Raw genomic sequence first — 45963 nt, forward strand, 5'->3', positions numbered from 1 at the left:
CGGGCCCTTTCCCCCCGCCCCGCCCAAAATCGCCCCCCCGGGGCGGCCCAAAACCCCCCCCCCTTTTGCGCCGGGGGCTTTTCCCCCCCCCGCCCCCCCCCCAAATGGGGGGGGGGCCGGTCCAGTCAAGGATGATTATCAGTCCTTGGAGACGAAGCGGGACGGATGGATGTCCATCACATTGTCATCGAAGCCATGCAGCTTCGAGGAAACGATATCGTGGAAGCTGTAGTAGAGAAGCGGAATGTTGCCGACGTCATCGACAAGGATGCGCTCGGCCTCAGTGAGGTCCTTCATGCGCTCTTCCGGCTTGCCGCCGGCAGCCGCGGCCTTGTCCATGGCCGCCTCATATGCCGGGCTGACGTAGTTCGAATAGTTGTTGCCGCTGGCCTTGCGGGTGATGCCGAGGAAGGTCTCGGGATCCTTGTAGTCGGCGATCCAGGCGGCACGCGCCACGTCGTAGTTGCCCTTCTGCTCGAGGAAGGAATAGTGGGTCTTGGTATCGGTGTTGAGCAGCGTGATCTCGACGCCAAGCGGCTTCAACTGTTCCTGGATGGCAACCGCGGTGTTCTTGTGGTTTTCCGAGGTGTTGTAGCGGATCTCCATCTTCAGCGGATGCTCGGGCGTATAGCCGAGTTTCTCAAGGATCTTCTTGGCGGCGTCCTCGCGGTCGATCTGCGGCATGTCGGCGTATTTGGCCATTGCCGGCGTGTAGCCGGCGATGCCCGGAGGCACCATCGAATAGCCAGGCAGCATGGAATTCTGCCAGACCTTTTCGGCCAGGAAGTCGCGGTCGATCGCCATCGAGATGGCGTTGCGCAGCTCGACATTGTCCCACGGTGCCTTGTCGGTCTTGATCGCGTAATAGTAGGTGCCGAGATACGGTCCGACACGGACCTGATCGCCGAACTTGGTCTTGAGGTCAGCGAGCTGTTCGGTCGGCAAGTCGCCGTAGCTGTCGAGTTCGCCGGCCTCGAAGCGCTTCATCGCCGATGAGCGGTCTTCGGTCGGGATGTAGTTGACGACGTCCATCTTGACGGTCGCGGCATCCCAGAATTTCGGATTCTTGACCAGCTTCATGTGGTCGTTGGGAATCCACTCGGCCAGCGTATAGGCGCCGTTCGAAACGAGATTGCCCGCCTTGATCCAGTCGGCGCCGAGCTTGTCGATCGAGGCCTTGTTGACCGGATAGGTAGCCTGGTGGGTCAGCATCTCGAGGAAGTATGGCGTCGGCGCCTTCAGCGTCACCTCCAGGGTGTTGGTGTCGATCGCCTTGACGCCCATGTCCTCGGGCTTGCCTTTCTTGGTGTTGACTTCCTCGGCGTTCTTCACGGGATAGAGCATGGAAGCGTATTCGGCGGCGGTCGCCGGATCCTCAAGCCGACGGAAGGAATAGACGAAGTCGTCCGCCGTCACCGGGCTGCCATCCGACCACAAGCCGTCCTTGCGCAGCTTGAAGGTGTAGACGGTGCCGTCATCAGATACCGTCCAGCTTTCGGCGGCGCCCGGGATGAGGTTCGTCTTCTGATCGTGCATGACCAGTCCCTGGAACAGGTCGCGTATGATATCGGCTTCGTAGACGGTCGAGGTCTTGTGCGGATCGACCGTCTCCGCTTCGGCGGCGCTGCCTCTGTTATAGACGGTCTCGGCAAGGGCCGGCGTCAGGAACGTGCCTGCGGCAAAGGTCATGGTCGCGGCGACAAGCGTCGCCTTCAGCATATTTTTCAGCATGAAGTCTCTCCCTGTGGCGCTGCCCATCGGCTGCGCCTTACGAGTGTTGACGCCCCGGAACCGATTTCTGGCCCCTTCGAGCGCGCCGCCGGTTCCCGTTCCGGCAGCTGGTGGCAGGAGACTAGACAGACGGAAATATTATTTCAACCGAGTCTTGCTTGACGCTAAGTGAGCATCCTCACCCTAAACCAGCCATAGCTAATCTATACTATCAGGTTCAATTGGGTGCAGCTTGAGGTTGTCCTGTAATTTTGCCTTTTGCCCTCAGCAGTTGTCATTAGCGCAACCAACTGGAAACATTTCAGGAATGCCGTTCGGGGCCAAGCTCGACGAAAGTACCGAAGAAGCCCGAAAATGAAAAACGTGGCGCCGGTGACGTTGCGCGGATCACTCGGCAATGGTTGCATGCGGACACGATCTTTTTTGAAGGCGGACGGCGTCCCTGAAAGATCAGCCTACCTTGCCGACAAACCAGCCCAGGGCAGGCAGCAACAGCCCCTCCTCCTGCAGGACGGCACCGCCACCCAGAGCGATCGCCTCGACAAGCTGGAGATCCGGCGGCAGCCGCCAGTCGGCCGGCTTGTCGGCGAAATTGAAGACGCAGAGCAATATCTCGTCCTCGCCCTGCCGGATGAAGGCAAGGACATCGCCGTCGGTATCGAGAAAGCGGATCGGGCCCTTGACCAGCGCCAGATGCGCCTTGCGCAAGGCGAGCATCGTCCGGTAGCCGGCGAGCACGGACTTGCCGTCGGCGTTCTGGATATCGACCGCCCGAGCGCGGTGGCTTTCCGGCACCGGCAGCCAGGGTTTTCCCGAGGAAAAACCGGCATTGTCGGCGCCCGCTTCCCAGACCATCGGTGTGCGGCAGCCGTCCCTGCCCTTTACCCCCGGCCAGAAACGGATGCCGACGGGATCGCGCAGATCCTCGAAGGTCAGTTCCGCCTCCTCCAGCCCAAGCTCTTCGCCTTGGTAGAGACAGATCGAGCCCCGCAGGCAGGAGAGCAAAGCGATAGCGAATGTCGCCACCGCATCTGGATCGCCGCCCGGCCGCGTCCAGCGGCTGACATGGCGCACGACATCGTGGTTGGAGAACGCCCAGCAGACCCAGCCGTCGGCGACAGCTGCCTCGAAGGCCTCGACGCAGCCGCGCACATGGGCGGCTGAGAATTGCGGGCCGAGCAGGTCGAAGGTGTAGCACATGTTGAGCTTGTCGCCGCCGGATGTGTAGGCGGCCAGCGTCTGCAGCGAGCGGCCTTCGTCGCCGACCTCGCCGACACTGGCGCGGCCGTCATATTCGTCGAGCAAAGCGCGGAAGCGCCTGAGGAAATCGAGGTTTTCCGGTTGCGTCTTGTCGAACAGGTGCTCCTGGAAGAGATAGGTGTTGGTTTCGCCGTTGGTGCCGGCGACGCTCGACGCCAGCGGCGGGTTGCTGCGCAGCCAGCGGTCGTGGACATAGTAGTTGACCGTATCCAGGCGGAAGCCGTCGACGCCGCGCTCGAGCCAGAACCGCACCGTCTGCAACAACGCGTCTTGAACCTCAGGATTGTGGAAGTTGAGGTCCGGCTGCGAGGCGAGGAAATTGTGCATGTAGTATTGCCGGCGGGTCGCGTCCCACTCCCAGGCCGGGCCGCCGAAGACCGACAGCCAGTTGTTGGGCGCGTTGCCGTCCGGCCTGGTGTCGGCCCAGACATACCAGTCAGCCTTGGGATTATCCTTGCTGGCACGGCTCTCTACAAACCATTCGTGCTTGTCGGAGGAGTGCGACAACACCTGATCGATGATCACCTTCAGGCCGAGCCTGTGCGCCTCGGCAACCAGCGCGTCAAAGTCGTCGAGCGTGCCGAACATCGGATCGACCGCCTGATAGTCGGAGACGTCGTAGCCCATATCGGCCATTGGCGATTTGAAGAAGGGCGACAGCCAGACGGCGTCGACGCCGAGCGAGGCGACGTGCGCCAGCCGTGAGGTGATGCCTGAGAGGTCGCCGCTGCCGTCGCCGGTGGTGTCCTGGAAGGAGCGAGGATAGATCTGGTAGATGACGCAGCCGCGCCACCAGTCGGCGCTCTGTTCGGGTCCCGGCTGGGCATTGTCGTCGGCCATCACGGACCCTTCCTGGCGCGGGCCTTTGCGGTCCGGCGCTCGATCATGAAACTGACACTGCGGCCGGGCAGCGGCCACGCGAGGTCGACCGCTTGCGCTTCAACAGCCGGCTGCCATTCAAACCCTTGCCGCGCGGGCAGCGTGAAGACGCATTGGCGGCGATCGCCATTGACGATCACAGCCAGGCGGCCCTCCCCGCCGTCGCCGAGCAGCATGACGAGGCGATGGCGCGAGCCATCGTTCCAGTCGGCTTCGCCGAGCGGCGCGCCGGTCTCGGTCAGCCAGGCGACGTCGGGCACATCAGAACCGGCCGGCGGCTCTCCGGTCAGGAAGCGCGTATCGGAAAGCGCCAGCACCGCGCGGCGCAGAGCTGCGAGCGCCGACACATGGGCTTCCAGCGCGACGTCGCGCCCGGCCCAGTCGAGCCAGGTGATAGCATTGTCCTGCGCATAGGCGTTGTTGTTGCCCTGTTGCGTGCGGCCGAATTCATCGCCCGCCGTCAGCATGATGGTGCCGCGCGAGGCAAACAGAGTGGCGAGCAGCGCGAAGCGATCATGGGAACGGGCCTCGGCAATCGCCTTGTCCGAGGTTTCGCCCTCGACGCCGTTGTTCCAGGACAGGTTCTCATTGTGGCCGTCGCGGTTCTTCTCGCCATTGGCTTGGTTGTGCTTGGCTTCATAAGCGACGATATCGGCCAGCGTCATGCCATCGTGCGCGGCGATGAAGTTGACCGTGCGGCTGGCGGATTGGCCCTCCCTGCCGAACACATCGGAGGAGCCGGCGAGCCTTGTCGCCAGCGCACCGACCGTGCCGGCATCGCCGCGCCAGAAGCGCCTGACGTCGTCGCGGTAGCGGTCGTTCCATTCGAGGTAAGGCGGCCGGAAATTGCCGAGCTGATAGCCATTCGGGCCGATGTCCCAGGGCTCGGCGATCAGCACCCTGTCGGCAAGGATGGGATCGGTTGCGATGGTTTCGAGCAACGGGGCTGCCGGATCGAATGCGCCATCGACGCGACCGAGGACCGGCGCCAGGTCGAAGCGGAAACCGTCGACGCCGGCTTGGCGGACGAAATGGCGCAGCGTGTCGAGTACCATGTCACGAACGACCGGATGGTCGCAGGCGATGGTATTGCCGGTGCCGGTATCGTTGGCCAACCTGCCGTCCGGCTCGCTGCGGTAGTAGGCTTGATTGTCGAGGCCGCGCAGCGACAGCGTCGGCCCGAGCCGGTCACTTTCGCCGGTATGATTGAAGACGAGATCGAGGATGGTGCCAATGCCAACCCTGCGCAGCACCCCCACAGTATCGCGCAACTCGGCGAGGCCGCCGGGCGCCAGGCGCGGGTCGAGCGCCATGAAGGTGACTGGGTTGTAGCCCCAGGCATTGCTGAGGCCCAGCGGCGGCAAATGGCGCTCATCGACCCATGCCGTCACGGGCATTAGCTCAACGGCGGAGACGCCGATCTTCTTGAGATGTTCGACGATAGCCGGATGGGCAAGGGCTGCAATGGTGCCGCGCTGCGCTTCCGGTACGTCCGGATGCAGCCTGGTGAAGGAGCGGACGTTGAGTTCGTAGATCAGGCCGCCTGGCTGGAACAAAGGCGGCTTGGCCGGCAGCGGCTTCGGTTGAGCCCGCGCGATGGTCTTCGGCATCAGTGGCGCGGTGTCGGCGCCTTCGTTGCGCCGGGCGGCAAGCCGCCAATGATGCTGGTAGGGCCGGTCGATCTCGACGGCGTAGGGATCGGTGAGCAGCTTGTCGGGATCGAACCACAGCCCGCGCTCCGGCGCATATTCGCCGTCGGCGCGAAAGCCGTAGCACGTACCTGCGGCAAGGCCGGCGACGAACAGCGCATGGACGCCCTCGCCTTCCGGCTGGAGTTCGAGCCGGTCGGTTTCGCGAGCGCCGGTGTCGCCGAAGATCGACACCCAGAGCCGCCGCGCGGACGACGACCAGGCGGCGAAGCGGATGCCTTCGGGAGTGACGGTTGCGCCGAGCTGGGTCATCGGCGCATCCTCCACCCTCGCCCTTGTGGAGAGGGTCGCGAACGTAGTGAGCGGGGTGGGAGTCGGCGCGGGGAAAGCGCTTTACGAGCACCCCCACCCCGATCCGCTGCGCGGATCGACCCTCCCCACAAGGGAGAGGGTAAAGACGTCACCACCCTCAAGTAATCACGCTCGGCTTGTTGCGCCCGGTGTGGCTTTTGATCCCGGCGATATCATCGGCAGCCGCGATCAGGTCGGCGAGGGCCTCTTGCGTGTCGAGATCATGCCGCGCTCTGTCCGGCTCGTAGCGCTCGATGTAGACGCGCAGCGTAGCACCCGACGTGCCGGTGCCGGACAAACGAAACACGACGCGCGAGCCGCCCTCGAACAGGATCCGGATGCCCTGGTTCTTGCTCACCGAACCGTCGACGGGATCGTGATAGGCGAAGTCGTCGGCATTGGCGATCTTCAGTCCGCGCACGCTGGTGCCGGGCAGCGAAGCGAGCTTGGCGCGCAACTCGTCGACCAGGGCGTTGGCGCGCTCGGTTTCGACCTCCTCATAGTCATGACGTGAATAGTAATTGCGGCCGTAGGTCGCCCAATGTTCGGTGACGACGTCCTTGCAGCTTTCGCCGCGCACGGCCAGGATGTTCAGCCACAACAGCACCGCCCACAGCCCGTCCTTTTCACGGACATGGTTCGAGCCGGTGCCGGCGCTTTCCTCGCCGCAGATCGTTGCCATGCCGGCATCGAGCAGATTGCCGAAGAACTTCCAACCGGTCGGCGTTTCGTAGATGCCGATGCCGAGCTGTTCGGCGACGCGGTCGGCAGCGCCGCTGGTCGGCATCGAGCGGGCGATGCCTTTGAGGCCGTCCTTGTAGCCCGGCGCCAATTGCGCATTGGCGGCAAGCATGGCCACCGAATCCGACGGGGTGACGAAAATGCCCTTGCCGATGATGAGATTGCGGTCACCGTCGCCGTCGGAAGCGGCGCCGAAATCGGGCGCATCCGGTCCCATCATCTCGTCATAGAGATGTTTGGCGTGGACCAGGTTCGGATCCGGGTGATGGCCGCCAAAATCCGGCAGCGGCTTGTAGTTGCGGCAGGTGCCATTCTCCGCGCCGAGCCGGCGCTCGAGGATTTCCTTGGCATACGGGCCGGTGACCGCATGCATGGCGTCGAAGCGCATGCGGAAGCCGTATTTGAAATTGGCGCGGATGGCGTCGAAGTCGAACAGGCTCTCCATCAATTCGGCATAGTCGGTGACCGGGTCGATAATCTCGACCGCCATGCCGCCGGCGGTCACCGTGCCGATCTTGTCGATGTCGATCTGGTCGATGTCGGCGGTCTTGAAGCTCGAAATCGTCTTGGTCTTTTCGAAGATCGCGTCGGTCAGCTTTTCCGGCGCCGGGCCGCCATTGCCGGCATTGTACTTGATGCCGAAATCCTCGTGCGGGCCGCCCGGATTGTGACTGGCCGACAGGATGATGCCGCCGAAGGTCTTGTATTTGCGGATGACATGCGACGCCGCCGGCGTCGACAGTATGCCGCCCTGCCCGACCATCACCTTGCCGAAGCCGTTGGCCGCCGCCATGGCGATGGCCTTCTGGATGACCTCGCGGTTGTAGAAGCGGCCGTCGCCGCCGATCACCAGCGTCTTGCGCTCAAAGCCCTCCAGCGCGTCGAAGATCGACTGGATGAAGTTCTCGGCATAGTGCTCCTGCTGAAAGACAGGCACCTTCTTGCGCAGGCCGGACGTGCCGGGTTTCTGGTCGAGATAGGGTTTGGTGGCGACGGTCCGGATCATGCTTCAGGCAACCCTTTTCGAAAGCAGCAGGCGGTAGAGTTCAACGTATTTGTCGGCGCTCTTGTCCCAGGAGACATCGGCCTTCATGCCCTGGCGCTGGATCTGTTCCCAGACGGCCGGGCTCGAATGCGCATCGACCAGCCGGCGGATGGCGTGCAGCATGGCGCCGCCACTATTGGGCGCGAACTGGAAGCCGGTGGCGACACCGGCCGAGATCGCTGCTTCATTGGCGTCGATGATGGTGTCGGCAAGGCCGCCGGTGCGGGCGACGACCGGCACGCAGCCATAGCGTAGGCCGTAAAGCTGGGTCAGCCCGCAAGGCTCGAAGCGCGACGGGATGACGATGGCGTCGCAGCCGCCCTGCATGGTGTGGGAAAGCCCCTCGTCATAGCCGACGACGACGCCGACACGGCCGCGATGGCGGGCGGTGGCAGCCAGCAGCGCGCCTTCCAGGCCGGCGTCGCCTGAGCCGAGGATCGCCAGCCGCGCGCCGGTGGCGACGACGCCGTCGACCACAGCCGCCAGTATGTCCATGCCCTTCTGCCAGGTCAGCCGGCTGACGACGCAGACGATCGGACTGTCGTCGCGCTCGAGGCTGAAACGGTCCTCGACAACCGCCCGGTTGGGAAGCCGAGCCTTGAGCGTCGCGGCGGAGTAGGCCGACACCAGATGCTTGTCGGTCTCCGGGTTCCAGATGTCGGTGTCGATGCCGTTGACGATGCCGTAGAGGTCGGAAGAGCGCATGTTGATCAGGCCGTCGAGGCCCATGCCGAATTCCGGCGAGCGGATTTCCTGGGCATAGGTGGGGCTCACCGTGGTGATCGCCCAGGCCGCCTGCAGGCCGGCCTTGAGGAAGCCGACGCCGCCATAGTATTCTACGCCGTCGAGCGCCATCGCCGCGGCCGGCAAGCCGAGCTCGCCAAAAATGCCGGCGCCGAACTGACCCTGGAAGGCAAGGTTGTGAACCGTGATCAGCGACGGCACGCCGACTGCCTTGCCGTAGCGCATATAGGCCAGCGTCATCGCCGACTGCCAGTCATGGGCGTGGACGAGATCCGGCTGGTAGCCGGAAATGGCGCCGCCGGCGATATCGCCACCGACCTGGCTCAGCGCAGCAAAACGCCGCCAATTGTCGGGCCAATCGGCGCCGGCCGCATTGCCGTAAGGGCCGCCGGGACGGTCGTAGAGATGCGGCGCGTCGAGCACGAACAGGTCGAGCCCGGCGATCTTGACGGCATGGACCGAAGCCTTGCCGCCCTGCAGCAGCGGGTATTGATAGACAGCCTTCTTTTTCTTGAAGGCGTCCATCACCTGGGGAAAGCCGGGGATGAGCGTGCGCATGGTCACGCCCTTGGCGGCCAGCGCGATCGGCAATGCGCCGGTCACGTCGGCAAGTCCGCCGGTCTTGATCAGCGGGAATATCTCGGGCGTGACCGACAGAACCTGCATGCGTTTATGGTACCCCGTCTTACAGCTTCAGCTTGTCGATCATGTCCTGCGTGACCAGGCAGATGCCCTTTTCCGAAACCCGGAAACGCTTGGCGTCGAGAACAGGGTCTTCGCCAACCACCAGCCCTTCCGGTATCCTTACACCGTGGTCGATGACGACGCGCTTCAACTTTGCGTTCCGGCCGACATGAACGTCGGGCAGCATGACGACCTCTTCCAGCGTCGAATAGGAGTTGATGCGCGCGCCGGTGAAGATCAGGCTGCGCTTCAGCGAAGCACCCGAGACGATGCAATCGCCTGAGACCAGCGAGGAGACGGCCGAACCGCGCCGGCCATCCTCGTCATGCACGAACTTTGCCGGCGGCTTCAATTCGGCATAGGTCCAGATCGGCCAGTCGCGGTCGTAGAGGTCGAGTTCGGGAGTGATGTCGGTCAGGTCGATATTGGCTTCCCAGTAGGCGTCGACCGTGCCGACATCGCGCCAATAGGCCTCGTTCTCGGCCGTCGAGCGCACGCAGGATTTGGCGAAACGGTGCGCGATCGCCTTACCGTGCTGTACGATGTAGGGGATGATGTCCTTGCCGAAGTCGCGGCTGGAGCCTGGCTCGGCCGCATCGCGGCGCAGCTGTTCCATCAGGAACTTGGTCTTGAAGACATAGATGCCCATCGAGGCCAGCGCGAATTCCGGCTTGTCGGGAATGCCGGGCGGGTCGGCGGGCTTTTCGACGAAGGCGATGATGTTGTCCTTGCCGTCGACATGCATGACACCGAAGCCGGTCGCTTCCAAGCGCGGCACTTCCAGGCAACCGACAGTGACGTCGGCATTGGCATCGACGTGCTGGCGCAGCATCAGCTCGTAGTCCATCTTGTAGATATGGTCGCCGGCCAGGATCACCATATATTCAGGGCCATAGGCCTCGATGATGTCGATGTTCTGGTAGACGGCGTCGGCCGTGCCTTCATACCACTGGGTTTCCGAGACACGCTGGGAGGCCGGCAGGATGTCGAAGCTTTCGTTTCGCTCCGGCCGCAGGAAGTTCCAGCCGCGCTGCAGGTGGCGGATCAGCGAATGCGCCTTGTACTGGGTGGCGACACCGAGGCGGCGGATGCCGGAATTCAGCGCATTGGACAGCGCGAAATCGATGATGCGCGTCTTGCCGCCGAAATAGACAGCCGGCTTGGCCCTGCGGTCGGTCAATTCCTTGAGCCGGCTGCCGCGGCCGCCGGCCAGCACATAGGCCATGGCATCGCGCGCCAGCGGCTGGGTTCTCTTCAAGTCTGCCATCTTTACCCTCCCAAATTACCAGTCTGGAGCATCGCCCGGTCCGCAACGAGTCGACGGACCTAATCCGAAACGAGTTGACGGACCTAGTCCGCAACGAGTTCAAGCATGATCGTCGACAGCGGCGGCAAAAGCATCGTTGCCGAAATGCCTCCTCCTTCCGCCCTGGCTTCGACCACACCGCCATTGCCCTTGCCCGAACCACCGTAGTCCGAAGCGTCGGTGTTGATGATTTCGCGCCATTTGCCGACCTTGGGCAATGGCACGCGATAATTGTCGCGCGGCACTGGCGTGAAGTTGGAAATGACGGCGATCGGGTTGCCGCCGGGCGCGCTGCGCAGCCAGGCGAAGACCGAATTTTCCTTGTCGTCGACGATCAGCCAGGAGAAGCCGTCCGGCTCGCAGTCGCGCGCATGCAGCGCCGGGCGCGAGCGGTAGAGATAGTTGAGGTCGCGCACCGTCTGCCAGACGCCGCGATGCGGGTGGAAGTCGAGCAGGTTCCAGTCGAGCGCGCGCGCCTCGCTCCACTCGCGGCGCTGGGCGAATTCCTGGCCCATGAACAACAGCTTCTTGCCGGGATAGCCCCACATGAAGGCATAGAAGGCGCGCAAAGTCGCGAACTTCTGCCAGTCGTCGCCGGCCATCTTGCCGAGCAGCGTGCCCTTGCCGTGCACGACCTCGTCATGGGACAGCGGCAGCACGAAATTCTCGGAGAAGGCGTAGGTCAGGCCGAAGGTCAGGTCGTTGTGGTGATGTTTGCGGAAGATCGGCTCCTTGGCGAAATACTCCAGCGTGTCGTGCATAAAGCCCATGTTCCATTTGAAGCCGAAGCCCAGCCCGCCTTCATGCACCGGCGCCGAGACCTTCGGCCATGAGGTCGATTCCTCGGCGATGGTCATCACGCCGGGATGGTGGCCGTAGACCTCCTTGTTCATCTTCTGCAGGAAGGACACCGCTTCGAGGTTTTCGCGGCCGCCTTTCTCGTTGGGGATCCATTCGCCAGCCTTGCGCGAATAATCGAGGTAGAGCATCGAGGCCACTGCATCCACGCGCAAACCGTCGACATGGTATTTCTCGGCCCAGAACAGCGCGTTATTGACGAGGAACGACACCACCTCGCGGCGGCCGAAATTGTAGATCGCGGTGTTCCAGTCGGGATGAAAACCCTTGCGCGGATCGGCATGCTCATAAAGCGCTGTGCCGTCGAAATTGGCCAGGCCATGCGCATCGACCGGGAAATGCGCCGGCACCCAGTCGAGGATGACGCCGACGCCGGCGCGGTGCGCACCGTCGACGAAACGGGCGAAGCCGTCGGGGTCGCCGAAGCGCGCCGAGGGGGCATAAAGTCCGGTTGTCTGATAACCCCATGACGGGTCATAGGGATGTTCGGAGATCGGCAGGAACTCGATGTGGGTGAAGCCTGTCTCGACAGCATAGGGGATGAGCTGGTTGGCGAGTTCGTCCCATGACAGGAAGCTGCCATCATCGTGCTGCTGCCACGAACCGGCATGGACCTCGTAGATCGATATGGCTTCGCGCCGGGGATCGGCCTTTCGCCAGTAATTGCGATGCGCCTCGTCGCCCCATTCATGCGCCGGCGGCACCGCCGTCACCGATGCTGTGGCCGGGCGCAGTTCAGACTTGAAGGCGAACGGATCGGCCTTGAGCGGCAGGCGCACGCCGTCGGGGGCAATGATCTCGTATTTATAGGGGTGGCCGGCGCCGATATCGGGAATGAACAGCTCCCAGATGCCGGTGTCGCGGCGGTCGCGCATCGTATGGCGGCGGCCGTCCCATTCGTTGAAGTCGCCGACCACGGAGACGCGCCTTGCATTGGGCGCCCAGACGGCGAAATTGACGCCCGACGCGCCTTCATGGTCGAGGAGATGGGCGCCGAGCTTGTCGAACAGCCTGAGGTGCGACCCTTGCGCGATATAGTAGTCGTCCATCGGGCCGAGCACCGGGCCGAAGGAATAGGGATCGGTCAGCCACCAGTCGCCGCCGGCATTTTTGGCGTGATAGCGCAGCGGCTGACGCTTCTTGATCGACAGTCTGCCTTCGAAGAAACCGGCGTCGTCGCGCCGCGTGAGTTCGCCGGCGTTCTTGCCGGCCAGCGTGTATGCGGTGACGAACTCGGCATTGGGGACGAAGCAGCGGGCAACCAGACCCTTGCCGGCTTCATGCACGCCCAGGATTGCAAAAGGATCGCCATGCGTGCCTGCAACAATTGCGGCGACATCGCCGGCTGACGCCAGCCCGTCCGACCCGCTCGTCGTCGCGGTCGCGCGCGGTTTCTTCATCAGGCGGTGTCCCTCCCTGGGAACCAGTTCTTTGTGCACAAGACCCTTTGCTCGTGGCCTCATGCAATCATATCAGGCGGGCACGTTCCAGATTTCTTTCGCATATTGGCGGATCGTGCGATCGGAAGAGAACCAGCCGACGCGGGCAACGTTGCGGATAGCGCGCGCGTACCAATCGGGGCTGTTGCGCCAGACCGCGTCGACATCGCGCTGGGCGGCGGCATAGGCGTCGAAATCCGCCGCCACCATGAACCAATCGCTGTTGTAGAGACCGTCGACCAGCTCGCGGTAGCGATCCGGCTGGTCGGGCGAGAACACGCCCGACGATACTGCGGCAACAGCCTGCGCCAATTCAGGGGAGCCCTCGATCACGGCGCGCGGGTTGTAGCCATTGCTGCGCCGCTCGGCGACTTCCGCCGTGCTCAGGCCGAAGATGAAGATGTTGTCGTCGCCGACGCATTCCTTGATCTCGACATTGGCGCCGTCGAGCGTGCCGATGGTCAAGGCGCCGTTCAGCGCGAACTTCATGTTGCCGGTGCCCGACGCCTCCATGCCAGCAGTCGAAATCTGCTCGGACAGGTCGGCGGCCGGCATCATCACCTCGGCCAGGCTGACATTGTAGTTCGGCACGAACACCACTTTCAGCAGCCCGCGCACCGACGGGTCGCTGTTGATGACCTTGGCGACGTCGTTGGCCAGTTTGATGATCAGCTTGGCATTGTGGTAGCTGGGCGCCGCCTTGCCGCCGAAAAATTTGACGCGTGGCATCCAGTCCAGCTCGGGATGCGAGCGGATCTGGTCGTAGAGCGCGATAGCTTCCAGGATATTGAGCAGCTGGCGCTTGTATTCGTGGATGCGCTTGACCTGAATGTCGAACAGCGCCGACGGGTCGAGCTTGATGCCGAGCCGGTCGGCGACCAGATTGGCGAGCTTGACCTTGTTGGAGCGCTTGACGGCGGCGAACTTGTCGCGGAAGGCGGCGTCGCCGGCAAAGGCTTCGAGCCCCTTGATGGCGTCGATGTCGTCGAGGAAACGGTCCCCGATCGCCGCGCGGGTGAGCGCGGTGAGGCCTGGATTGCACTGGATCAGCCAGCGCCGTGGCGTGATGCCGTTGGTCTTGTTGTTGATGCGGTCGGGATAGAGCTTGTGGAGATCGGCAAACACCGTCTCCTTCATCAGCTCGGTGTGCAACGCCGACACGCCATTGATCGAGTGCGAGCCGACAAAGGCCAGGTTACCCATGCGCACGCGGCGGTCGCCATTTTCCTGGATCAGCGAGATGCGGCTGATCTGCTCATTGGAAAACTGGTTGGTGGCGCGGGCCTCAAGCAAAACCTGCGCATTGATGGCGTAGACGATCTGCATATGGCGCGGCAAAAGCCGTTCGAACAGCGGCACCGGCCAGCTTTCCAGCGCCTCTGGCAGCAGCGTGTGGTTGGTGTAGCCGAAGGTGCGCTTGGTGATGTCCCAGGCCTGGTCGAAATCCATGCCGTGGACGTCCATCAGCAGGCGCATCAGCTCGGGCACGGCGATCGCCGGATGGGTGTCGTTGAGGTGGATCGCCGCCTTGTCGGGGAGCGAGGCGAGATCGCCATACTGGCTGAGATGGCGCTGGACGATGTCCTGCAGCGACGCGGTGGAGAAGAAATATTCCTGCCGCAGCCGCAGTTCCTGGCCGGCCTTGTGGGAATCGGCGGGGTAAAGCACGCGCGACAAGGCATCGGCCTTGTTGCTTTCGGCCAGCGCGCCGATGTGGTCGCCGGCGTTGAACTTGTCGAGCAAGATCGGATCGACCGGCATGCCGGACCAAAGCCGCAGCGTGTTGACGCGGTTGGCGCGCCAGCCGACCACCGGGGTGTCGTAGGCGACGGCCTGGACATGCTCGGTCGGCTTCCAGACGTGACGTTCGAGCCGGCCATCCTTGGAGGTGATCGATTCCACCGAGCCGCCGAAGCCGACTTCGAAGGCGCGTTCGCGGCGCTCGAACTCCCAGGGGTTGCCGTGGTCGAGCCAGGTTTCGGGCAGTTCGACCTGCCAGCCGTCATGGATCTCCTGGCGGAACATGCCGTTGGCGTAGCGAATGCCGTAGCCATGCGCGGGAATGTCGACGGTCGCCATGCTTTCCATGAAGCAGGCGGCGAGCCGGCCGAGACCGCCATTGCCGAGCGCTGCATCCGGTTCGAGCCCGGCGATGAGGTCGAGGTCGACGCCCAGCGACTTGAGCGCTTCTCGCATATTGTCCATCAGGCCGAGATTGGAGAAGGCATCGCGCATAAGCCGGCCGATGAGGAATTCGAGCGACAGGTAATAGACGCGCTTTTCCTGCTGGGCGTAGGCCTCCTGCGTCGCCTGCATCCAGTGATCGACGATGCGGTCGCGCACGACCTTGATCGAGGCGGTCAGCCAATCATATTGCGTAGCAACGGACGTGCCTTTGCCGACCCGGTATTTGAGAGCCAGCAAGACTTCGTCGGCCAGCGTCTTGGGATCGGGTATTTCGAGATCGGGGGCTTTGGCTGTCATTGTTCGCGTCATACTGCCTCTCGTGATCGTGCTGCGATCATACCGGCTTTCGCTCTCAGTCCCAGCCTATCCTAGTGCATCGCAACATACGTTCAATCGATTTAGACCAGCATGCCGCCAGTTCCCCTGCGGCAATTTATCCGTCGAGCGGATCAGGCAGCGAGTGCAGCCTCCGGCGGAACCTTCGCTCCCGTCATGAAGGCGACGGCGTCGGACATGGTATATTGCTTGGGATCGATGACGCAGAGGCGACGTCCCAGCCGATGGATATGGATACGGTCGGCCACTTCGAAGACATGCGGCATGTTGTGCGAGATCAGCACGATCGGCAGGCCTCTTTTCTTGACATCGAGGATCAGTTCCAGCACGCGGCGGCTCTCCTTGACGCCGAGTGCCGCGGTCGGCTCGTCCATGATCACCACGCGGCTGCCGAAAGCGGCGGCGCGCGCCACCGCCACGCCCTGACGCTGGCCGCCCGACAGCGTTTCCACCGCCTGGCTGATGTTCTGGATGGTCATCAGGCCAAGCTCGGTCAGCTTGTCGCGGGCGCGCTTTTCCATTGCCGGCCGGTCCAGCATGCGAAGCCAGTCGCCGAGGAAGCCGGGTTTGCGGATCTCGCGGCCGAGGAACATGTTGTCGGCGATCGACAGGGCCGGCGACAAAGCCAGGTTTTGGTAGACCGTCTCGATGCCCGCCTCGCGCGCCTCCATGGGCGATTTAAAAGCGACAGCCTTGCCTTCAAGACGGATCTCGCCTTCGTCGGGCACGGCGGCGCCGGAAATCGCCTTGATCAGCGATGATTTGCCGGCGCCATTGTCTCCGATGACGGCCAGGATTTCGCCGGGGTAGAGGTCGAAGTCGGCATTGTCGAGGGCGGTGACACGGCCATAGCGCTTGATCAGGCCGCGCGCGGTGAGGATGGGTTCCACGGTCATGCCGAAACCTTTCTGATCCATTGGTCGATCGCCACGGCGCCGATGATCAGCACACCGGTGAGCAGCACCTTCCATTGTGGATCGGCGCCCAGCATGTTGAGGCCCATCGAGACGACACCGACGATCATCGCGCCGAAAAGCGTGCCCAGAATTGAGCCGCGCCCGCCGAACAGTGAAATGCCGCCGATCACCGTCGCAGTTATCGCCTGCAGGTTGTAGTCGGTGACGGCGGCTGACGGTGAGATCGAGCCGTTGCGGCCGATGGAAACCCAGGCAGCGAAAGCTGCGATCAACCCGGCAAGGGTGTAGACCGTCATCAACACCTTCTTGGTCTGGATGCCAGACAGCTTCGCCGCCTCCTGATCATCACCAACGGCGTAGACGTGGCGGCCCCAGGCGGTGTGATTGAGCACGTACCAGAGGATCAAAACGAGCACGACCGTGGCGATGACGCCCAGTGTCAGCACCGCCGTGCCGATCTTGAAACTCAGGGCAAAGAGATGCAGCAGCGGCGCCTGGGCGTCGACATCGGTATCGCGGATCGTCTCGTTGGCCGAATAGATGAAGTTCGTCGCCATGACGATGTTCCAGGTGCCGAGCGTGACGATGAACGGCGGCAGCTTCATGTAGGCGACCAGCAAACCGTTGAGCAGGCCGCAGGCTGCGCCGGCGGCAAGCCCGATGGGCACTGCGAGCACGGCCGGCATGCCGTAGCTGACCGCGCAATTGCCCATGATCACGGCCGAAATCACCATGATCACGCCGATCGACAGGTCGATGCCGGCGGTCAGGATGACCAGTGTCTGCGCGGCACCGAGGATGCCGACGATGGCGATCTGCTGCAGGATCAGCGTCAGCGTATAGGATGAGAAGAAACGCCCGCCAATGGCGATGCCGAAAATTACGATCGACAGGACCAGCACAATCAGCGGCACCGCCGCCGGCGTGGAGTGCAGGAAATGCTGGATGCGCTTGACGGCCGATTTGTGCTCGTCAAAGGCGGCAACGCTTGTGTCGCTGCTCGAGAGAACCTTCTCGAATTCCTGTGCTTGAGCCATGTTTCCTCCCCTGGGCTTCAGCTCCATGCCGATACCCGCTCGCGCCTGTCCGGTCTGTTGCCGGGATTATTCGCGTGACGCATCGTCCACCCGAAGCGGCCGGGGATCAAGCCCCCGGCCGTCAGCTTGCCGCTGGCTGTCAGGCAGCCATCAGCCCCAGCACTTGGCGAGGCCTTCCTTGGTGTCGATCGACTTCACGCCATTGGCCGGCTTGTCGGTGACGAGGTTGACGCCGGTGTCGAAGAAGTTCTTGCCTTCGGTCGGCTTCGGCTTGGCGCCGTCCTTGGCGAAGGCGGCGATCGCCTCGATGCCGAGTGCCGCCATCTGCAGCGGGTATTGCTGCGAGGTGGCGCCAATGACGCCTTCGGTCACCGACTTCACACCGGGGCAGCCGCCATCGACCGAGACGATCAGCACCTGGCTTTCGAGACCGACCGCCTTGAGCGCCTGGTAGGCGCCGACAGCGGCGGGCTCGTTGATGGTGTGGATGACGGTGATGGAGTTGTCCTTCTGCAGAAGGTTTTCCATCGCCTTGCGGCCGCCTTCTTCATTGCCGTTGGTGACGTCGTGGCCGACGATGCGGGCATCGTCCTCATCGCCGATCTTGTTGGGATCCTTCACGTCGATGCCGAAGCCCATCATGAAGCCCTGGTCGCGCAGCACATCCACGGTCGGCTGTGAGGGGGTCAGGTCGAGGAAGCCGATCTTGGCGTCCTTGGCCTTGTCGCCGAGGGTCGCGGCTGCCCAGGCGCCGATCAGCTTGCCGGCTTCCAGATTGTCCGTCGCGAAGGTCGCGTCGGCGGCATCGATCGGGTCCAGCGGGGTATCGAGCGCGATCACCAGCAGGCCGGCGTCACGCGCCTTCTTCACCGTCGGCACAATGCCCTTGGTGTCGGACGCGGTGATCAGGATGCCCTTGGCGCCGTCGGCGATGCAGCTTTCGATCGCCGCCACCTGGCTCTCGCTATCGCCGTCGATCTTGCCGGCATAGGTCTTGAGGTCGACGCCAAGTTCCTTGGCCTTGGCGGTCGCGCCCTCCTTCATCTTGACGAAGAAGGGGTTGGTGTCGGTCTTGGTGATCAGGCAGGCGCCGACGCCGGCGGCCGATGCTGTCGAAGCAAACGCCATCAGGCCGAGGCCCGCCGCGGCGAACACGGTGGACTTCAATAAAGCTTTGGTCACGATCTTCCTCCCATGGAACCATGCGGATGCCGCCAACCGGCATCTCGAGCGCATCCACTGAAGTTCTCCCAGTGTGGACGCGCCCTCAAATGACACCAGCGGGAGCCGCCTGTCAATAATTAAATCACTCTTATTTATTATTGACAGCTTTGCGCGGTTCACTCATTCTGCCGCAAAAGCAGTAAGAATAAACCAAGGGAAGGAACAAGGGTGGAGACCGGCATTGCGAGGCACGGTTCGCCCGAGGCGGCCGCCAGCCGTCTCCACCGTGGCACCAACCAGAGCGGCATGCGCGACCACAATGAGCGGCTGGTGCTGTCGTTGGTTCGCCAGCACGGCAGCTTGGCCAAATCAGACATTGCGCGCATGACCGGGCTTTCAGCGCAGACCGTCTCGGTCATCATGCGCGAACTGGAGGAAGACAGCCTGCTGCTGCGCCAGGCGCCGTTGCGCGGCAAGATCGGCCAGCCCTCCATCCCGATGGCGCTGAACCCCGAAGGCGCCTTCTTCATCGGCCTCAAGATCGGCCGCCGCAGCGCCGAACTGGTGCTGATCGATTTCCTCGGAACTGTGCGTTCCATGCTGCAGCACTCCTACCGCTATCCGGCGCCGCGCGAGACGGTTGAGTTCGTCACCGAAGGCATGAAGACGATGCGCGCCGAACTGACACCTGCGCAGGACAAGCGCATTGCCGGGCTCGGCATCGCCATGCCGTTCGAACTGTGGAACTGGGCCGACACCGCCGGCGCGCCGCGCGACATCATGGACGAATGGCGCCATCGCGACATCCGTGCCGACATCCAGGCGCAGTGCGAATTCCCGGTCTATCTGCAGAATGACGCCACCTCCGCCTGCGGCGCCGAACTGGTGTTCGGCCAGACCGGCGGGGCGCGCGACTTCGTCTATTTCTATATCGGCGCCTTTGCCGGCGGCGGCATCGTGCTCAACGGCCGGCTGTTCGGCGGGCCAACCGGAAATGCCGGGGCGCTGGGTTCGATGCCGGTGCCGGGACCAGACGGCAAGCCGACGCAGCTCATCGACGTCGCCTCGATCGCCATGCTGGAAAAGGCGCTTAACGCACGCGGCATTGACGGCTCCTATCTCTGGACCTCGCCGCAGGAATGGGGCGAGATCGGCGCCGATCTGGACGACTGGATTGCCACCGCCTCGCAGGCGCTTGCCTACGCCATTGTCGCGGCGTCCTCGGTGATCGATTTCGAGGCCGCGGTGATCGACGGCTGGATGCCGCTCGCTGTCCGGCGCCGGCTCGTCGATGCGATCAGGCAGGCGATCGGTACGATCGATGGCGAAGGGCTGAAGCTTCCGGTGGTGCGCGAAGGCACCGTCGGCATCCATGCCCGCGCGCTGGGCGGCGCCAGCCTGCCGCTGTCCGAACGCTTCCTCATCGGTTCGACCACGATTTCCAGGAGCATCTGAATGCTGATCGGTATTCCGTCGCTGCTCGGTCCGGAGCTTCTGGCGACATTGCGCGCCATGGGCCATGGCGACGAGATCGCGCTCGTCGACGGCAACTATCCGGCGGAAGAACAGGCAAACCGGCTGATCCGCGCCGACGGTCTTCACCTCATACCGGTGCTTGACGCCATTTTGAGCGTGCTGCCGGTGGACGACTTCGTGCCGGAAGCGCTGTTTCGTGCCTCGGTAAAAGGCGATCCCTCGGTCGCCGATCCGGTCCACCATGAAATCGAAACGATCTGCACCAGGCGCGCGCCGGGCCGCAAGGTGGTTGCGCTGGCGGGCGCCGACTTCTATGCACGCGTCCGGTCGGCATATGCGATCGTCGGGACCAGCGAACCCCGGCTCTACGCCAACATCATCATCCGCAAGGGCGTGATCTATCCGCCGGAGAACAAGAAATCATGATCCTCTGCTGCGGCGAAGCCCTGATCGACATGCTGCCGCGCACCACGACACAGGGCGAGCCGGCCTTTGCGCCCTATGTCGGCGGCGCGGTGTTCAACACGGCGATCGCGCTTGGCCGCCTCGGCGCGCCCGCCGGCTTCTTTTCCGGCCTGTCGTCGGATCTGTTCGGCGGCCAGTTCCGCGAGGCGCTCGGCGCAAGCAAGGTCAGCTCCACCTATGCGCACACCTCCCCTCGCCCGACCACGCTCGCCTTCGTGCGGCTCACCAACGGCCAGGCGACCTACACTTTCTACGACGAAAACACCGCCGGGCGCATGCTGACGACAGAGGATCTGCCGAAACTGGGCGCCGAGATCGAAGCCATGCTGTTTGGCGCCATCAGCCTGATTTCGGACCCGGCGGGTGCTGCCTACGAAGAATTCATGAAACGCGAGCACGAACGCCGCGTCATGATGCTCGACCCCAACATCCGGCCGAACTTCATCCCCGACAAAGCCAAGCACCTCCGGCGCATCCGCTCGATGATGGCGATGGCCGACATCGTGAAGCTATCGGATGAGGATCTGCACTGGTTCGGCGAGGCCGGCTCGCATGAGGACGTCATCCGCAATTGGCTGGATCGCGGCCCGAAGCTGATCGTCGTTACCCACGGCAGCGAAGGTGCCGTCGGCTACAGCAGGGAACACAAGGTCACGGTGATGCCGCATAAGGTGGAGGTGGTCGACACGGTCGGCGCCGGCGACACTTTCAATGCCGGCATTCTGGCCTCGCTGCACGAGCAAGGCCTGCTCACCAAGGCCGGGATCGGCGGCCTTTCGGAGGACGCCATCCGTCAGGCGCTGGCGCTCGGCGCCAAAGCGGCGGCGGTGACCGTGTCGCGGGCCGGCGCCAACCCGCCCTGGCGGCACGAAATCGCCTGATCCACGCTTAGTCCGCCGCCAGCCGCTGCAAGCAGCCGATCACTTTATGTTTCCGCGAGCCGGAAAGACGCACTGAATTAGCCGGATTAATAGGCGGCGAAGCCCGGATTTCCGGCATCTTGCGGCAATGCAGGGAAAGCCTGAAGTAACAGGCTGCGACACCTAGACAACCCGTCCCGCGGCCGGTCCGGCTTTCTAGACCGGCCCAACTCTGGTACCAGCGGCCCGGTTAAGTTGTTGTTTCTGTGCGTGTCATTGTCCCCGGGGCAGCCCGCACCACACCGTTTTTGAGGCCGACATGCAGTTCATCGATCTTGGCGCGCAGCGCGAACGTATCCGCGACCGGCTGAAGGCCGCGATCGACAATGTCGTCGAGGAAGGCCGCTATATCCTCGGACCGCAAGTCACCGAATTCGAAAACAAGCTCGCAGCCTATATCGGCACCAAGCATGTCGTGGCCTGCGCCAACGGCACCGACGCGCTGCTGTTGCCGCTGTTTGCCGCCGGTATCGGCCCCGGCGACGCGGTGTTCGTGCCGAGCTTCACCTTTGCCGCGACGGCGGAAGTGGTGGCGCTTGCCAAGGCCGAACCGGTTTTCGTCGATGTCGACGCCGAGACCTACAACATCGACATCGCCAGCCTCGAGGCGGCGATCGCCATGATCAAGAAGGAAGGCCGGCTGAAGCCGAAGGCGATTGTTCCCGTCGACCTGTTCGGGCTTGCCGCCGACTACGAGGCGATCATGGCGATTGCCAAGCGCGAAGGGCTGCTGGTGATCGAGGATGCGGCGCAGTCGATCGGCGGTTCGGCCGACGGCACAATGTGCGGCGCCTTCGGCCATGTCGGCTCGACCAGCTTCTATCCGGCCAAGCCGCTGGGCTGCTACGGCGATGGCGGCGCGATGTTCACCAATGACGACGCGCTGGCCGACCAGCTGCGCTCGTTTGCGTTCCACGGTAAGGGCGAGACGCAGTATGACAATGTCCGCGTCGGCATCAATTCACGCCTCGACACGATCCAGGCGGCGATCCTGATCGAGAAACTCGCCATCCTCGAAGACGAGATGGTCGCCCGCCAGGTGGTGGCCAAGCGCTACGCCGAAGGTCTCGGCGACATCGTCAAGACGTCACGCAATCTGGGCGGTGGCCGCTCGGCCTGGGCGCAATACGCCGTCGAGACGCCGAAGCGCGACGGGTTGAGGGCGCATCTCGGCGAAAAGGGCATCCCTTCGGTGATCTATTATGTGAAGCCGCTGCACGAGCAGGTCGCCTATCGCGACTATCCGCGCACGCCGACCGGGCTTGCGGTTTCGGAGGAACTGCCGAATCGCATCCTGTGCCTGCCGATGCATCCCTATCTCAGCGAAGCCGACCAGGACCGCATCATCGAGACGATCCGCAACTACATTGGCTCGAACCGGCGCATGTAGCGGCGGCGTAAGTTACGCCGCGTCCGCCGCCTTCCCGCTCGCAATAAAATGCGGGTTGGCGAAATCCTCGTCGTCGCTCTGTTTGCGCTTGCCATAGGTGAGCGGCTCGCCGTCCAGCGTGCGCGTCATGCCGCCGGCGGCGCGCAGTACGGCGTCGCCGGCCGCCGTGTCCCATTCCATGGTGCGGCCGAAGCGCGGATAGATGTCGGCTTCGGCTGCGGCGAGCAGGCAGAATTTCAGCGATGAGCCGACCGAGACGATCTCGGCGGCGCCGAGATCCTTGATGAAGGCTTCGGTCTCCGGGGTGTTGTGCGAGCGGCTGGCAACGACCGCCAGCGGCGTGACCGCCCTCCTAACCGAAATCCGCCGGCGGCCGACGATACGGAAGTCGCCATCGACCTCGATTGCTTCGGCCCAGCCCGGCCGTCCAGAGAAGAACCGCCCGCTGCACGGTGCGAAGACGACGCCGATCTCCGGCACGCCGTGCCGGACAAGCGCGATGTTGACGGTGAAATCGGTCCGGCGGTTGACGAATTCCTTCGTTCCATCGAGCGGATCGATCAGGAAGAAGGCGCCATCCAGATCGGGCGGCACAATGCCTTCGGCGACCTCTTCCTCGGCCACGCAGGGAATATCGGGATAGGCCGCACGCAGGCCGGCGAGGATGATCGTCTCGCTCTCGCGGTCGGCTTCCGTGACCGGCGAGGAGTCCGACTTGCTGTCGACCGCGCAGCCGGCCTTGAAGACCCGCATCACCTCGCGTCCGGCTTCGAGCGCCAGGCGCTCGAACACGTCGAGCATCACTTCGTCGTCAGATGCCGCCGCCGCTGTCATATTGGTCTTCGGCAATGTCGCGCTCATTCAGCCAGTGTTCCAGAGCCTCTACCATCTCCTCGGCCGTCTTGCCGAGTGTCTTGAGATGGATTTCGGGATTTTCGGGAGCTTCATACGGGGAATCGACGCCGGTGAAGTTCTTGATCTCGCCATTCAGCGCCCGTGCGTAAAGGCCTTTCGGGTCGCGGCGGGCGCATTCCTCGAACGGCGTATCGACGAACACTTCGACGAACTCGCCGTCGGCCATCAACTCCCTGGCCATGCGCCGCTCGGCGCTGAAGGGCGAGATGAAGGAGACGATGACGATCAGCCCGGCATCGGCCATCAGCTTGGCCACCTCGGCGACCCGGCGGATGTTTTCGACCCGGTCGGCGTCGGTGAAGCCGAGATCGCGGTTGAGGCCGTGGCGGACATTGTCGCCGTCGAGAATGTAGGTGTGGCGCCCCGAAGCGAACAGCTTCTTCTCAAGCAGATTGGCGATGGTCGACTTGCCCGAACCGGAAAGGCCGGTGAACCAGAACACGGCGGGACGCTGGCTCTTCAAGTCGGAACGACCGCGCTTGCCGACATCGAGCGACTGCCAGTGGATGTTTTCGGCGCGGCGCAAGGAATGCAGGATCATGCCGGCGCCGACCGTGGCATTGGTGATGCGGTCGATCAGGATGAAGGCGCCGGTATCGCGGTTGTCGGCGAAGGTGTCGAAGGCGATCGGCGCCCGGGTCGAGATATTGCAGATGCCGACTTCGTTCATCTCGAGCGACTTCGCCGCCTCGCGAGCGAAGTCGTTGACGTTGACGCGGTATTTCAGGTCGGTGACGGTGGCGCTGGTCTGGTCGGTCTCGGTGCGCAGTATATAGGAGCGTCCCGGCAGCAGCGCTGCCTCGTCGAACCAGACGATGTTGGCGGCGAACTGGTCGGCGACCTGCGGCCGTGCCGCCGGCGACACCAGCATGTTGCCTCTGGAGACCTCGACCTCGTCATCGAGCACAAGGGTGATGGCCTGGCCGGCCACCGCCTGGGCAAGATCGCCGCCTTGCGCGACGATGCGCTTGACCCGCGAGGCCTTGCCGGATTTGGCGACCACCACCTCGTCGCCCTGCGCGACGGAGCCGGACGCGATGGTGCCGGCAAAGCCGCGGAAGTCGAGATTGGGCCGGTTGACATACTGCACCGGAAACCGGAACGGCAGTTCGACCGCGGCCTCGTCGACCGATATGGTTTCGAGATGCTCGATCAGCGACGGGCCGGAATACCACGCCGTCTTGCCGGAGCGGCTGGTGACATTGTCGCCATAGCGGGCCGACATCGGGATCGGCACGATCGTCTGGAAGCCGAGCTCGTGCGAGAACTGCCGGTAATCCTCGACGATACGGTCGAACACCGCCTGGTCGAAATCGACGAGGTCGATCTTGTTGACGGCAAGCACGATATGGCGGATGCCGAGCAGCGAAGCGATGATCGAGTGGCGCCGGGTCTGGCGCAGCACACCCTGGCGCGCATCGATCAGCACGATGGCGAGATCGGCAGTCGATGCGCCGGTCGCCATGTTGCGGGTGTACTGTTCATGGCCGGGGGTGTCGGCGACGATGAACTTGCGCTTGGGCGTGGCGAAGAAGCGGTAGGCGACGTCGATGGTGATGCCTTGCTCGCGCTCGGCCTCGAGGCCGTCGACCAGAAGCGCGAAGTCGATGTCGTCGCCAGTGGTGCCGTGCTTGCGGGAATCGCGCTCGAGTGCGGCGAGCTGGTCCTCGAAGATCTGCTTTGTGTCGGACAGAAGACGGCCGATCAGCGTCGACTTGCCGTCGTCGACCGAGCCGCAGGTGAGGAAGCGCAGCAGCGACTTCTTCTCCTGCGCCGCCATGTATTCGCGCACGCCGTCGGTGGGAGCGAGGCTCTTGGCCAGGATATGGCGCATGCTCAGAAATATCCCTCGCGCTTCTTCTTTTCCATCGAGCCGGCTTCATCGCGGTCGATGAGGCGGCCCTGGCGCTCGGAGGTGCGCGCCGTCAGCATCTCGCCGACGATGGCTTCGAGCGTGTCGGCGTCGGATTCGATGGCGCCGGTCAGCGGATAACAGCCGAGCGTGCGGAAACGCACCAGACGGTTCTCCATCGTCTCACCGGGGCGCAATTGCATGCGATCGTCATCCTTCATGATCAGCATGCCGTCGCGTTCGACCACCGGCCGCTCCTTGGCGAAATAGAGCGGCACGATCGGGATGTTTTCCTGCAGAATGTACTGCCAGATATCGATCTCGGTCCAGTTCGACAGCGGAAACACGCGGATCGATTCGCCCGGCGCGATGCGGGTGTTGAAGATCTTCCACATCTCCGGCCGCTGGTTCTTCGGGTCCCAGACATGCTGGGCGTTGCGGAAGGAAAAGATGCGCTCCTTGGCGCGCGACTTCTCCTCGTCGCGCCGAGCCCCGCCGAAGGCAGCGTCAAAGCCGTATTTGTCGAGCGCCTGGCGCAACGCCACCGTCTTCATGACATGGGTGTGGGTGTTCGAGCCATGGTCAAAGGGGTTGATACCGTCGCGCACGCCGTCTTCATTGACGTGGACCAGCAGGTCGAAGCCGAGCTTCTGCGCCATCTGGTCGCGAAAGGCGATCATCTCGCGGAACTTCCAGGTGGTGTCGACATGCAGGAAGGGGAAAGGCGGCTTGGCCGGATAGAAGGCCTTCATCGCCAGATGCATCAGCACGGAGGAATCCTTGCCGACGGAATAGAGCATCACCGGCTTGGAGAAGGAGGCGGCAACCTCACGGAAGATGTGGATGGACTCGGCCTCGAGCCGCTGCAGGTGCGTAAGCGCGATGTTCATGGACTGTGAGCGTTCTCTCGTGCAATCCAGACCTTGCATCAGATGGATCGGGCGTCCTTTTCAGCCGCCCGGTTCAAGCTTCACTGCTGGACACTATCGGTTCGTGCCGGCGTTCTAGCAGATCGCCACCTGATATAACAACGCTGGAAAGGCCGGCGGCCACACCGATCGGCAACGAATTTTCCATGAAAAGCCCAGAATCCGGAAATTCCTGCCCGACGGAGCGATAGCCTTCAAAGGCCGGGAAAAATCTTGCCTGAACCGAAAGAAATGCCGGCCCGACCTCGTCCCACTTTCGAAAACCGCACCCAGCCGCTATACCGGCTCCTGAACCTGCGCCGGGCGGCATGCCGCAAATGCCGCCGCCAAAACATCGTCCGTCGCCAAGCGACCCAGCGCATTGTGAACCAGAGCATTGACCCCGATTTCCGCCATCAAGCAGCACGTTTCGCCGTCACGGATCAACATCACCTTCTCCATCCTGTGCTTCTTTTTCCCGCCGGTGCTGGGATCGGCGGTCAGCTTTTTATTCAATGGCGGCGGCCTGTGGTCGGTGCTTCTGCTTGCGTTGAAAAGACGGCGTTTCAACATCGACCGGTCGATGACCGCGATGACGGTGGCCATCTATGCCTATTGCGCAGCCAGCGTGCTCGCCTCCATCGTCAACAATTCGATCGCCAGGGATGCGCCGCATCTGGCAGGGCTGATCACCTTCCTGTTTTTCCCTGTCTCATACGCGACCTGGAGCATTACCGAAAAAACCACGCTGACGCGCATCGTCGTGCTGGCGAGCGCCGCCGCCTGTTTTGGCGCCGTGCTGCTGGCGGTCGTGCAATATCACGGGCTGGGCATACGGGCCGAAGGCGGCGCCGGCAATCCGATCGTGTTCGCGACCGTCTGCTGCCTCAGCATGATGATGTGCCTGGCAGGCGCCTTATCGGGTGTCGAAAAGAACAGGGCGTTGCTGGCCTGCGCGACACTGGCCGGCGCGGTCGCCATTGTCTATTCGGGGTCGCGGATCATCTGGCTGGCGATGCTGGTGGCCGGCATCGCGGTCCTGCTGATCAACCGTCGCAAGCTCAACAACAGAAACGCCATTCGGCTTTTGCTGATTGCGGGGGCGACCGGCATCGTCATCGCTGTCATCGGTCTCCCCATCATTTCCGAGCGCGCGGCCTTCCTGTTCAGCGACTGGGATGCGCTCGCCACGAAGGGCGACCACACGACCGCGCTCGGCTTGCGCGCCGCACTTTGGCAGATTGGGCTGAGCGCCTTCCACGACATGCCGATTTTCGGTCACGGCATTGCTGCAAGCCGTGAGCTGATAAAGGATGGATTCCACAATCAGTTCCACATGCCGTCCACGGGCTTCAGCCATTTTCACAATGGCTTCCTGACTGCATTGGTGGAGGCCGGGCTGCTTGGAGCCGTAACGCTCGCGGCTGTGTTCTTCGTTGCCGCGAGAAACGCGGCCATCGTGCTGCGCACCAGCACGGACGCGATCGAGCGGTTCGGCGCCACCATGATTGTCGTCACTGCGATCACCTACCTCATCGGCGGCCTGACCGGCATCCTGGTCGGCCACGACATCCTCGATGCCACACTGATGGTGTTCCTGGTGTCCGGGACATATCTTGCATCGGGCCGGCAACAAATGCTGCCGGAACAACAGGCACCGGCCCCGGCCCCCCAGGCAAGCCGGCCGTGAAAGTGCTGGTCACAGGCGCGACGGGTTTCATCGGCAGGCAGGTCGTCAACCAGCTGCGCGAAGCCGGGTTCGGGGTGCGCATGGCATCGCGCCACCCGGAACGGCTCGATCCCGTGAGCGATGCGGTTTTGTTGCCGGACTTCGACGCACCGGCTCAGGCATACCAGGCGCTGATGCGAGATATCACCCATGTCGTCCACTGTGCGGCGCTCAATAATGACCGCAAGGCGAGCGAAGCCGACTTCATGGCAGCCAACGCGACACTGACCGCGCAGCTGGCGCGCGCGGCCGCCTCGCGGACAAGCGGGCGCTTCATCTATCTGTCGTCGATCCGGGCAGTAGCCGGTCCCGGTTTCAGCGGAACGATCAGCGAGGCGACGCTCCCTGCCCCGCAATGCGCCTACGGGCGCTCGAAACGCGAAGGCGAGATCAAGACACTGGAAGCCTATGCGTCCAGGCCCTCCGATGCCACCGCGCTGCGCCTGCCGCCGGTCTATGGCGAAGGCATGAAGGGAAACCTGCGTGGAATGATGCGGGCTGCCGCCATTGCCTTACCATTGCCCTTAGGCGCTTTCACCGCAGTTCGTTCGCTGATATCGCGCGACGCGGTGGCTGGCGCCGTGGCGCATCTTTTGACTCGTCCCACGCCACCGCGCCCGACCTATGTCCTGGGCGATGCTTCCCCCGTTGCGATGTTCGAAATCTTGACTGCATTCAGGCACGGATACGACGTTCCGACCCGGCTCGTTCCTGTGCCGGCCTGGCCATTCAGGCTGTTCGCCACACTGCTTGGCAGAAAAGCAGCGTACGACGCTTCCATGGCGACACAGATTTGCGACCCGTCACTGCTGATCTCGGAAGGCTGGATGCCGGAAACCGACACGCTCGGCCGGATTGAGGAACTTGCACGACAGGCCCGTCAGGTCCGGTAGATTGTGCCAAGCAGGATTTTGACGTCGAGTCCGATCGAGGCTCCCCTGAGATATTCGGCATCCGTTTCGGCGCAGAGTTTCGGATCCGACATGTCGATGCCTTTCATCTGCGCGAGCCCGGTAATGCCCGGAAGGGCCGCAAGCACACCCAATTGCCTGCGGCGTTCGACCAATTCCGTCTGCGTGGGCAGGCACGGCCGCGGTCCGACCAGGCTCATCTCGCCCTTGAGCACGTTCCAGAGCTGCGGCAGCTCGTCGATCTTGAATTTCCGCAGCACCTTGCCGACGGCAGTGACGGAAATTGCCGGCGCCTGATGCGAGGGCAGAGACGGCGTTCCCACAACCATCGTGCGCAGCTTGTGGCAGGCAAACGGCACCCCGTGCTGGCCGACACGGGTTTGAGAGAAGAGTGCCGGTCCAGGCGACGTCGTCCTGATTGCCAGCATGGCAAGCAGGATGAAAGGCGAGGCCAGTGGCAGCAGCAGCGCCGCCACCGCCAGGTCGAAAGCTCGCTTGGGTTCCCTCATGGCCGTGTCTGCATGCTCTAGATCCGCCGCCAGATGAAGGCCAGATAGAGCCCAAGCGTCCCAGCCAGCGTCTGCCGGTAGACGCCGCTTTTTCTGAGAAGGCGCAGGCGTAGCAAGATACCGCCCTTTCGTGCCCTGATGAACAGGCCGAGACAGGCGGCGGCATCCCTCGAGAGGATGTCGCGATTGACCGCCAGGCCACTCAGATTGTGATCGGTCCAGACGGCGAACTCGCCCCTGAAGAGGCGCCCCAGCCGCGACAGCCTCGCCTTCCACGACACGTTGGCGCCGACCAGGTTTGCCTCATGCTGGCGGTAGCGCACCAGCGGTCGCGGGTCATAGCGAACAATGCCGCCGGCAGCCGTGACGATCAGATAGGTCCACCAGTCATGGCTGACGAACTCGGTCCTTGCCGATGCCTTTGCCAGCAACTTTCGCGCGGCGCGGTTGATCATCATCGTGTTGCCGCCGGCAATGCTTTGCACAAGCGCATTGCGAAATGCGGGTGGATGCTGGAACAGCGGCGAATACCCTTGCGCTGCTCCGGTTTCGGACATGGTCGCGGTTCTGGAGCAAAACAGCAGCGGCGTTCCGGCATCGTGCCCTTGCATCCAGGCAATGGCGCTCTCCAGCCTGTCCGGCTCCCAGATGTCGTCCTGGTCGCAGAAGGCGTAGTAGTCGGCCTCGATGCGCGGATCGATGATCATCGCGCGGAAGTTGGCGGCAAAGCCCTGGCGAGGACCATTCGACAGGGTCAACCGGCCTTTGGTCCAGCGGCTCTGCCAGGCGCCGATAATGGCCGAGGTGCCGTCTGTCGAACCGTCGTCGGAAACCCAGAGGTCGACAACAGGATACGATTGCGCAGCCAGCGACGCGAGCTGCTCGTCAAGGAAAGCCGCGCCATCTTTCGTGCCCAGCAGCACGGCCACGCGCTGATCTTGTCTGCTCACTGGTTCAAAATCATCTGCAAACGCCTGGGAACGGCCATCGGATCGGTTTCAATAGCCAATCCCGGTCGATCAGGACAGGCTCTTTGTTTTGACGCAATCCCGGACGGAAAACCGCTCCACACTTTTCCTGGAATTGCTCTAACCAGCTTGCCCGACTGTTTTCGCAACGGTTTCCCGGCGTGCGTCACTTGGAGGCTCTTCCGCCTGATAGAGGCCGGTCATGACGGCGAGCGCCGAGGCCTTGTCCTGATCGCGCATGGCCGCCTGCAGCAATGTCAGCGCCGCCTGGACCTTGGGCCATCCCACGACATCGGTCCTGAGGCCGAAGATCTTGGGGATATCCAGCGCGACGATCTCCTCATTGCCGCCATGCAGCACCTCGTGAAGCTTCTCGCCCGGCCTGATCCCGGTGAAACGGATCGGAATGTCGGTGTAGGGGCTTTTGCCGGCCATGCGGATCATGGTTTCAGCGACTTCGAGGATCGGCACCGGCTTGCCCATGTCGAGCATGTAGATGGCGTAGTCGTCCTTGCCCTGGCGCCGCTCGGCGTCGGCCGCCGACATGATGACGAGGTCGACGGCTTCGGCCACCGTCATGAAGTAGCGGGTCATGCGGCGATCGGTGATGGTGACCGGACCGCCGGCCTCGATCTGCGCCTGGAAGATGGTGGCGACCGAGCCATTGGAGCCGAAGACGTTGCCGAACCGCACGGCGATGAACTTGGTGCCGGAGCGACGGCCGCTGGCCCCGGTGGCGTGCGTTTCGTGCAGCGAAGAGACGATCTGCTCGGCGGCGCGTTTCGTCATGCCGAGCACCGAGGTCGGATCGACCGCCTTGTCGCTGGAAATCAACAGGAACTGCGGCACCCCGCATTTGGCGGCAACCTCGGCGCAGACGAGGGTGCCCAAAATGTTGGTCTGGATCGCCGATTCCCAGTTTTCCTCGAGCAGCGGCACATGTTTGAGCGCGGCGGCGTGGAAGATGATGTCGGGCTTGAAATCGCTGACGACGCGGGTGATCTGGCGCCGGTCTGTGACATCGACGATGCGGCTCTTGAGCCGGACAAGGTCCTTTTCGTCAACCTGCTGGTCGAGCTGGAAAATACCGAACTCCGAGATATCGGCGACCAGAACCGCCTCGGCGCCAAGTTCCAGCGACCGCTTGACCAGGATGCGACCGATTGAGCCGGCGCCGCCGGTGACCAGGACGCGCTTGCCACCGATAAAGCCGCCGATCCGCTCAATATCGGAAGCAACTGTGGAGCGGCGCAGGATGGTTTCCATCTCGACAGCGTCGAGTACCAGCTTTCCGCCTTGGCCGAGCTCCGAAACGCCGGAGAACTGGACGACGGCGATGCCGCTGTGACGGGCGACACGGACCAGTTCCGAATATTCCTCGATCTCGCGTTCGGTGCCATTGCCGAAAATCAGCATGTCGAGGCTTTTGGTGCCTCTTGCATATTCTTCGAGGACCTCGACCAGGCGGGGCCGCACGGCCACCACCGGAACGCCCTGGATCTGCGTGCCCAACGGCGCGCCGTTCTCGATGGCCATGATGCCGGCGATGGAATATTCGGCCGGCTCGGCCGTGCGTGTGAAGCGGATGATGACGTCTGCTTCGCCAAGCCTGCCGACGAACAGCGCTTGTTTGATCGCCGCATTGTTTGCGTTGCGGCTCAGGATTCGCCAGCTCGCCCCGTCGCGCAGGAACCGGTAATAGAGCCGAGGCGCCGATATGATGGTGAAGGAGACGAGGAAAAAGACGATGAACTGGCGCTCGTTGAGGCCGGTCACCGGCTGAAACGATCGAACCGCCAGCGAGACGACATAGAGCGTGACGGTCAGGATGGCGCAGCTCTTCAGGATGTTGAAGAAGTCCGGCGTGGAGGCGAAACGCCACACGGTGTTGTAGAGGCCGCAATAGCGAAACAAGAGATGGCTGAGAAGAACAATGCTCACCCAGCACGCCAGGCCCGGCCAGGAGAGCGCATCGAATGAAAGTCTCGACTGCGAAAGCCCGAGACTGAGCGCCACCGCGACCAAGACCATGACCAGGTCCTGGATCATTATAATGGCGCGCCGCATCTTCGGCCGAAGTCCGGACACGACCTCTACATAGGATGTCATTGGGTAGTACTGAACTCCAGGCGCAAGGACTTGGACACTAACATTGGTGCAAGAGCGACGGAAACCCGTCATCCACCACTTGATTAGAGTGCCAATCCCCAGCCCCCGCTGCCCATATCGCATAGCGCGGAGTTGCGGTTACCGCCAGATATTTTTTGGATGGCACGTCCGGTTGATGAATCGGGCGCTCAAACAGCCACCCTTTTGAGGAGTGATCTCAAGCCAGCCCGTGCATACGTCAGCCCTCGATCGCTATAATACCGGCGATGGAACGGTCGAGATTTCGAGATGTCATGCCCAACCCGCCTGTGGCGCATATCGCGCGACAGGAGGCGCAACCAAAGGCTGGAGGCGAGCCAACAGCCAGATACTATATGCCAAGCCGGCCGGAGACAATCCGCATTCCATGCGACCGGCGTCCATGTGGGAAGCCGTGCCCTGATAAATCCTAGATTACTGGCTAGCGGAGGCTGCTGGTATCGTCGACCAGACACTCAAATCAGAGGAAGTGACCCATGGTTCGAGCTTGGGACAATTGGGATGTTGATGGAATTGCAGATGAAATTCAGTCGATCTGGCAGAATTCCCCAACCGAAGATGCTCATCGCGAAGAGCTAGTCCACATAGTATCGCATCATGTTGATTCCCATGCACCTTCCATTCTCGAAGTTGGCTGCGGGACCGGCCTCATTTACGAAAAACTCACCAATGGTATACTTAGCGATTCCAGATATATTGGTATCGACTCATCTATAAAAATGCTGGAGAAAGCGATAGGCAATTTCCCAGAAGGCAAATTTATTTTAGGTGATGGTTATTATCTTGCTTTCGGAAAGGAGGAATTCGATGTGGTTCTGTGTTTTGAGGTGCTCGGCCACATTCCTGAGATAGACCAGTTCGTAGCTGAATTGCTTCGTGTCACGCGGAAGACCTGCATCTTCACAACTTGGCCAAGCGACGAACAGGAAATAGAGGAAAATTACGAGACGATTGGCGGCGTTCAGTTTTTACACCGACGATATTCAGATGCTTTTATTCGGAAAATTATCCGTGCCATAGGGCCAAGGGACCTAGGCGAAATTGAGACCGTTAGCCTTCGCTCCGGGGGCCAAGCATACATTGTCACGCGCCATTCTTGACAATTGCTAAGCGCGAATTGGCTAATGCGCTCCACTGGTCACGGATTGTATGCACATCACGCTGCGCGCTCATCCAAATCGTGCAACCTCCGTCACTCGCTTTAGACGCAGCGACCGTAGCTACTCGAATCTAGCGAAGGGAAAACGCTTTAGTGCGCCGTAGATCACCGGTGGCCGCACCACCTCATAGATGGTGACCGGTACGTCCGCTTCGCGCACGAAAACTCTGAGCCGCCACCCCGCCTGAAGATCACGAACAGGCGTGTCAAACGAAAATCTTGCGGGGAGGCCCTCTTCAATATCGGCGAGTGAGCGGGTCACGGAACCCATAATCTTATCATTGCTGGACACGATCTCTATGCCTATGAGCCCTGCCTGCGTCCGAATAAGTGGCACGATGCCAAGATGGACAACCGATAGGGAGGTAAGCGCGAAACGAACGGTATATTCTCTATAAGATATGCTCGAGAGATCCTCGCTCAGACGCAGTTCATCACGTCGCATGCGGCCGAAGTGCTGGCGGCTGAAAAGGTCAAGCGGAGCGAAAACGGAAGAAACCATGTCCCACATTTCGCTCGTCCGCCAGTTAACGGCTCTCGCAAGCCTGAGTGGACGTGAGAAATGTTGAGCTTCAACCTCCGAATGGAGCCTGGCAATTGTGGAAACCACAGCGGGCTCAAATCTCTCTGGGAGCACGTCCGGTCGAGCCATCGAGACATCAGCGACCGCCTCGATCGACTTCTCGGACGCCGCCTTGCTGAAGGCTGCCCCATAGAGATCCATCAATTCGGCACGGACATAGCTTGAACGTCCCAGGACGCTTATCGTCCGATAAGCACTTCTTAACATCTCAGATCGCCGCACAACTGGATATCCAAGAAACTCCATAACAGCATTCGCCAGTTCCTCGGGGGACGTATCCTTGGCAATCAACCCGTTGTAACGATGCTTGATCAATTCGGATACGCCGCCAACACTGGGCGAGATAACAGCGACACCAGACGCCATAGCCTGAAGCATCGTCTGCGGCATAGATTCGTCCAGGGCGGAAATGAGCAACACGTCGCAGCCTGCGTAGAAGCGTTCCGGATCGGAAACGAACCCATGAAAGATGACGTGGTTTTCCAGACCTTGTTCCGCCACGTAATCGCGGCACTCCTTGGCGTACTCAACATGAAGGTCATCGTAACCGATCACGTGGACAGTAACGTTGTGCCCAGCCTTTCGCAGAAGCACGGCCGCGTTGATGGCGGCGAGTTGATTCTTGCGAGGCTGCAACGTTCCCGAAACCACTATCTGCAGCGGATCTCGTATGGAAAAGTTCCGAACCTCCTGTGCTTGGAATAGCGAGAGATAGATATCGTCGACGGGGCAGACGATACGGCGCACGGCGACCCCAGACTCTTTCTTCCACCGCTCCCCATGTGTCGCCGAGGAGCAATGAATTGCATGGGCGAAGCCCGTCGTATTGGCGCCCTCATAGTATTGATGAACGCTAGCGACAACTGGAACCCCAAGTTCGAATCCAAGCGCCGTCATAGCTGGCTGCCAGGTTGCGAAGTGAAGAAGTCCTATATTAAGCCCAGCTAATCTTTCGCCAATGCGTTGGGCACCCTCCCGATCTCTCTCATGAAGCGACCGGATTTTCGACGCATCGACACCATTCATTCCGTTCTGCCAGTTCTCCTCCAACAGCGGAGCATCCTTCGTTGCCGCGCACCAAAGACGAGCAAATTCTGGTCCAAACCTCTCGTCCTGCGGAACCAAACCCACAACGTCGAAACCGAAAGAAGATACCAGCGCCGCATGCCGCAGCAAATGAAGGGTTGCTCCTCCCAGCGCGGCCTCATGAAAGCCATAGAGAATTGCCTTATCCTTCAAACGCGAATGAAGTGCTGTCGCGGCGAGCGCACCATAAAAATCGTAGTATTGATTTTCCGTGGTATAATGGGTTTCTACATATCTACGAACCTTCTCCAATATTTTGTCGCGTTGCTCGGCCTTCATCTTGATCAGACCTTCAATCGCGTTTGCCCAGTCATCAGGTCGATTGCTCACCTTGACACAAACCGAATCGGGCAAGCGGCTATACGGCGCCACATTACTCATTACGCTAATCGCACCTGCCGTGACCGATTCTAACAATTTGACAGGGCTCTTACTCCGTTCAGCACGTGTCTCACCCTCAAGAGGCGTGAGCGAAATATCGAAATAAGTGCTGCTTAGTTCAGCAAGATAGCTGTCATATGAATGGGTGAACGGCTTGAAATAGACATCGCACTCCAGAGCAGGGAAATCACGCGGATCGATTCCCCAGAAGTGAAATTCGACGTCATCCTTATAATCTGACGCCACACGTTGTAGCCCAGCCCAGATTTTTGTGATAATAACACCTCGAAATTTATTGCTAAAAATCGCTATTCGAAATTTTCCAGACCTGCCGTATTCTCGTTTTTCAATATAACGACGACGTATATTGGATTGAAGTCTAATCCTACGGCGATTATACTTTCCAAAATCGTCAATAATTTCATCGCTGTACCCGATAACAGCATCGGCTGCGGATATCTGCGTCACTATGCTTCGGTATCCAGGCGTACCAGGCGCGATAGAGGAATGTTCTGCCCCCACTTCATGGAAGCGAAGCATGTTGTCGTCCATCAAATAGGCACACGGAATGCCCCTTCGCCCCTTACCAGCCAACAGTTGCTCTGCGGGACCCACAGTACGGTATAGGATGGCCATGTCCGTGTCCGACGTGTCGAAGTGCCGTACATCTCGCTCCCTTACGAAGGTACTGCTAAAGCCTCTTTGATTTTCAAGGTTCTCAAAATTACGAACGGCCACATCCACAGACGTGCTGTAATCAGGCTTCGTCACCAGTATACGCTTGTGCTGCATAGCCCCGGATGCGGCAACGGCCAGCTCTGAGGGGCTACAGTAGTCATTATACCTCGAAACAAACGGCAGAGCCTCTTCTCTATAGTACCTCTGTATCTCGGACTTCGAGAATCTGTTCCTCCAATGTTCGGCGCCAATCAGATCATAGCCAGCAATATTGTCAGGCTTCAGCTGATTGTCTCGCGCAAGCTGCAGGTATTTCAAGGTGCGGGTAAAATCTGACCGCACATCCCGGCCAAGCGAGTTCTCCATGTCGGCGCGAACGATCGAACACGTCGCATCCACCCATTGAAAGGGAGCACTTCTTCCGAAACGAAGCCAGAGATCGTAGTCCGAGTATCGCCTGGCCGCCACGTGAGGGTCGTACATGCCATGCCTTTCAAAAAGAGCAGCATGGTGAATTACTGAGTTGTTTGCGATATAGTTGCCATGCAGCAGGAGTCCATAATTGAACTCCTGCCCAAGCACCCGCAGAAAGACATCGCCTTTGTCCGTCGCACGATAGGCGTCGCAGCTACCATAGGCGACGCTTGGAACAGCTTGACGCCCAAGCCAAGCCATACGCACCTTTAAGCTGTCCTCCGTCCAAAGATCATCATCAAACTGATAGGCAATGTACTTGCCGCGACCGTGAAGCGCGGCCTGATTGACGCGCAAGGCTGGAAGACCACTGTTGTGCTTGTACGAATGTATGATGACCCGTGGATCGGCAAGCTGGTACTCACTCAGCACATCGGCAGTTCCATCGCGCGAACCGTCATCCACAATGATCAGCTCGAAATCGCCATAGCTTTGCGAAAGCACGCTCTCAATTGAAAGCCGCAAGGACCCGTTAGCACGCGCAAAAGTAGGAAGGATCGCCGTCACTTCTGGTACCGACCGCCTTCTGTCGATGTGGCTAATGGAAAGATCGTGGCCACAATCACCGAATCTCATATTTCCTCCGAATTCAAATATCTATTGAGCTCCGCGTACAAGCCGACGTGACGTCGATCTCCGCTCTACTCCGCCGCAAGGCAGACAGTTTATCGCTGCGAGGCCTCATATCCAGATATCACCTCTGATGTGTCGCCATCCATAACAATTATTCCCTTATCTATCCAAATAGTTCTTGCGCAAAAACTCTTCAACAAATCAAAGTTATGAGATGAGAAAACAAGAATCTTACCCTGCTCCATAAATTCAAACATACGACGTTTTGCCTTCTTCGCAAAACGAATATCTCCAGCGCCCATCACCTCATCTATAAGCAATATTTCCGGATTTATGCTCGTTGAAACAGCAAATGCGAGGCGAATGAACATACCCGCGGAATATGTCCGAACGGGATATCCCAGGAACTCGCCAAGCTCCGTAAACTCCTCAATCTCCGGCAGCTTCGCCTCGATCTCATCGGGCGTCATGCCAAGCAGCAAGCCGCGGATGCGGATGTTGTCCCGGCCGGTTTGATTCATCTCGAAACCGGTTGCGAACTCGAACATCGGGCAAACATGCCCTTCGGTTTCGACGACTCCGCTGGTCGGCGCGTAGATGCCGGCCATCACCTTCAACAGCGTGCTCTTCCCCGCCCCATTCAGGCCGATAAGCCCCACCCTCTCGCCCTGCTCGATAGCAACAGTGACATTCTTGAGGGCCTCAACCGCATAGGCGCCGGGAGCCGCTCCCGCGCTGCGTCTCCTGGTCAACCAGCCTATCAGCCCATCGGTATTCATATCGCCGGTGAAAATTACGCCGGCGTTATGCAGTCGTATGAAGTTCTGCGTCAAAGGAGGAACACCACTTTTTTGTCAAACCGCGAAGCCACGCACCAAGCAATCCCGTACAAGATCAGAATATAGGCAGCCACAAATTCGTATGAAAAAAGCGGAGCGAAGCTTGCATACAGAATTGGATGGCGCACGATATCGATCAAATGGTAGATGGGGTTAATCATATAGACGAGCTCCAGGCCGTGATCCTTCAGAACACTGGCAGGAACCACGATCGGCGTTAGATAGAACAGGACCTGCAAAACACCAGATAAGGCATGCGGAAGATCTCGAAAAGCAACACCTAGGTAGGAGAATATCGTGATATGACCAATCAGGGCAATATATAACATAAATAGACCAGGAACAGCCGTAAGCCATCCGGTAACTTCAAAAATACCAAGCGCAATCTGCAATATTCCGATAGCGAACAGGCCAATTACAAAATTCATACTGCTACTTACTAAAGTCCTCATAATGTATATTTGCTTTGGGTATGAGAACTGCTTGATATAGCCCTCCGCATTTATGAAAACCATGCCAGCATCGATGATGGAGGCGGAAATCAACCCCCAGATAACGAAACCCAGCATCAGGTAAGGAAGAAAGGCCCCCAGATCCTGCCCGAACATGACGCCGTAAACGAAACCTATAGCCCCCACATAGAGTCCAAGGTTGAGCAGAATCCACAGCGGACCGATGAACGAACGGTGATAGCGACGCTTGATGTCTTGCACGCCGATAAAAAACCAGACGCGATGAAGCAGAAGCGAGCGCAAGACGTCACGGAGCAGCCTGTTCTTGTCCGCACTTGAATAGCTGTGTTTCATGAGCAGTACCGAGTTTGCCGTTTCGCTTGAGGCGCGCCGCCATGGAGGGTGATTTCAGCATCGCGTTGCAGTGCTCCCCGACCATGACCGGCGAGATGCTGCAGATGGAGACGGCAAGCCCATGGGCGCGTTGCCAATTCGCAAAAGATCATGTGGCCGGATAACCTGTCAAATGAGCGCCCCATGCGATTGACATAAAGCACTAGGCACGAACCAGTATTTTTCGAATTATTTTCTGGGTGATAAGAAAACACCCTCCATCTCGATAGTTCACCATAAAGTGTACTCTATACCTTTCGAATCTCCCCCATAATTTCCCCCACCTAACTTTTCTCAAATTAAGCTTTTTTACATTTTTCGGACGACGGCCATCCATTTGAATGAATACGTCAGCCCAATTCTGGGAGACCGTACTTAAATTATATCGTTTCTTAGCGTCATCAAATGCGACACCAATCAATTCATTTCGTTTTTCCGGCAACTTAACCAGCATTGATATCGCATCCAGCCACGCTTTCTCGGTATTGTCAACGAGAAGTCCTGTTTGTGCATCCCTTACGACGTCTTTGTATGGAGTAATGTTTGAGTATATCCCGGCTATACGAAGGGCGCCATACTCACGATACTTGTTATCTGTCTTGCTGCGGTTTGCTTCATGGTCGATCAGAGGTGCCAAGCCAATCGCCCAATTTCTCGAAGTCTGGAATTTGATGTAGGCGCCGTAGTCGCCAGTGTGCGGAAAAAACCGAACTCGTGCGCCGGCCTTAACTCCCCATGGAAGGACACCGGCGAACTCGAATACCGTTTTTGGAAATCTCTCCAGGATCGGCTGAATAAGCGGCGATATCAAACTCAAATCAGCAACCCGCGAAGGGCTTCCCGCAAAGCCGATTCGGATTTCGTCAGTAGAAACCGAAGACGGGCCGTCAATGAGTGAAAAATCGAAAAACGACGGCAGAACCGTCACGCGGGCATTAAAACTTGATACGAACCTAGCCAGTTCGGGGGAGTTTACGATAACGGTCTCAGCATGAGAAACCATAAACTCCAACGATTTCCTGACAGTTGGATGCCGATAATACAATGCGAGAGGATTGTCTCCAACAATTCTCCAGAAATTATCATCAATATAGTACACATATGGCCTGCCCGCATCAGAGAGTAGTTTTGCCCATGCCGAAGCCTGTGAGTCGGCGCACCTTACAAACATTGGAATTGTATTTGGTGAAAAGTCACCTACCTGAAGTTCGGTCATGAATTTTACTTCGTGATCGACGCCATGAGCCCGACAGGCCTCCATGATTTGCTCAAGCAAATATGTAGTGGCAATTTTTGCCTCTATGATCATTAGGATCCTGGCCATGTCGAGCTCACATAGCCCGGCGCGGAGGCGTTAGCATGAAATTGCGCCTCGCGGTCATGGAGTTCTACCTCGACCCAAGCCCATGCGGATCAAGCCATCGGAACGGCCTTCCTCAATAAACCCCTCGCGTATGTAAAGGCGAATGGCTTTTGTATTTTGCTCCATAACCTCAAGGAAGAGATAGGAGAGGTTCAGGAATTGCGTGCCGAAGCGGACGATTTCCGCGCATGAGCGGCCGATATAGCCTTTGCCAGCCATTTCTGGCGCGACTAGAAATCGGCCAACTTCCGCGCTCCGGGTATTCTCATCGATATCGTAAATGGCGCACTGGCCGACCGGGTGGCCATTCGCTTCCACCAGAAAGAAAAAATCATTTTTCTTTTTGAGGTAGCTTTTGTACCAGGCGATATGCGCGGCAAGGTTGATCCTGTCGGATGTGTTGAACCAGACGCGTGCGTCGTCACGATTGCGCCAGGCAAGGATTGTCTCGAGATCCCGCTCCTCCACGAGCCTCAAGATAACCGTGCCGTCTCCGAAAGGGGCGATTTGCGGTTTCATTGGGCGTATTTGAGAACCAGTTCGGAAACCAAGTCCACATCCGTCTTGCTCATGCGAAGATGCAGCGGCAACGATATGATTTCCTTGCTTGCCGCCGAAGCATTTGGACAGGTACCTGCCGCGAAGGCGTACATCCGGTAGTCGGTGTTGTCACGATAGTGAACGCCGGGATAGACACCGTGCTCGTTAAGGGCAAGCATCAGATTATCGCGGTTCTGAACGCGTATCTGGAGAAGATGCTGGGCAGACTCACAACTATCCACGGTCGGCACTACATTGACGTGGTTGTGACCCTCAAGATGCTGACGGTACCAAAATGCCAGCTGACGCCGGAACGCGTTGTCGACATCAAGATATTTCAGCTGCACGATAGCAATCGCGGCCATGATCGAGTTGCCGTGATACTTGTAGCCAAGCTCCTCGACGTCATACATCCATTTGTAGGCGCCCTGAGCGGCCGTGCGAGCATATGTATCCTTGTTGATCCCCAACCAAGTCAGCTTACGAACTCGCTCGTCATCCTCTGCCTCCTTGAAGCAGATCATTCCGGAATCGGCTGTGGGAAGATTTTTGACGGCCTGAAAACTGAATATCGTCGCATCGGCATCACCGCCAATGTGCGTTCCGTTGACCCGTGTGCCTGACATATGAGCCGCATCGAGCACCAGCTTGATGTCATGCGCGCGACAAATCTCCAGTATCTCCTGATAGCGGCCCGTATTGCCTCCCATGCCGACAAAGATCAGCGCTTTTGTCTTGTCCGTGATCCGCTTGAGCACGCTTTCGGGGTCGAGGCAGAGGTATTCATCAACGTCTGCGAACACCGGCTTGAGGCCTGTCTGAAGGATGGCGTGATTGGTCGAAACGAAAGTCAGCGGCGTCGTGATAACCTCGTCGTCGTCGCTCCATCCGTGCTTGGATTTGAAAAGCTCAAAAGCCAGGTGAAGTCCAACCGTGTTGGAATTCAGGAAGTGGGCATGCGGAATGCCGGTATAGTTCTTCCACGCCGTTTCAAACTCCGCAGTCTTGAAGCCAAGACCTGTCCATCCTTTTTCAAGGCACTCACGGATTTCCGACAGGCATTCTTCAATACGGAAATTCGGTACAAATAGCTGAACTGACATCAAATGTGCTCCGGTAGCGCCTGCTGGTTCATAGGGTTGGCGTGCATTTCGTCTCCGCGATCAAAAGACGGGATACGACGTCTACGGTGGAACCGTGCCAATCCGGTGCCGTCCAGTTGAATGTGCCTTCGAACTCCGCCGTCGATAACCGAGAATTTCGCGGGCGCAGCGCCTTGGTCGGGTAGTCACTCGTGGATATCTCCTTCACCGCAGCGTAGGGCCCGTCAAGCGCTCGACTCGTAGCCAGGATATGATGCGCGAAGCCACTCCGGTTAGTGTCACCGGTTCCCACGAGATGATACACGCCAAAGCGAGCAAAACTTCTGTCGCCATGCAGGACCGCCGACGAAACCAGGATCGCGTCAGCTAAATCAAAAGCGGAGGTCGGATTTCCCCATTGGTCGGCAACCACCGCGATCTCGTCGCGGTTGGCGGCGAGCCCAAGGATGATCCTGACGAAATTCTTGCCGAACGGGCTATAAGCCCAGGCCGTGCGCAGGATCAGATGGCGCGGATTGACGGCGGCCACGGCCAGCTCGCCGGCAAGCTTGGAGGCGCCGTAGACGCCGAGCGGTGCGGTGGCGTCGGTCTCGACATAGGCGCCGTCCTTGGTGCCATCGAAGACGTAGTCGGTCGACAGATGGATTACGGGCACGCCGAGCTTCGCGGCCGCCTCGGCGACCTTGCCGGCGCCGACTGCGTTCACAGCGAAGGCAAGATCGGGCTCGTCCTCGGCCTGGTCGACCGCGGTGTAGGCGGCAGCCGACACCACAATATCCGGCCGCGCTGCCGCGAGTGCGTCGAACACCGTATCGGGCCGCGCCAGATCGAGCACTGGGCGGCCGAGGGTGACGACCTCGATGCCATCGCGCCTCTGCCCGGCCTCCAGCAGGCTGGCAGCGACCTGACCCTCGCGTCCGGTGACAACCAGCCTCACGCCGCGCCCTTCCTGCCTTCAACCTGGCCGCGCGACCGGACTTGCCCCAGCCGCTCGCCGGCGTAGCGCTGCTCGCGGATCGGTCCCCACCACCACTTGTTGTCGAGGAACCAGTCGACCGTCCTTGCCAGACCGCTGTCGAAACTCTCCGCCGGCGCCCAGCCGAGATCCCTGCCGATCTTGGAGGCATCGATGGCATAGCGGCGGTCGTGGCCGGGGCGATCGGTGACGAAGCTGATCAAATCGCGGTAGCTCCTGCCGCCGCTGCGCGGACGCCTGATGTCGAGCAGGTCGCAGATCGTCTCGACGACGCCAAGATTGGTGCGCTCGGAATTGCCGCCGACATTGTAGCTCTCGCCCGGCTGACCCTTGGTGGCGACCAGCTCCAGGGCACGGGCATGGTCCTCGACGAACAGCCAGTCGCGCACATTAGCGCCGGCGCCGTAGACCGGCAGCGGCTTTTCGTCGAGTGCGTTGAGGATGACCAGCGGGATCAGCTTTTCGGGGAAGTGATAAGGCCCGTAATTGTTCGAACAGTTGGAGAGCACGACCGGCAGGCCGTACGTCTCGTGCCAGGCCCGCACCAGATGGTCGGATGCGGCCTTGGAGGCGGAATAGGGCGAGGATGGCGCGTAAGGCGTCTCCTCCACGAACATGCCGCCATCGAAGGGCAGATCGCCGAACACCTCGTCGGTCGAGACATGGTGGAAGCGGAAGCGCGCCTTTCTGTCCTCGTCAAGGCCGCGCCAATATTCGAGCGCCGAATTCAGCACCCGGTAGGTGCCGACGATGTTGGTCTCGATGAAGGCGCCGGGTCCGTCGATCGAGCGGTCGACATGGCTTTCGGCGGCGAGGTTCATGACGACGTCGATCTCGTCGCGGTGGAGGATGTCGAGAACCGCCCGCTCGTCACAGATGTCGGCCTGCGCAAATTTGTAGTTGTGCGCATTCTCGATGGTGCGCAGCGAGGCCAGATTGCCGGCATAGGTGAGCTTGTCGAGATTGGTCACATGGTAGGCCGGATTGGCGCACAAATGCCGGCACACGGCCGAGCCGATGAAGCCGGCACCGCCTGTCACCAGAAAATTCATGGCGCTCTCCTCACATCGTCGCGCGTCATGCGAACACCTCGGCCTCAGCAAGCGCCGACGCCTTGAGGTCCTTGGCCGAGAGCTCGAAGGCGCCGGCCGGCGACGGCCAATCGATGCCGATATCAGGATCGTCGAAACGGATCGATCGATCATGCGCCGGCGAATAGGTGTCGGTGACCTTATACAGAACCTCGGTGTCCGGCACGAGCGTGACGAAACCGTGCGCGAAACCCTTCGGCACCAGGATCTGGTTGCCTCTCTCGGCCGATATTTCGAGCGCGACCCATTTTCCGAAGGTTTTCGAGCTGCGGCGGATGTCGACCGCCACGTCGAGAATGCGGCCTCTGATAACACGCAGCAGCTTGTCCTGCGCGCGTGGAGGCAGTTGATAGTGAAGCCCCCGCACGACACCTGCGGCAGCCGAATAGGAATGATTGTCCTGGACGAAACGCAGATCGATGCCGGCCTCGGCAAAGGCCTCGGCATTCCAGGTTTCGATGAAATAACCGCGCGCATCGCCGTTCCGCTTCGGCACGATTTCCAGCACGCCGTCCAAACCGAGCTGCCTGACTTCCAGCACTCTATGTCTCCGTCAGCTCGGCGACACGCCGGCGCAGATAGGCGGCGTATTCGTTCTTGCCCAGGCGCGTGGCGCGCTCAAGCACCTTGTCGGCGGTCAGCCAGCCCTGCTCGAAGGCGATTTCTTCAGGACAGGCGACCTTGATCCCCTGGCGGTGCTCGATCGTGCGCACGAAGGAAGAGGCTTCATGCAGGCTGTCATGAGTGCCGGTGTCGAGCCAGGCATAGCCGCGGCCGAGCTGATGCACGTGCAATTTCCCGCGCTCGAGATAGACGTTGTTGACCGCCGTGATCTCGAGTTCGCCACGCGCCGAGGGCTTGATCGTCGACGCGATGTCGACGACCTCATTGTCGTAGAAATAGAGGCCGGTGACCGCCCAGTTGGACTTCGGCTCCCGCGGCTTCTCCTCGATCGTCAAAGCCGTGCCGCTGAGCTTGTCGAACGACACCACGCCGTAGCGCTGCGGGTCCTCGACATGGTAGGCGAACACCGACGCGCCGCTTTGGCGCTGCGCGGCAGCGCGGCAGAGCTGCGACAGGCCCTCGCCGAAATAGATGTTGTCGCCGAGGATCATCGACACATTATCCTTGCCGATGAAGTCGCGGCCGATGATGAAGGCCTCGGCAAGCCCGTTGGGCTGCGCCTGCTCGGCATAGGAGAATTCGATCCCGAATTCCGAACCGTCGCCCAGCAACTCCCGAAACACCGGCAAGTCGCGAGGTGTCGAAATGATCAAAATCTGGCGGATACCGGCGAGCATCAAGACGCTCAGCGGATAAAAAATCATCGGCTTGTCGTATATCGGCAGGACTTGCTTAGAGATCGCTAATGTTAGGGGATAAAGACGCGTCCCGCTGCCTCCCGCAAGGATTATTCCTTTCACAAGCTCTCCTTGAATTGCCGGCCCCCGCCCTGAAATCAAGTTGCTCGTGCTTAGGTTTCGCGCAATGGCTTGTCAATTCAATCTCGGCCGTGGATCGGCGCCAGAATTGCTCTGCATCTGCCGCCTCGCGGCAATTTGACCGACCAGCACAGGCTGACGCTGCAATAGATGCGGCGATTTGGCAAACCGGCGTCCCGCCATCCTTTTGGATGCACAACAATAAAAAAGCCGGGGCGGCCATTTGGGCCCCGCGGCATTATTGGGTGCGGGTTTATGGGGGGAGTGGGCGGTGCAGTTTAAAGAAAAAACCCCCCCAACAACCAGCGGCG

At 60.6% G+C, this 45963-nt stretch carries 35 protein-coding genes; 7 read left to right on the top strand and 28 right to left on the bottom strand.

Annotation, left to right across the window (positions count from 1 at the left end; translation table 11 throughout):
• Positions 1 to 138: 138 nt before the first annotated feature.
• From NKH38_RS28985 to NKH38_RS29035, 11 genes are all read right to left on the bottom strand, one after another.
• A complete protein-coding gene (locus NKH38_RS28985; protein ID WP_352760624.1) occupies positions 139 to 1731 on the bottom strand; it encodes a peptide ABC transporter substrate-binding protein in 1593 nt (530 codons plus the stop codon).
• A gap of 450 nt (positions 1732 to 2181) precedes the next feature.
• A complete protein-coding gene (gene bglA / locus NKH38_RS28990) occupies positions 2182 to 3831 on the bottom strand; it encodes a beta-galactosidase BglA (protein WP_352760627.1) in 1650 nt (549 codons plus the stop codon).
• Positions 3831 to 5831: a glycogen debranching protein GlgX gene (glgX, locus tag NKH38_RS28995; protein WP_352760630.1), complete on the bottom strand. Its 2001-nt coding sequence runs from the start codon at positions 5829 to 5831 to the stop codon at positions 3831 to 3833. The genes bglA and glgX overlap by 1 nt, the downstream gene beginning before the upstream one ends.
• 157 nt (positions 5832 to 5988) lie before the next feature.
• Positions 5989 to 7617 (bottom strand): alpha-D-glucose phosphate-specific phosphoglucomutase, encoded by a 1629-nt coding sequence (locus tag NKH38_RS29000; RefSeq protein WP_352760633.1) that lies wholly within the window; start codon positions 7615 to 7617, stop codon positions 5989 to 5991.
• Between the two features lie 3 nt (positions 7618 to 7620).
• Complete coding sequence (gene glgA, locus NKH38_RS29005; protein WP_023692759.1) at positions 7621 to 9066, bottom strand: glycogen synthase GlgA; 1446 nt, start codon at positions 9064 to 9066, stop codon at positions 7621 to 7623.
• A 19-nt stretch (positions 9067 to 9085) separates the two neighbouring features.
• Positions 9086 to 10351 carry a glucose-1-phosphate adenylyltransferase gene (glgC, locus tag NKH38_RS29010; RefSeq protein WP_023715696.1) on the bottom strand — a complete coding sequence of 422 codons (1266 nt, stop codon included), beginning with the start codon at positions 10349 to 10351 and terminating at the stop codon, positions 9086 to 9088.
• A gap of 83 nt (positions 10352 to 10434) precedes the next feature.
• A complete protein-coding gene (gene glgB / locus NKH38_RS29015) occupies positions 10435 to 12648 on the bottom strand; it encodes a 1,4-alpha-glucan branching protein GlgB (RefSeq protein WP_352760636.1) in 2214 nt (737 codons plus the stop codon).
• Between the two features lie 72 nt (positions 12649 to 12720).
• Positions 12721 to 15183, bottom strand: coding sequence for a glycogen/starch/alpha-glucan phosphorylase (locus NKH38_RS29020; protein ID WP_023708423.1), 2463 nt, complete (start codon positions 15181 to 15183; stop codon positions 12721 to 12723).
• A 140-nt stretch (positions 15184 to 15323) separates the two neighbouring features.
• The gene (locus tag NKH38_RS29025) at positions 15324 to 16127 is read right to left on the bottom strand and encodes an ATP-binding cassette domain-containing protein (protein WP_245269849.1); all 804 of its coding nucleotides are present in this window, start codon (positions 16125 to 16127) and stop codon (positions 15324 to 15326) included.
• Positions 16103 to 17164 carry an ABC transporter permease gene (locus NKH38_RS29030; protein WP_023670725.1) on the bottom strand — a complete coding sequence of 354 codons (1062 nt, stop codon included), beginning with the start codon at positions 17162 to 17164 and terminating at the stop codon, positions 16103 to 16105. Before NKH38_RS29030 ends, NKH38_RS29025 begins: the two co-directional genes overlap by 25 nt.
• A gap of 150 nt (positions 17165 to 17314) precedes the next feature.
• Positions 17315 to 18292: a sugar ABC transporter substrate-binding protein gene (locus NKH38_RS29035; protein ID WP_081725578.1), complete on the bottom strand. Its 978-nt coding sequence runs from the start codon at positions 18290 to 18292 to the stop codon at positions 17315 to 17317.
• 264 nt (positions 18293 to 18556) lie between these two features.
• Between NKH38_RS29035 and NKH38_RS29040 the strand changes: the two genes are divergently transcribed.
• The 4 genes from NKH38_RS29040 to NKH38_RS29055 all read left to right on the top strand — a co-directional run bounded on the left by NKH38_RS29040 (position 18557) and on the right by NKH38_RS29055 (position 22579).
• Positions 18557 to 19783, top strand: a complete 1227-nt coding sequence (locus NKH38_RS29040; protein ID WP_023692756.1) for an ROK family transcriptional regulator — start codon at positions 18557 to 18559, stop codon at positions 19781 to 19783.
• Positions 19784 to 20230, top strand: coding sequence for an RbsD/FucU family protein (locus NKH38_RS29045; RefSeq protein ID WP_023684581.1), 447 nt, complete (start codon positions 19784 to 19786; stop codon positions 20228 to 20230).
• The gene (locus NKH38_RS29050; protein WP_023684582.1) at positions 20227 to 21150 is read left to right on the top strand and encodes a carbohydrate kinase family protein; all 924 of its coding nucleotides are present in this window, start codon (positions 20227 to 20229) and stop codon (positions 21148 to 21150) included. The genes NKH38_RS29045 and NKH38_RS29050 overlap by 4 nt, the downstream gene beginning before the upstream one ends.
• 298 nt (positions 21151 to 21448) lie before the next feature.
• On the top strand, positions 21449 to 22579 hold the full coding sequence (locus NKH38_RS29055; protein WP_352760645.1) for a DegT/DnrJ/EryC1/StrS family aminotransferase: 1131 nt from the start codon (positions 21449 to 21451) through the stop codon (positions 22577 to 22579).
• Between the two features lie 12 nt (positions 22580 to 22591).
• Here the strand turns inward: NKH38_RS29055 and cysQ are convergent, their stop codons facing one another.
• From cysQ to NKH38_RS29075, 4 genes are all read right to left on the bottom strand, one after another.
• Complete coding sequence (cysQ, locus tag NKH38_RS29060) at positions 22592 to 23380, bottom strand: 3'(2'),5'-bisphosphate nucleotidase CysQ (protein WP_031196090.1); 789 nt, start codon at positions 23378 to 23380, stop codon at positions 22592 to 22594.
• Positions 23381 to 23390: 10 nt separating this feature from the next.
• Positions 23391 to 25328 (bottom strand): sulfate adenylyltransferase subunit CysN, encoded by a 1938-nt coding sequence (cysN, locus tag NKH38_RS29065; RefSeq protein WP_023670718.1) that lies wholly within the window; start codon positions 25326 to 25328, stop codon positions 23391 to 23393.
• Positions 25329 to 25330: 2 nt separating this feature from the next.
• Complete coding sequence (gene cysD / locus NKH38_RS29070) at positions 25331 to 26236, bottom strand: sulfate adenylyltransferase subunit CysD (RefSeq protein ID WP_352760650.1); 906 nt, start codon at positions 26234 to 26236, stop codon at positions 25331 to 25333.
• A gap of 315 nt (positions 26237 to 26551) precedes the next feature.
• Positions 26552 to 26860: a hypothetical protein gene (locus NKH38_RS29075; RefSeq protein ID WP_352760653.1), complete on the bottom strand. Its 309-nt coding sequence runs from the start codon at positions 26858 to 26860 to the stop codon at positions 26552 to 26554.
• Here NKH38_RS29075 and NKH38_RS29080 point away from each other — a divergent pair.
• Both NKH38_RS29080 and NKH38_RS29085 read left to right on the top strand, forming a co-directional pair.
• Positions 26838 to 27944 carry an O-antigen ligase family protein gene (locus NKH38_RS29080; RefSeq protein ID WP_352760655.1) on the top strand — a complete coding sequence of 369 codons (1107 nt, stop codon included), beginning with the start codon at positions 26838 to 26840 and terminating at the stop codon, positions 27942 to 27944. The genes NKH38_RS29075 and NKH38_RS29080 overlap by 23 nt on opposite strands.
• A complete protein-coding gene (locus tag NKH38_RS29085) occupies positions 27941 to 28876 on the top strand; it encodes an NAD-dependent epimerase/dehydratase family protein (protein ID WP_023670715.1) in 936 nt (311 codons plus the stop codon). Before NKH38_RS29080 ends, NKH38_RS29085 begins: the two co-directional genes overlap by 4 nt.
• Here the strand turns inward: NKH38_RS29085 and NKH38_RS29090 are convergent.
• From NKH38_RS29090 to NKH38_RS29100, 3 genes are all read right to left on the bottom strand, one after another.
• On the bottom strand, positions 28864 to 29403 hold the full coding sequence (locus tag NKH38_RS29090) for a sugar transferase (protein ID WP_352760659.1): 540 nt from the start codon (positions 29401 to 29403) through the stop codon (positions 28864 to 28866). The two genes, NKH38_RS29085 and NKH38_RS29090, sit on opposite strands and share 13 nt — an antisense overlap.
• 17 nt (positions 29404 to 29420) lie before the next feature.
• Positions 29421 to 30353, bottom strand: a complete 933-nt coding sequence (locus tag NKH38_RS29095; protein ID WP_352760662.1) for a glycosyltransferase family 2 protein — start codon at positions 30351 to 30353, stop codon at positions 29421 to 29423.
• A gap of 138 nt (positions 30354 to 30491) precedes the next feature.
• Positions 30492 to 32480 (bottom strand): UDP-N-acetylglucosamine 4,6-dehydratase, encoded by a 1989-nt coding sequence (locus NKH38_RS29100; RefSeq protein WP_352760665.1) that lies wholly within the window; start codon positions 32478 to 32480, stop codon positions 30492 to 30494.
• 515 nt (positions 32481 to 32995) lie between these two features.
• Here NKH38_RS29100 and NKH38_RS29105 point away from each other — a divergent pair.
• Positions 32996 to 33619: a class I SAM-dependent methyltransferase gene (locus tag NKH38_RS29105; RefSeq protein ID WP_023731352.1), complete on the top strand. Its 624-nt coding sequence runs from the start codon at positions 32996 to 32998 to the stop codon at positions 33617 to 33619.
• Positions 33620 to 33739: 120 nt separating this feature from the next.
• Here NKH38_RS29105 and NKH38_RS29110 read toward each other — a convergent pair whose 3' ends face one another.
• The 10 genes from NKH38_RS29110 to rfbA form a co-directional block, all read right to left on the bottom strand.
• Entirely contained in the window at positions 33740 to 37456 is a 3717-nt protein-coding gene (locus NKH38_RS29110) for a glycosyltransferase (protein WP_352760668.1), read from the bottom strand.
• Positions 37457 to 37545: 89 nt separating this feature from the next.
• Positions 37546 to 38286 carry an ABC transporter ATP-binding protein gene (locus NKH38_RS29115; RefSeq protein WP_023731354.1) on the bottom strand — a complete coding sequence of 247 codons (741 nt, stop codon included), beginning with the start codon at positions 38284 to 38286 and terminating at the stop codon, positions 37546 to 37548.
• The gene (locus NKH38_RS29120) at positions 38283 to 39098 is read right to left on the bottom strand and encodes an ABC transporter permease (protein ID WP_352760672.1); all 816 of its coding nucleotides are present in this window, start codon (positions 39096 to 39098) and stop codon (positions 38283 to 38285) included. Before NKH38_RS29120 ends, NKH38_RS29115 begins: the two co-directional genes overlap by 4 nt.
• A 202-nt stretch (positions 39099 to 39300) precedes the next feature.
• Positions 39301 to 40461 carry a glycosyltransferase family protein gene (locus tag NKH38_RS29125; protein ID WP_084569974.1) on the bottom strand — a complete coding sequence of 387 codons (1161 nt, stop codon included), beginning with the start codon at positions 40459 to 40461 and terminating at the stop codon, positions 39301 to 39303.
• Positions 40462 to 40515: 54 nt separating this feature from the next.
• The gene (locus NKH38_RS29130) at positions 40516 to 41019 is read right to left on the bottom strand and encodes a GNAT family N-acetyltransferase (RefSeq protein ID WP_023731357.1); all 504 of its coding nucleotides are present in this window, start codon (positions 41017 to 41019) and stop codon (positions 40516 to 40518) included.
• Positions 41016 to 42143, bottom strand: coding sequence for a DegT/DnrJ/EryC1/StrS family aminotransferase (locus NKH38_RS29135; RefSeq protein ID WP_023731358.1), 1128 nt, complete (start codon positions 42141 to 42143; stop codon positions 41016 to 41018). The genes NKH38_RS29130 and NKH38_RS29135 overlap by 4 nt, the downstream gene beginning before the upstream one ends.
• 28 nt (positions 42144 to 42171) lie before the next feature.
• Positions 42172 to 43080, bottom strand: a complete 909-nt coding sequence (gene rfbD / locus NKH38_RS29140) for a dTDP-4-dehydrorhamnose reductase (RefSeq protein ID WP_352904691.1) — start codon at positions 43078 to 43080, stop codon at positions 42172 to 42174.
• A complete protein-coding gene (gene rfbB / locus NKH38_RS29145) occupies positions 43077 to 44171 on the bottom strand; it encodes a dTDP-glucose 4,6-dehydratase (RefSeq protein WP_352760676.1) in 1095 nt (364 codons plus the stop codon). The genes rfbD and rfbB overlap by 4 nt, the downstream gene beginning before the upstream one ends.
• 25 nt (positions 44172 to 44196) lie before the next feature.
• Positions 44197 to 44751, bottom strand: coding sequence for a dTDP-4-dehydrorhamnose 3,5-epimerase (rfbC, locus tag NKH38_RS29150; protein WP_352760679.1), 555 nt, complete (start codon positions 44749 to 44751; stop codon positions 44197 to 44199).
• A 1-nt stretch (position 44752) separates the two neighbouring features.
• Positions 44753 to 45634: a glucose-1-phosphate thymidylyltransferase RfbA gene (gene rfbA, locus NKH38_RS29155; protein ID WP_352760682.1), complete on the bottom strand. Its 882-nt coding sequence runs from the start codon at positions 45632 to 45634 to the stop codon at positions 44753 to 44755.
• Between the last annotated feature and the right edge of the window lie 329 nt (positions 45635 to 45963).

The organism is Mesorhizobium sp. M1078 (assembly GCF_040318615.1).
Taxonomy (GTDB): domain Bacteria; phylum Pseudomonadota; class Alphaproteobacteria; order Rhizobiales; family Rhizobiaceae; genus Mesorhizobium.

Bases quoted from the DNA above. Each gene is read 5' to 3' on its own strand.
- NKH38_RS28985 (WP_352760624.1), bottom strand. From the start codon at position 1,731: ATGCTGAAAAATATGCTGAAGGCGACGCTTGTCGCCGCGACCATGACC.
- bglA (WP_352760627.1), bottom strand. From the start codon at position 3,831: ATGGCCGACGACAATGCCCAGCCGGGACCCGAACAGAGCGCCGACTGG.
- glgX (WP_352760630.1), bottom strand. From the start codon at position 5,831: ATGACCCAGCTCGGCGCAACCGTCACTCCCGAAGGCATCCGCTTCGCC.
- NKH38_RS29000 (WP_352760633.1), bottom strand. From the start codon at position 7,617: ATGATCCGGACCGTCGCCACCAAACCCTATCTCGACCAGAAACCCGGC.
- glgA (WP_023692759.1), bottom strand. From the start codon at position 9,066: ATGCAGGTTCTGTCGGTCACGCCCGAGATATTCCCGCTGATCAAGACC.
- glgC (WP_023715696.1), bottom strand. From the start codon at position 10,351: ATGGCAGACTTGAAGAGAACCCAGCCGCTGGCGCGCGATGCCATGGCC.
- glgB (WP_352760636.1), bottom strand. From the start codon at position 12,648: ATGAAGAAACCGCGCGCGACCGCGACGACGAGCGGGTCGGACGGGCTG.
- NKH38_RS29020 (WP_023708423.1), bottom strand. From the start codon at position 15,183: ATGACGCGAACAATGACAGCCAAAGCCCCCGATCTCGAAATACCCGAT.
- NKH38_RS29025 (WP_245269849.1), bottom strand. From the start codon at position 16,127: ATGGATCAGAAAGGTTTCGGCATGACCGTGGAACCCATCCTCACCGCG.
- NKH38_RS29030 (WP_023670725.1), bottom strand. From the start codon at position 17,164: ATGGCTCAAGCACAGGAATTCGAGAAGGTTCTCTCGAGCAGCGACACA.
- NKH38_RS29035 (WP_081725578.1), bottom strand. From the start codon at position 18,292: ATGGCGTTTGCTTCGACAGCATCGGCCGCCGGCGTCGGCGCCTGCCTG.
- NKH38_RS29045 (WP_023684581.1), top strand. From the start codon at position 19,784: ATGCTGATCGGTATTCCGTCGCTGCTCGGTCCGGAGCTTCTGGCGACA.
- NKH38_RS29050 (WP_023684582.1), top strand. From the start codon at position 20,227: ATGATCCTCTGCTGCGGCGAAGCCCTGATCGACATGCTGCCGCGCACC.
- NKH38_RS29055 (WP_352760645.1), top strand. From the start codon at position 21,449: ATGCAGTTCATCGATCTTGGCGCGCAGCGCGAACGTATCCGCGACCGG.
- cysQ (WP_031196090.1), bottom strand. From the start codon at position 23,380: ATGCTCGACGTGTTCGAGCGCCTGGCGCTCGAAGCCGGACGCGAGGTG.
- cysN (WP_023670718.1), bottom strand. From the start codon at position 25,328: ATGCGCCATATCCTGGCCAAGAGCCTCGCTCCCACCGACGGCGTGCGC.
- cysD (WP_352760650.1), bottom strand. From the start codon at position 26,236: ATGAACATCGCGCTTACGCACCTGCAGCGGCTCGAGGCCGAGTCCATC.
- NKH38_RS29080 (WP_352760655.1), top strand. From the start codon at position 26,838: ATGACCGCGATGACGGTGGCCATCTATGCCTATTGCGCAGCCAGCGTG.
- NKH38_RS29075 (WP_352760653.1), bottom strand. From the start codon at position 26,860: ATGGCCACCGTCATCGCGGTCATCGACCGGTCGATGTTGAAACGCCGT.
- NKH38_RS29090 (WP_352760659.1), bottom strand. From the start codon at position 29,403: ATGAGGGAACCCAAGCGAGCTTTCGACCTGGCGGTGGCGGCGCTGCTG.
- NKH38_RS29100 (WP_352760665.1), bottom strand. From the start codon at position 32,480: ATGACATCCTATGTAGAGGTCGTGTCCGGACTTCGGCCGAAGATGCGG.
- NKH38_RS29105 (WP_023731352.1), top strand. From the start codon at position 32,996: ATGGTTCGAGCTTGGGACAATTGGGATGTTGATGGAATTGCAGATGAA.
- NKH38_RS29110 (WP_352760668.1), bottom strand. From the start codon at position 37,456: ATGAGATTCGGTGATTGTGGCCACGATCTTTCCATTAGCCACATCGAC.
- NKH38_RS29120 (WP_352760672.1), bottom strand. From the start codon at position 39,098: ATGAAACACAGCTATTCAAGTGCGGACAAGAACAGGCTGCTCCGTGAC.
- NKH38_RS29125 (WP_084569974.1), bottom strand. From the start codon at position 40,461: ATGGCCAGGATCCTAATGATCATAGAGGCAAAAATTGCCACTACATAT.
- NKH38_RS29130 (WP_023731357.1), bottom strand. From the start codon at position 41,019: ATGAAACCGCAAATCGCCCCTTTCGGAGACGGCACGGTTATCTTGAGG.
- NKH38_RS29135 (WP_023731358.1), bottom strand. From the start codon at position 42,143: ATGTCAGTTCAGCTATTTGTACCGAATTTCCGTATTGAAGAATGCCTG.
- rfbB (WP_352760676.1), bottom strand. From the start codon at position 44,171: ATGAATTTTCTGGTGACAGGCGGTGCCGGCTTCATCGGCTCGGCCGTG.